Below are 56,108 nucleotides of genomic sequence, written 5' to 3' on the forward strand. Positions count from 1 at the left end.
CAAACAGGAAAATGCGTGGATGGCGGATGATGGCACGACCGATGGCCACACGCTGACGCTGGCCGCCGGAGAGCGCACGTGGCAGGCGATCCAGCAACTCTGTCAGATGCAGACGCGCAGCCGTCTGGCTAATCGCTTTCTCAATTTCCGCTTTAGATTTCTTCATCACTTCCAGCGGGTAAGCCAGATTGCCGCGCACCGTCATATTCGGATAGAGCGCATAGGACTGAAACACCATGGCAATGCCACGCTCGGTGGCGGGCTGGTGCGTCATGTCTGCGCCTTCAATCAGCAGCTTGCCGTCACTGATCTCCTCCAGCCCGGCAATCATGCGCAGCAAGGTCGATTTACCGCAGCCGGAAGGACCGACAAACACCACGAACTCGCCGCTGTTAATGGTGAGATCGATACCGTGGATCACATTCACATGGTCGTAGGACTTTTTAACGCTTTGCAGGTGCAGGCTGGTCATGGTGAGGCCTCAATCAGAGTAGTTGACCCATGTAGATGGCGTTGCTGCGCATAATCGGCGTGAAACCAAGACGTTGATAAAAGCCGCATACCTTCTCGTTTTGCAGACTCACGCCAAGATAAACACCCGACACGCCAGCGGCGCGCAGATCCTGCAGCAGTTGCTCAATCAGTTTTCGTCCCCAGCCGCCTTGCTGGGCTGGCGGCAGCAGATTGATGTGCAGATGTGCAGGCCATTGCGCCACCAGTTGTTCCGCAGCGGTATCCGGCTGGAGGATGCCATCCAGCACTTTACTGTCGAGGGGAGCTCGCGGCGTGTAATCGCGATATTGCTGTTGCAGTGGCGGCCACCAATGCACATCCAGTTCTGCTTCGAATGCGCGTGTATCCGGTGCTGCCACCGCATAACCCATCACTTCCCCCTCTATTTCAAGGGCATAAGCAAAGTCAGGCGCAAAGCGCGCATAGGGAATGACAAAGCGCAGGCCGGGCAGTGCCGGGTCGGAATAGAGCGCGGTGGCGTCAGTGCCCGCATTGGCCGTTTCTAAGCAGATGCGCGACAGGGCCGGAAAATCGCTCTCGCTGGCGCGGCGAATAACACCTTTAGCCGTCATGGTGGTGCCTCTGTGGTCATGAGATGAACAGATTTTACGGTAAATAAAGCTGACTTAGTTTTCAAGGTGTAATAATTGCGCTACCGCACAACATCGAGGTAAATCCTGAGGGCGGACGGTGGCGTGAACGTCCACGTGAAGCGGCGCAGAGCCTGTGGTGCCTGTGTTCTGGGATGATTTTGCCGCAGAGGCCTCTCACCTCTCTCAATAAGTATAGAATTTTCATATGGTCTGTCAGTGGGTTAATGCGGCTGAACGGCGTAAGTGATTTGTGCTGTAGGCAGGGCCATGTCTTCTTATGGTGTGCGCTTCAGCGGCTGTCATGCAGAATTCTCTACTGCATAGCCCGCTTTTCTTCTCACAGTTTGCACTGTATCACAGAGCAAAAATTCCGCAGTGAGGGTGTTTGACTTTCTTTTGTTCATAAAGTAAGTATGAATTAACGTCGTTATTACTGCTGCTGAATCAACCTGCCAGGACATGCAGGTGTCGCGATGAAGGGATGCCAGTCATCTGTTGGAGAAACCGAGCATGATGTGTGATTCAACCAAACGTCCGTCCCGTATGAAAAGCTCACTGCGCAGTGTGTCGCGTCTGGTTTCAGCCGGGATTTTGCTCGGTGCGACCATGGCGACGGCACAAGCGGTCACGCTGAACGAATGGGATATTTATAACTATCCGCAGCAAACCGAAGCCGTGGATGAAGCGGTTAAAGCGTTCCAGCAAAAGAATCCGGGCATTACCATCCAGCGCTCGGTGCACTCCTTTGAAGACACGCGTATTCCACTGAAGCTGGCGTTGACCGCCGGTGATGGCCCGCAAATCGCGCAGGTCAATCAGGGCGGTGGCGATATGGGTTCACTGGTGAAAGACAAACTGCTGTGGTCTCTGGACGATTATGCCAAAACCTACGGCTGGACCACGCGCTTCCCGGATTCGATCCTCAAGCGTAACCGCTGGTCTGATAAACAAGACTTTGGTAGCGGCAAGCTGTATGGCGTGGCGAGTTTGGGTGAAATGGTGGGGCTGTATTACAACAAGGCGCTGCTGGACAAAGCGGGTGTCGCGGTACCGAAAACTCTGCCTGAACTCGAAGCGGCAATGGAGAAACTGAAAGCCGCGGGTACGCCGCCGATGATGCTCGGCCTGCTGGATGGCAATATGGGCCAGCAGCTGCTGAGTACGGTATGGGAAGCACAGATTGAGAGTAAAGATCGCAAAGCCCTCGACGATCTGATCTACGACGTCGGCGGCACCTTCAAAGACGACAAGCTGGTGAAAGCGGCGAGCATGATGAAAAGCTGGAAAGATAAAGGCTACTTCTTCCCTGGCTTCGAAGGCATTGGCCATGATGATGCGGCCACCCTGTTCCAGAATGGTCAGGCTGCGTTCCTGGTGAGTGGCACCTGGTATCTCGGTCAGTTCAAAGACAATAAAGATGTGCACTTCGCGGCGATGCCGATGGGTGAGGGGGTACAGCATGCGCTAATGGTGGGCGGTACCGATCTGGCGTTCTCGATCACCAACACCGCGAAAACCAAAGAGCAGCAGGATGCGGCGGCCAAATTTATCGACTACATCGTTTCCGATGAGATGGCTAACCGCTGGTTGAAAGTGGGCTTCCTGCCGGCGGGTACCAGCAAGAATGCACAAATCCCGGCGGATAACCCGTTGCTGGCGGAGACGTATCAGGTATGGGTGACCCTCAACGAGCATGATGGCCTCGGCCATTATCTGGACTGGGCCACGCCGACCATGAATGCTGAGCTGAATCAGAACGTGCAGCTGTTACTGGCCGGAAGACAGACGCCGGAGCAGATGGTCACCAATTTCGACAACAACTATCAACGTTACCTGAAAACCCTGAAGCACTGATGACGTCCGGCCCGACAGCAATGCCGGGCCGTGAATTAGCCTGCAAGCGAGTAAGGTTATGCTGAACAAATCTGCCTGGCGCAATGCGCTCTATCTTCTGCCTGCCGTACTGGTCTATGCGGTGTTTTTACTCCTGCCGCTGCTGGCCTCGCTCGGCATCAGTTTCACCGAGTGGGATGGCACCTCCTTGCCGATTTTCACCGGTATCAGCAACTACGTGCGCATGTTCCAGGATCCGGTTTTCTGGGTGGCGCTGGGCAACAACGCGCTGCTGATGTTGTTTTACACCTTACTGCCGATTGGCGTCGGTCTGCTGTTGTGCAGCTTCCTGTATGAAACGCGCAACGGCAAAGAGCGCAGCGTATTGCGTATTCTGTTTTTTCTGCCTTACATCATGCCGATGGCGGTATTGGGCGTGGTGTGGCGCTGGTTGTATAACCCCGCGTTTGGTCCTATCGATCAGTTCCTGCGCGCGATTGGCTTGCCGCAGTTGGCTCTGTCGTGGCTGGGGGATTTCACCTGGGCGTTACCGGCCGTGGGTTTTGTCGCCACCTGGTATTTCTTTGGATTCTGTCTGGTGCTGTTTATGGCTGGATTACAGCGCATGGATCCCTCGCTATTAGAAGCCGCCGATTTGGATGGTTCTTCACGGCGTCAGAAGTTTATGCGTATCACGCTGCCCTCACTGCGCCCGGAACTGCGCATTGCGCTGCTGCTGACGGTGATTGCCAGCCTGAAGCCTTCGATCTGGTGTACGTGATGACGCAAGGCGGGCCGGGCACCTCGACCATGGTGACCAACATCTTTATGTATAAGCAGGGCTTTGATCTGCACTACTTTGGCTACGCGTCTGCGGTTGCCGTGTTCAGTATGTTGATTGTGCTGATGATCAACGCCTGTATTCATTTTGCTATTCGGGAGCGTCACTGATGCGCGGTACGCCTGTTGTCTCACGCGCACTGATTTGGATTGTCGCGCTGATGACCATCCTGCCGTTTTTAATGGCGCTGATGACTTCGTTCAAAACGCAGATGGAGCTGTTTCAGGGCGTGTTCACGCTGCCTTCATCGCTGAATTTTAAAAATTACGTGACGGCCTGGCAGCAGGGGCACTTCAACGTCTACTTTATGAACTCGGTGCTGGTGGTGATTCCGGTGGTGATCAGCAGCATTTTGTTAGGGATTCTGGCGGGATTTGGTTTTGCCTGGCTGAAAATCCCTGGTAAGAAGGTGATAGCGGCGATGCTGGGTCTGGGCATGGTGCTACCGAGCGAGGCTTTCATCATTCCGCTCTACCACGAACTGCGCTGGATGGGGCTGACGAACACGTATCTGGCGCTGATCCTGCCACAAATTGCCTTATCACTGCCGTTTACCACGCTGATGATTGCCACTGCACTGCAACAGGTGCCGCGCGAACTGGTGGAAGCGTCAGTGATGGACGGCGCATCCCGGCGCAAAATCCTGTGGGGCATTCTGGTGCCCGCCATCTGGCCGACGCTATCAACGCTGGCGCTGCTGCTGTTTATCTGGACGTGGAATGAGTTCCTGATTCCGCTGATTCTGGTGAACAAGGATGAACTGCGCACCTTGCCAATCGGCATGATGTTCTTCCAGAACAAAAACACCATTGATATTCCAGTGCTAATGGCGGGCGCGATGATTGTGATTATGCCTCTGGTGGCGGTGTTCCTGGTGTTCCAGCGCAAGTTTATCAGTGGAGTGACGGAAGGGGCGGTGAAGTAGGGGTGCGCCAGAGCACGGCTCTGTGAGCACCTGCAACTGCGAACATTACAGGCCGTGGCCATTGGGGCGCCCGAGTTGATAGCGGGCGCATCCGTTAAGCCTATTTAAAGCGCTGCTGCGATCGCCGCACCCAACTCTTCCGTTGAGGCGCTGCCGCCGAGGTCGCGCGTCAGGCTATTACCGGCGGCCAGGGTGCGCTCAATGGCATCCAGCACGGCGGCACCCGCTTCGGCGTAACCGAGGTGCTCCAGCATCATCGCACCACACCAGATCTGGCCAATCGGGTTTGCCACGCCTTTGCCCGCGATATCCGGCGCTGAGCCATGCACCGGCTCAAACAGGCTCGGGAATTTCCCTTCCGGGTTGATGTTCGCGGAGGGCGCAATACCGATGGTGCCGGTACAGGCCGGGCCGAGATCCGACAGAATGTCGCCAAACAGGTTGCTGGCCACCACCACATCAAACCAGTCCGGATGCAGCACGAAGTTCGCGGTCAGAATATCGATATGATACTTATCGACTTTCACTTCCGGATAGCTCTGTGCCATGGCTTCGACGCGGCTGTCCCAATATGGCATGGTGATGGCAATGCCGTTGGATTTGGTGGCAGAGGTCAGGTGTTTTTTCGGACGCTTCTGCGCTAACTCATAGGCAAACTTCAGGATGCGATCGACGCCCGTACGCGTCATCACCGTCTCCTGAATCACCACCTCGCGGTCGGTGCCAGGGAACATGGTGCCGCCGACGGACGAGTACTCGCCCTCGGTATTTTCACGCACCACGTAGAAATCGATATCGCCGGGCTGACGATTGGCCAGCGGCGCTTTGACGCCCGGCATCAGGCGAACCGGACGCAGGTTGACGTATTGATCAAATTCGCGGCGGAACTGCAGCAGCGATCCCCACAGCGACACGTGATCCGGTACCACATCTGGCCAGCCTACCGCGCCAAAATAGATGGCATCAAACTGGCTCAGGGTGGCGAACCAGTCATCCGGCAACATCTTGCCGTGCTCTTGCCAGTACTCGGCGCTGGCGAAGTCAAACCATTGCCATTCCAGAGAAATATCGAATTTTTTTGCCGCTGCATCCATCACGCGGATGCCTTCTGGCATCACTTCTTTGCCAATGCCATCGCCAGGGATGACGGCGATTTTGTAGGTTTTGCCGCTCATAGGGTTCTCGCAGGTTGCTGTTGATGTTCTGAACGCAGTATAACCATGCATCACCGGGAAATAATTAGCCTGAGCGGCAAGCCAATGTTGAATAAAAGTAGAGAATCGCGCACCTCCACCGACGATCTGGCCTTCTTTGTGCGCGTCGCCGCGCTGGAGAGTTTAACCGCTGCCGCGCGTGAGCTGGGTTTGTCGCTGCCGGCAGTGAGTAAACGCCTCAGCCATCTTGAGCAACGTCTGGGCGTGCAACTGCTTAAACGCACCACGCGGCGGCTGGAACTCACCGCCGAGGGGAAACGCTATCTGGAAGGGGCACGCCCTTTGCTTGATCAACTGGCAGAACTGGAGGAGTCGGTCAGCAGCCAGGCGGCGGTGCTGCGTGGCAGCCTGAACATCAACGCCTCGTTTGGATTTGGACGCCGCCATGTTGCCCCCTGCGTGTCCCGTTTTGCGGCGCTGCATCCTGAAGTCTCGTTATCACTACAGCTCAGCAGCCAGCCACTGAATTTCATCGATTCACACATCGACATTGATATCCGTATTGGCGAACCGCCCGATGCGCGACTCATCGCGCGCAAGCTACGCACCAATCCACGCGTGCTATGCTGCGCCCCGATTTATGCGCAACGTCACGGCCTGCCTGACAGTATTGCGGCGCTGGCGCAGCACAACTGTATTTTGCTACGCCAGTACGAAAGCGATTTCGCATTGTGGCGATTGAGTGATGGCCAGCAGCAGGTGACGCAAAAAGTGCAGGGCAGCCTGATCACCAACGATGGCGAAGTGGCGATGCAGTTAGCGATGGATGGGCACGGCATTTTGCTGCGTTCCTGGTGGGATGCCCAGCACATGATTGAACGCGGCGATCTGCTGCATGTGCTGCCCGCATGGAGCAGCGCGGACGGGGATATTTTTGCCGTATGGCGACCACAGCGTCAGTTACCCGCCCGCATTAGCGCCTTTGTGGATTTTTTGCAGTCCGCCTTGTAACTATTAAATAATATTTGATTATTTATAATCAGTATTGACTGTTTGTGAGCATGATCAAACAAATCATTGGCTATTTAGCCTATAAATTGCCCTGCTTATGCGTGAATTCATTCTCATGTGAGTGAAATAAATCAATGAGCATAAACAGGGTTGCCTTTGTGCACAGACACTAAAATAACAAAACAGGCAACCTCATTAACGGCAAGCGTGAAGCCCAGCGCAGGCCACGACCCTACGTTATCAATGAGGCTAAAATGAAACAGTTTTCTGCAGAAGGGATGATGATTATTGTCGGGATCGTCATCGCGTATATTCTGTTTACCACCTGGCTGACCTGGCGCCTGCGCAGTAAAAACAGCGGCGACTTTATGGCGGGATCCAACGTGATGCCGGCTTTTGTCGTGGGTGTGATGTTAATGTCTGAGTACATTGGCGCGAAATCGACCATTGGTACCGCCCAGGCGGCGTTTGAAGGTGGGTTTGCCGCATCCTGGTCGGTGATTGGTGCCGCGATTGGCTTCCCGCTGTTTGGATTCCTGCTGGTTAAGCGTATTTATAACACCGGAAAAATCACCATTTCGGGTGCGATTGCCGAACGGTACGGCAACTCAACCAAGAACATCATTTCCCTCATCATGATCTATGCGCTGCTGCTGGTGAACGTGGGGAACTATGTGAGCGGCGCAGCGGCGATCTCGACCGTGTTGAACCTCGATCTCACCACGGCGGCCGTGATCACCGCAATCGTCAGTACCTTCTACTTTATGTTCGGTGGCATGAAGGGCATTGCCTGGGTCACGCTGCTGCACAGCGGACTGAAATATATCGGTATCCTGATCATTCTCGGCGTCGCACTGCATATGACCGGCGGCGTTAGCCCGATGATCAAAGAGATGCCGCATTTCTACTGGACGTGGGACGGTAACATTGGGGCCAGCACTATATTTGCCTGGATGATTGGCACCATCGGTTCGATTTTCTGCACCCAGTTTGTGATTCAGGCCATCGCTTCCACCAAAAGTGCCGCATCCGCTAAGCGTGCAACCTGGGTTGCCTTCTTCTTTTGCATGCCGATTGCGATTGCCATTGCGTTGATTGGCGTGGCGGCGAAGTACCTGCATCCGGATATCAAAAGCCTGTATGCACTGCCGGTGTTTCTGCAGGATATGAGCCCATGGCTGGCCGGGATTGTGACCACCTCGCTGGTGGCCTCCATCTTCGTCAGTGTTAGTACCGTGGCGCTGGCGATTGCCTCGCTGGTGGTTAAAGATTTCTATGTGCCGTATCGCAACCCAACGCCAGAACGTGAATTCCGTATGACGCGCTGGCTGTCGCTGTTGATTGGTTTCCTGCCGTTAATCCTGGTGCTGTTCGTCCCCGAGGTGCTGAAGCTCTCCTTCTTCACCCGCGCGATTCGTCTGTCGATCTCGGTGGTGGCGATTATTGCCTTCTACCTGCCGTTCTATAAAAGTACCCGCGGGGCGAATGCCGGTCTGATTGGGGCCTGCGTGGTCACCACCGTCTGGTATCTGCTCGGCGATCCGTTCGGCATCAACAATATGTACGTGGCGTTGATTACGCCTGCAGTGATCATGGTGATTGATCGCCTGATCCCTTCGGCACAAACGCACGACAAAAAAGCACCAAAATCTTCAATGCAAAACAGTGGAGCCTGATATGACCGATTCAACGATTACCGTCGAACGTAACGGTAACCTTCATCCGCACGCGCAGGATGCGCAGCAGCTCACGGCGATGCTGCCTTCGGTCTGTCCGCAGAATCATGCCGCTAATCTGCTGCCGCTGCCCAACGGCGATCTGCTGTGTGTCTGGTTTGGTGGCACGCAGGAAGGGATTGCCGATATCTCCGTGTGGTGCTCGCGCCTGGAACAAGGCGGCAGCCAGTGGAGTGAGGCGCAGAAACTTTCTGATGATTCGACGCGCTCTGAGCAGAACCCGGTGCTGTTCCTCGATCCTGACCAGATATTGTGGCTGTTATGGACAGCGCAGAAGTCCGGTAATCAGGACACGGCGATTGTGCGCTATCGCCAGTCACGTGATTTTGGCCGCAGCTGGAGCGCCATCGACACGCTGCTCGATCAACCCGGCACCTTTATTCGCCAGCCGATTACGGTGTTACCGAATGGCAACTGGCTGTTGCCGGTGTTCTATTGCCGCACTCAGCCGGGCGTAAAATGGGTCGGTAATGACGACATTAGCGCGGTCAAAATCTCCAGTGATAAAGGCAAAAGCTGGCGCGATGTGGCGGTGCCGGATAGCCTCGGCTGCGTGCACATGAACATTACTTTATTGCAGGATGGCAGTTTACTGGCGCTGTATCGCAGTCGTTGGGCAGACTTTATCTACCAAAGTCGTTCTGTTGACGGTGGTGAAAGCTGGAGTGCGCCGGTGGCGACGGAACTGCCCAACAACAACTCCTCAATTCAGGTGACCACGCTGAACAACGGCCATCTGGCGCTGGTGTTCAACGCCATGAGTGCCAAAGATGCCAGCGAGCGTCGCCTGTCGCTGTATGACGAAATCGAAGATGAGGATGACGATGTGGCGGTGGCCGCTGAACCGGTGGTGCATAGCGGACGCACCGCATTTTGGGGCGCACCGCGCGCACCGATGACGCTGGCCATCTCCCCAGACGGGGGCAAAAGCTGGCCGTGGCAGCGTCATCTCGATGAAGGCGACGGCTACTGCATGACCAACAATTCGCAGCAGAAGCTCAACCGCGAGTTCTCCTATCCCAGCATCAAGCAAAGTGAGGACGGCGCACTGCACATCGCCTACACCTATTTCCGTCAGGCGATTAAGTACGTCCGCGTTAACGAAGCGTGGGTGAGGGACGAAAAATGAGTCGACACGCGCTGGTGACGGGTGTCAGTTCAGGTATTGGCGCGGCGATTGCCGATCATCTGCTGGCGCAGGGCTGGCAGGTGACGGGGTTCAGTCGCACACTGGTCAAGAAAGATCATCCGGGCTTTACCTCGGTGAGCGTGGATCTGTTCGATGCCAGTTTGCTGAAGCAGGCGCTGGCCGCTTTGCCAAAGGTGGATGCGCTGGTGCATGCCGCAGGCATGATGGCGGCAGCGCCGCTCGGCGATCTCGATGAGGAGCAGAGCGCGCGCCTGTGGTATCTGCATGTGCAGGTGGCGCAGATCATGGCGAACGCGTTGCAGCCGCAGATGACGCAGGGCGATCGTATTTTGCTGATCGGCAGTCGCACCTCACGCGGCGCCGCTCATCGCAGCCAGTATGTCAGCACCAAAGCGGCAATGGTTGGGATGGCGCGCAGTTGGGCGGCTGAATTAGCGCCGCAGGGGATCACCGTGAATGTGATCGCGCCCGGTGCCACTGAAACGCCCATGTTGCTGCAACCTGGCCGTGCCAGTTCACCACCCAAGCTGCCGCCCATTGGGCGCTACATCAAGCCGGAGGAAGTGGCGGTGCTGGCGGGTTTTGTGCTGTCCCCCGCTGCTGATGCAATAACCGGGCAGGAATTGGTTATCTGCGGTGGAGCGTCGTTGTAGATAGCGATTCGTGTTGTTATCCGCAGCTGATGCAATCACCGGGCAAGAGTGAATGATTTGCGGTAGAGCGTCATTGTAGATGGCGGTCAATATACTCCCCCTCATCCGTCTTCCCTGAATCCCGTCCGGGATTCAGGGAGTGTTGGTACGAGAGCGGGTGGGCTAAAGGAAGCACATGAACCCTTTTTAACCTATCTCCCTCGCAATGCCGTGACATCCACCTGCCAGACATTCAGTTTGTTATACAGCGCGGTACGTGAAATCCCCAGTTGCTGTGCTGACTGGCGCAGGTTGCCTTTTTGCTCGCTCACCACCTGCAATACATGCTGGCGCTCATTCTCCTGCAATGATGTTAAAACGCTGGATTGTGGCGGCGAGACGCGCTGCGTCATCTCTTCCGGCAAATCCGGCTTGCCAATCTCCAGCCCTTCACACAAATTCACCATGCGTTCGACCAGGTTCTCCAGTTCACGCACGTTCCCCGGCCAGTGCCACGTCTGCAAGCAGTGCATGGCTTCAGACGACACCTGCGGCGCGATACGTTTCAATCGAGTACAGAGCGCCTGAATAAACGTATTCACCAGACCTGGAATATCTTCCTGACGTTCTCGCAACGGCGGAATGGCTAATGAAATCACGTTAAGACGGTAATACAGGTCGCGGCGAAAGGCGCCTTTTTCCACCGCATCCAGCAGATTACAGTGGGTGGCGGCAATGATGCGCACATTGACCTTAAGCGGATGCGCGGCGCCAATACGCACCACTTCACTCTCTTGTAATACGCGCAGCAGGCTGGTTTGCGCCTCCAGCGGCATTTCGCCAATTTCATCCAGAAACAGCGTGCCGCCATCCGCCAGCTCGAATTTTCCCGCGGAGCCGCCGCGCCGGGAACCGGTGAATGCGCCATCGACATAACCAAACAGTTCGCTCTGCACCAGGTCACGCGGCAGGGCGCCGCAGTTGAGGGCGATAAAGGGTTCCTGATGTCGTGGGCTGGCGTTATGGATCGCCTGCGCGAACAACTCCTTGCCGGTGCCGCTTTCACCGCTTAACAGCACGGTGCTATCTGTGCGGCTGCTGGCGCGTGCCTTCTGAATGGCTTGCTGCACGCGCGGAGCGTGGCCGCGGATCATCTCAAAGGTATAACTGGCGCTGACGCCCATTACCTGCCGCGTAATCGCCCGGATGCGCTGGTTCTCGCGCAGAGACAGCACACGTCCACCATCGGGTGCCGGCATCAATGAAATCAGACAGGAGAGGGGCTGCACGCCGTCCGGGATAAACTGCAACTCACGGTCATTACAGAATGGCATGGTCAGCAGCGATCCTCCCTGGGGTTGCAGTAACACATCAATCGGCCCGGCTTGAGGATCGAGACCACTAAAGATCTGCCGCGCATAGCGGTTTAACGTTTTGATCCGTCCGTGGCGATCGCAGACGATCACGCCCTCATTCAGGGTTTCCAGGATCGACTGTTGTTCTGCCAGCAAACTGCGCAACATTAATTGTTGTCCCACCGCTTCTGCAGCGGCCTGTACCGTGCCCAGCGTGTGCGCATTAAAGTTATCCGGTGTGGCGGTGAGTGTGAGCACGCCGAGCAGTTGGCCGCTGGCATCTCGAATCGGCGCGGCTGCGCACTGGTAGTGGCGCTTACGCAGATCGATCTTCCAGTTTTCACCGCTCAACACATACACCAGCCGTTGCTCAATCAGGCAACGAGCTGTGCAGTTGGTGCCGAGCACCTCTTCGCTCAGGATGCTACCAATCGGCGTCAAATCAGCGCCGCAAAAATGCAGCGTGACACCTTGCGCGTCGGTGAGGTTGATATGGCCATCCGGGTTATAGGCCAGCAGGTTTTCCATTACGTTACGCGCCACCGCAATCAGCTCGGCATTGTGCGCCAGGATGGCCTTCAGCTCATCCGCAGGAGGCGAAGTGTAGATGAAGGTGTGTGGATCGATGGCGCGCTGCTGCGATCGCTGCCATGACTGCAAAATACTGCGCCGCATCCAGCCCGGTTGTTCCCCCCGGACAAAGCTGTGCCAGCCCTGCCAGAGCAAGGTATCCCATTCGCCCGCTTCAGCCCCTTCCGGCAGGCTGAAAATCGGGTCGCTTTCATCTTTAAACGGCAAACGTTCGCTGGCGCGCATCAGAGGCTCCTGGTCAATCTGGAATGTCCATTTTATTGACATGTGAAGTTGACATGTAAAGTTTATGACCAATTCAAAGCGCAACGCTGTGTGGTTCCTCACATAAATTGCCCCTTTTTAGTTGGCATCTGGATTGCAATGAAATGCCTATCTCACCTGTCCCGAACGGACATATCCAAAACAGTAAGGAATGATTTATGACATTTCATCTTCAACCGGTACGTGTTGGTCTGATTGGCGCAGGGCGAATGGGCAGCTTCCACGCCGAGAATCTGGCATATCGCGTCCCCGGCGCCACGCTGGCAGCTGTCGCCGATCCGCAGCCCGGTGCAGCGGAAAAGCTCGCCAGCAAGCTGGGTGTCGCGAAAGCCTATAGCGATTTGCATGCGCTGCTACTCGATCCTGAAATTGATGCGATTGCCATTGCGGCGCCCGCTCGCACCCATGCCGAGTGGGTGATTGCCGCTGCGAATGCCGGTAAGCACGTATTTTGTGAGAAGCCAATGGCGGTCACGCTGGAGGAAGCTGACCGCGCGATTGCCGCCGCCAAAAGCGCAGGCGTAGTGTTGCAGGTGGGCTTTAATCGCCGTTTCGATACGGGTTTTGCGGCGGCGATTGCGGCAGTGAAGGCAGGCGAGAACGGTATTACGCAGTTGAGCCGTTCTGTAACGCGCGATCCGGCGCTGCACGATCCGTCGCGCATCCCGCAGTGGACCATTTATCTCGAAACGCTGATCCACGATTTCGACACCCTGCTGCATTTCAACCACGGGGCGAAGCCAGTGGAAGTGTATGCCATCGCCGATGCGCTGGTGCGGCCGGACTTCAAAGATAAAGGCTTACTGGATACTTCGGTGGTGACCATTCGCTTTGATAACGGAGCGATTGCCATCGCAGAGGCCAACTTCCAGGCAGTGTACGGCTACGACGTGCGCGGCGAAGTGTTTGGCAGTAAGGGGATGTTACAGGCGGGCCATATCACCTCTTCTAACTGTGTGCGCTACAGCGCCAGCGGCATCAGCATGGAGACCTCGCGCATGGATTCGGATCTGCTGCGCGATGCCTATGTGGCGGAGATGATCGAATTTGCCCGCTGTATCCGCACCGGCGAAACACCGCGTGCCACCGGCGAAGACGCGCGCAATGCGCTGGAGATTGCGCTGGCCTGTATTGAATCGGTCACCCACAACCTGCCTGTCAAAGTAGGAGCGCGCTAATGGCTGCTTATCAACTCTCGGTTTGTGCCGAAATGGTGTTCCTCGATCTGCCATTTGTTGAGCGTGTGAAACGCATTCACGCGCTGGGGTTTGGCGTTGAAATCTGGGGATGGGCCAATAAAGACATTGATGCGTTGGTGGCGACCGGTGCGCGATTCACCTCCATGACCGGCTACCTCACTGGCAATCTCACCGATGATGACGAGATCCAGCAGCTCTTACAGAGTGCCGAAGCCTCGCTGGCGGTGGCTGAGCGGCTTAACTGCCCAGGGCTAAATCTGCACGGCACCGGGCTGGATGACAAAGGCTTGCCGGTTAAACCCGTGGAAGTGGTGACCGGTGCGATGTGGCTGAAAGCGGTCGATACCTTGCGCAAAGTGGCGCAACTGGGCGAGCGCGCCGGGCGCGTGTTCACCCTGGAAAACCTCAACCTGCCGGTCGATCATCCCGGCACCCCGTTCGCGCTGGCCGCCGATACCCTGGCGCTGGTGGAAGCGGTCAACAGCCCGGCGCTAAAGATGAATCTCGACCTTTACCATGCGCAGATTGGCGAGGGGAATTTGATTGAGCTGATTCGCCGCAGCGGTTCCGCCATTGGCGAAGTTCAGGTGGCGGATGTACCGGGTCGCCAGCAGCCGGGCACCGGCGAGATCAACTATCGCGCCATCGCGCGTGCACTGCAGGAAGTGGGTTACAGCGGTACGGTGGCGATGGAGGGCTGGGCCAGCGGTGACAGCACCGCCGCGCTAGAGCAGTTCCGCGATCACTTCACGATTTAAGCGTTTTACCGCCGGGTATTTGCCTGTTGCCCGGCGTCATAACAATAAAACCTCAACCTACAGGAATCACCTCATGAACATCCGAAACATCGTGCTTTGTCTGTGCTCGCTGCTGCTGAGTTTGAGCGTCAGTGCGAAAACCTTCACCGTCGGCGTTGCGCTGGCCAACTTCGACCTTAACTTTGTCTCGATTCTGCGTACGCAGATGCAGGCAGAGCTAAAAGCCAATCAGCTCAACGGCCAGTTCGTGGATGCCAAAGGAGATGTGGCACTGCAAGTACAGCAGGTTGATGATTTTATTAACCAGGGCGTGGACGCCATCATCCTTAATCCCGTCGATACGCAGGGCGTGTTGCCGATGATCACCGCCGCGAAAAACGCCAATATCCCGCTGATTTTCGTCAATCGTAAGCCAGAAGTGAAACTGCCGGGCGACATGGCTTATGTGGGTTCTGACTCTGCATTGGGCGGGGAAATGCAGATGGAAGCGTTAGCGAAGAAGATGAATTACAAAGGCAATGTGGCGATTCTGATGGGCGCACTGTCCAATGAAGAGGCGCGCGAGCGCACCCGTGCGGTCGAAGCGGTGATCGCCAAATATAAAGACATGAAAGTGATTGAGAAGCAGACCGCCAAGTGGCAGCGCAATGAAGCCGTGGATGTGGTATCGAGTTGGTTGCTGAACCAGCGTCCGATCGATGCGATTGCCGCTAACAATGATGAAATGGCGATTGGTGCCATCATGGCGCTCAGTCAGGCGAAAAATGAAAAGATTCTGGTCGCGGGAATCGATGGCACGCCTGATGGACAGCAGTTTGTGAAGAACGGCAAGATGACACTGACCATTTTCCAGGACGCTAAAGGTCAGGCAACCGGCGCAGTACAGGTGACGAAGGCACTGCTGGATAAACAGAAAGTGCAGGAGTACAACTGGGTGCCGTATCAGACCATCACTCCGGAAAACTACGCGCAGTTTGCTGCAAAGTAAGTTGAGCGTCATGGCACAGGCGCACGACGTTGCGCCTGTGCTGCCCGGGAAATCATCGCATTCAAGTGAACCTGCTCACATTCTTCTCTTTCAATTATTCACGGTCCTAAACTTTCCCATTAACACGCCGATAATTTCACCACTCAGTCTGAGCATTTTGCCCTGACGTTTGGGCATCTTAATCAACCTCTGGTGTGGAAAATTGCCATGATCGCAACGCCCTTGTCAGGCCCGGACGCCGCGCCGGTGGAGATGGTTTCGCTGCGACGTATTGCACAGCGCGCAGATAGCCTTGCGGTCATCCTTAACTGGGGATTGTGGCCGATCGCGCTCGGCGTAGGGTGGATGAATGACAGTTTAACCGTAGCGCTGATTGCTGGCCTTGCGTTGGCACTGCTGTCGACCTTCTTTGGCACCGTCCTGCGCGGCACGCTGACTTCAAGGTTGGTGCTCTCAGCCCTGTTGATCGGCTGGGCAGGTTTACTGATTCAACTCGGCGGTGGTGAAACCGAATATCACTTCTCGGTATTTGTGTTGATGTCGGTGCTGCTGGCGTGGCGCGACATCCGTCCACTGATCATGGGCGCGGCGGCAGCGGCCACGCATCACATTCTGTTTAATTATCTGCAGGAAAACGATCTTTTCGGCGTGGTGGTGTTCCATCATCCGGGCTGGGACATGGTGGTGTTTCATGCCCTGTTTGTGGTGGCGCAGACCGCCATCTTGCTGGTGATTGCGCGTCAGATGGCCGCCGATGCACGTTCCGCGAGTGAAGTCGCGGAGCTAGCCTCACGGATCAATCAGCAGGCCGGATATCTGACGCTGAATGCGGATACCCAGCAGAGCGAAAGCCCGTTCGCCCGCACCTTCAGTACCACGTTGGGCACCATGCATGGCACGCTTCATCAGGTGAGTCTCGGCGTGAGCGCCTTGTTGACGGAGTCTGAAAGTATATTGCAACGCAACGCTGAACTGTCGACACGCACCGATGAACAGGCGCAGGCACTGGAAGTGGCGGCCAGTGCGATGACCGAAATCAGCATTGCTGCCAGCTTAACGCGTGACAAAGCACAGAGTGCAAGCGAACTCGCGCGGGATGCACGTGCGGTGGCCACGCACGGAGAGGAAAATATCCAGTCGGCGATGAGCTCAATGGCGAAAATCAGCGAAGAGTCACAGCGGGTGAAAGTGATTTTAGCATTGATCGACGGCATCGCTTTCCAGACCAATATTCTTTCTCTGAATGCTTCAGTAGAAGCGGCGCGCGCCGGCAGTCAGGGGCGTGGTTTTGCCGTGGTGGCAAGCGAAGTACGCAATCTGGCGATGCGCAGCGAGAATGCTGCCCGCGAAATTCGCCAACTGATGGATGCCAGCAGCCTGAGCACCGAACATGGCACCGTGCAGATTGAACATGCTGCACAGACCATGCGTGATATTCACAGCAGCATCAGCGGGTTGTCACAACTGGTCACCGAGCTGTCTGAGATGAGTGAACAGCAGAATTTGAGCATCGAGCAGATTCAGCAGAGCATCAACAGCATCGATCACAGCGTGCATCACAACGTTCAGCACGTGGCGGAAACCTTGCAGGTGGCGCATCAGCAGCAACAGCAGGCGAATCGGTTGCAGCAGGCGATTGCGCTATTCAGACTGGATTGATCGGCGAGACGAGCAAATCTCGACCTCTCTGGCTGGCAGGGCGCACCGATTGAAGTGCGCCCCTGTTGGCAGATTAAGCCACACCCTTGACCAGTAACACGCGATAGTTCGCGCCTTTGACCCGATGGGCTTTCGCTTCCTGGTACGCCGGGCTGTGGTACCAGGCTTTTGCTGCATCAATATCCGCAAATTCCAGCACCACTACGCCTTCCGCCTCACGGCCTTCCAGCACTTCAAGATCGCCATAAAATGCCAGCGGCGTGATCTGATGATCGCCGCGTGCCTCACCGGCTTTCTGCGCGTAGGTCGCCAGCTCATCTTTATCCAGCGTTTCGTCTTTAATCATCACCACATAAGCGGCCATTACTGCTCTCCTCGCGCCTGACGTTTGTCTTCGGTGTTGGTATCGAAATCAGAGGCATCGTGGCGTTCCAGCAGTTGATCCTGTGGTTCGGCACCAAATGCCTTATTCACTTTGCGACCCCGAATCACCGCTGGACGCTCAGCGATCTCTTTAGCCCAGCGCACCACGTTTTTGTACGACTGCACATCAAGGAACTCGCCGCCGCCATAGATGTTGTTTAGCACCAGGTTGCCGTACCACGGCCAGGTGGCGATATCGGCGATGGTGTATTCCTCACCGGCGAGGAATCGGTTATTGGCGAGCTGACGATCCAGCACATCCAGCTGACGCTTGGCTTCCAGCGTAAAGCGGTTAACGGCGTACTCGATTTTCTCAGGCGCGTAGAAATAGAAGTGGCCGTAGCCGCCGCCAAGATAAGGCGCTGATCCCTGCAGCCAGAACAACCAGTTCAGGGTTTCGGTGCGGCCTGCAATATCCGCCGGGATGAAGTGACCAAATTTCTCGGCCAGATACAGTAGGATGTTGCCTGATTCGAACACGCGCAGCGGTGGCGTCACTGAGTGGTCACTCAGCGCCGGAATTTTGGAGTTCGGGTTCACGTCAACGAAACCGCTGGAGAACTGATCGCCATCACCGATGCGAATCAGCCAGGCATCGTATTCGGCTTCTTTAGCCCCGACGGCCAGCAACTCTTCCAGCAGGATGGTGACCTTCTGGCCGTTTGGCGTCCCCAGTGAATAGAGCTGCAGCGGATGTTTGCCCACCGGCAGGGTCTTCTCATGCGTCGGCCCGGCGAACGGACGGTTGGTTTTTGCGCCGTTACCTTTGGCTTCCGGGTCCCAGGTCCAGACTTTCGCGGGCTGATACTGATTTTCCGACATAATGATTTCGCCTTGTTGTGATTGCGTTTTTTGCTGCTACTGAGTGTAGCAGCGACAGATGAAGGCGATTTAACCGCGCTGGCGGTGAGATGCAAAGTGTGATTATGCGAAGTTCTCTTGCGTAAACAGCATAAAGTCGACTTTGCCGGACTGGTAGGTATCGGGCTGTTCACTCTCTTCGAGATATTTTAGCAATAAGGTCAGCGCCAGCTGAGCATGGCGCAGGGTGTTTTGATCGAGTGTTAGCGTCAGCACGCGCTTCTCAAAAAGCTGGCGCGTGGTGGCATAAAGTTCATGTGTCACGTACACCACTTTGCCGCCGAGTCGATGGCGTGCCAGCGCTTCGTGGATCTGCGTGTTGCCGAGGCCGGTGTTGTAAAGTCCGACGATGTTTTGCGATCCGGCCAGGGTTTTCTCCAGCAGACGGCTGATGCGATCGCGTTCATCCTGACCGGCAAGAATTTCCCGCAGACGCAGCTGCGGGAAACGCTCCGCCAGCACGGCTTGAAAACCTTCAATGCGCTGACGATGTGCTGAGTAATCTGCGCGGCCACTCACCAGCACCACATCGCCCGGTGCATTGATCATACTGCCAAGCATCAACCCGGCGGTGCGTCCGGCTTTGTATTGATCGATGCCGACGTGACACAAGCGCGCTGCATTGGGCAGATCCGTGACCATGGTGATCACCGGCACGCCGCGTGCCTGACACGCCGCTAAGGCATCATAAATCAGCGTATTCTCGTGGGCGAAAACGATCAGCGCATCCATCTTTTTACTGCTGGCAGCAATGTGCGCGGCCAGTTTCTCGGGCGCGTTTTCCGGGATCAGCGTGCGATGCAGGCGCAGGCGACGATAGCCCAGCTCATCAGCCAGTCGGGCAAAGTCCTGTGCCAGCTGCTGGAAGAAGAACGAGCCGTTGCCGCTGAGCAGCACTTCAATCTGCCAGCTGTGGCGATGCTCCTCTGGCAAAATACGCTTTAAACCCGCATCCCGCGCCGCCTGCAGAATTTTTTTTGTCATCGCCGGGGACACACCACCGCGATCGTTGAGTACCCGATCGACCGTGGCCACGCCGACTCCGACTTGCTTTGCCAGCTCCGCTAGCGTCAGTGCTTTCATCTGAGGTAATTCCATCAAAAACCGCGTTCAGCTAGCCTGCCAGAAAGCGCTATTTTGACAACATCGGCTATTCCGAAGTGTGAACAAAAGGAGCGTTAAAATGCGGACCCCGCAACGTTTTGCCTTGATTGGCAGTGGATTTATCGGCCAGGTGCACGCTGCCAACCTGGCGGCGCATCCTGGCGTTGAGCTGGCGCTGGTGTGTGACATTGATGCGTCACGTGCCGAAGCGGTGGCACAGCGTTATGGCGCGAAAGCCGCCAGCGTGCAGCAGGCGCTGAGCAGTGATGGGATCGACGCGGTGCTGATCGCCAGCGCTACGCCAACCCATGCCGAACTGCTGGAGCAGGCGGTGCTGGCGGGTAAGGCGGTGTACTGCGAGAAACCGATCGACCTGTCGTTGCAGCGCGCGCGGGAAGTCGTGGAAAAAATCTCTCCGGTGCAGGTTCCTGTTACCGTCGGCTTTAACCGTCGTTTTGACCACAGCCATCAGCAACTTAAATCCCAGCTCAAACAGGGTCTGATTGGCCGCACTGAGCTGATTCAGATGGTGTGCCGCGCGTCAGAACTGCCGCCGATCAGTTATCTGCAAGCTTCTGGCGGCCAAATGCGCGATCAGGCGATCCACTTTTTTGATCTGCTGCGCTGGCTGACAGAAGATGAAGTCAGCACCGTTGGCGCACTCGGTGCCGCACTGGCGATGCCGGAGATCCGTGATTTTGATGTCGATACTTCGGTGCTGATCATGCGCATGCAGCAGGGCGCGCTGGCGCAATTGGATAACACGCGCCGCACGGCTTACGGCTACGACGAACGCATCAGCGTGATGGGCAGTGAAGGGATGCTGGCTTCAGAGAGCCAGTCAGCGCGGGGTGCCACCCTTTATCAGGGCAAAGGCATCACTCAGCCCGGCTTGTATGCAGACTGGTTTAGTCGGGTGAAAGAGACCTACTACACCCATCTGGATGCGTTTGTGCGTCATATCGGCGGAGAGAAAATCGAAGGGCTGCCGGGATTGATCGACGGTCTGCGCGCGCAGGCGATTGCCGAGGCGGCACAGCAATCACTGACGCGCGGTGAATTTGTCGAAGTGGAGTGGGTGGCAATTTAATGCCGTCATCTCAACGCTCTCCCGCAGGTGGGGGAGCGTGTCGATGGGCAGAGCGTTTTCCCCGCTCATAGGTTGAATATTGGCACGATGTATTCCCCCTCTCGCGACGGAAGAGGGGGAAATGATTAGCCGTTTGCCGCGCTTACTTCAGTAGTTCACGCTCGATCAGTTCACGCGTTTCCACCGCTTGATACTTCATCTTTTCCGGATAGCCAAACAGCGCCGCCGAGATAATCGATTCACCGCCAACCTTATACGTGCGGTTGGCGAAATCCATTTCGCGCAGCGCTTCAAACAGCGCATCGAAATTCACTTCCCCTTCACCCACCGCCACGTGCTGGTGGATGGTGGCGTCGACACCCGGTGGGTTGACGATATAGCGGCAGTGCTTGGTGTGGTTCATGGTATCGGCAATCAACATATGCGACAGATCGTCGCCCGCGTAGTGCAGCATGTTTTTCACATCGCCCACGCCTTTGTCGTAGTAGAAGGTGTGCGGTGCGCTATAGATGTATTTGACGTTATCGCTGCGGAACGATTTCACGATATCTGCCGTTTCGTTGCTTTGTTCGCAGAAATCCCACGGATGTGCCTGAATTTCGACGCGGATACCTTCACGTTCGATAATCGGCAGTAACTCATCCATCGAGCGATAGAACATCTCTTCACAAATCTCCGGCTCGTTCGGGTTGCCGGAGAGTTCGGTGTTGATCACCTGCACCCCCATCTCGACGGCGATCTCGATCATGCGTTTCCAGTTCTTCACCGCCGCCTGACGACGCAACTCGTCCGGGCCTGACCAGCGATAAACCGTGATAAACGATGAGATTTCCACGCCAGTGGCATTCAGCGCATTTTTGTATTCGCGCATGATTTCCCGGCTGGCTTTCGGGTGTTTATAAAACGGATTGATCTGTGGATGGGGCGATTGTTCGATGTACTTGTAACCCCATTCGGCCACCTGATGCACCATGCGCGTGATGCCCATTTCTCTGATGACATCCACATCAAAAGCGATTTTCATGTTGTTCTCCTGATCGTTAAGCGGTGCGCTCTTCATTAAACACCACACCGATCTGCTTCCTGACTTCATCCATGGCGTGCAGCGTGGCCAGTGAGGTAGCCAGCGGACGGACAGGCGAATCAAGCAGCCCCTGGTGGATACACCAGGCGGTATGTTCGATTTCATGACAGAGCTGAATATAGCGATTAGTCGGTTCTTCCCAGCGCAGCGTATGGCGGCCATCGCTGGAAGTGAGACGGAAATTGCCCGGCGCATAGAACTGGCCGTCGAGATAAAGCGTGGCATCACGACCGGCGATCACGGCAGTGCCCGGTGTGTTGCTGAACAGCGTGGTGTTGAGCACGGAGTGCATGCCGTTGCCGTGGGTCAGCAGCATCGATGTTTGCCCATTCACACCGCCAGGTGCAGGCTGGCCTTGCGCCACAATACTATCGGGTGCGCCGCCGACCAGCACGCTGAAGCCGATCAAATAGCTGCCGAGATCCAGCATCGGCCCGCCCGCCAGATCGAGATTGAAAATGCGGTGATCCTGGGTGAAATATTCACCATGATCGGCGATCAATGTATGAACATCTCCCAATGCGCCATCGGCCAGTAATTGACGGATCACACCGTATTTCGGCGCAAAATCACACCACATCGCTTCCACGCACAAGCGTTGTTGTTTGTGCGCTTCCTGCTGCAACTGCAACGCCTGCTGTGCATTGAGCGCCAGCGGCTTCTCAATCAGCACATGCTTGCCCGCTTGCAGCGCGCGCAGCCCATCAGGGAAGTGATGATTGTGCGGTGTGGCGATATACACCACATCAATGTCATTCCGGCTCAGCAGTGCGTCAAGGCCTTCAACGGCGTGCGGGATATCCCATTTGCTGGCAAAAGCTTGTGCTTTCTCCAGACTGCGTGACGATACGGCCACCAGCTGTTGCTGAGTATGATGACGCAACGCATTGGCAAAGTGGTCGGCGATCCAGCCGGGTCCAACAATGCCCCAGCGCAGCGCGGGGATCTGGTTTTCAGGGTGACGGCGAGGTGCAGGTAGGGTCTGAGGGAACATATCATCTCCGTTATTATTGAGTCGTTCATGTGCCGGGAGCCGATAAGGCAGATCGCTTTCACTATAGAAAGGCGCGACCGCCGCCTCTATGGATTTACTGATGCAAATCCATCAGCCCTCACCTCTGTCCTCGAACAGGAAAATATCAAACATTTATTCCGGTAGGTAATTTAATGAAATGGATCATTTCATTTTTGCGATAACGATCAAATTACTGAGAGATTCTCTATCAAATATTGAGATTTGATGACGATTTACTCCGCAATGTCTTCGCACTCCCGGTCCATTTCGGGCATTATTTTGATAACTTACTATCAAACTGGAATCTGTTGATGAGCAAAATCACCATGAACGCTATCGCCAATGCGGCTGGCGTTGGCGTCGCCACGGTGGATCGGGTACTGAATCGGCGGGCTCCGGTTCGAGCGGCCACCGAGCAGAAGGTGTTGGAAGCTGCCAACCGAATGGGTTATCGCATGGCGCCGGTTGTGCCTTTCAGCGCTGAGGCGCAGTCCGCGCACGTAACGCTGCGCATGGGGTTTGTGCTGCTATCAAAATCGTATTCGTTCTATCACTCGCTGACCGATGCCCTCAGGCAACAGACGCAACCGTTGCATCCTGCGGGCAGTGAGCCACGGTTTTACTGGCATGACATTGATGATGTGGCAGCTGTGGTGGCCTCGCTGCACAAGCTGGCGCAAGAGGTGGATGTGATTGGCTTAGTCGCACTGGATCACCCACTGATCCGCCATGCCATCGAGCAGATATCACGCCAGAGCGTGCGGGTTTACGCCCTGTTTTCCAACTTCTCGCCCTGCGGACATGCGGGGTATTTCGGGTTGGATAATCAGAAAGCCGGACGCACTGCCGGCTGGGTGGCCTCGCATTTGCTGCATCAGCCGGGATCGGTGGGCGTGCTGGTGGGCGACCATCGTTTTACCTGTCAGGAGAGCTGCGAAATCAGCTTCCGCTCCTATCTGCGCGAGCAGGACAGCACCCGACGCGTATTAGAGCCGCTGAAAACCCATGAGTCGATTGATGGCGGCTATCACGCCACGCGTCAGTTGCTGGAAGAGCATGCCGATCTCGCCTTAATCTACGCGCCCTGTGGCGGCATTGAAGGCGTGATTCATGCGTTACGCCAGCAGCCGCAGCGCAAGGTGGCGTTAATCTGTCATGGCCCGGTGAAAGAGGGCGAACTGGCACTGATTGACGGCACAATCACCGTGATGATTCGCCATGAAATTGAGGAAATGGTGCGGCAATTTGTCCGCACGACTCAACAAACTGTCGAATCAGGGGAGCATTTCTCTCAGGTCACGCTGCCGTTTGAGATCATCACGCGTGAGAATCTTTAGCCTCTAAGCACCGAAATCTGGCGACGCGATGAGAAGCGTCAGCCTGATTCGCTCTCCGGCTGGCTGACCGGGAATGCGTTGGCAGTACTTGAGTGGTTGGCCTGAAAGTGGCGCCAGCTATGAATTTGATAGATTATTTATCATTTTAATGATAAAAAATAACATGATCGCTATCAAAAAATGAATGTTTCATGATTGCTGTAGGTGAAATGTTTATTTGATACTTGCGCTATCCAATACCGCAAGGAACGATCATGACGATTCATCTTGCAAACGCGCCCTGCAGCTGGGGTGTGGACGATCCTAAAAACCCTTTCCTGCCACCGTGGCAGAAAGTCCTGTCGGAAGCCGCTCAGGCCGGATACAAAAGCATTGAGCTGGGTCCGTGGACCTATCTGCCGACCGATGCCGATGAACTGCGTCACCAGCTGGAAGCCCATCAGCTTTCGCTGGTGGCGGGCACGATCTTTGACGATCTGGTTAGCGAAGCCAATTTCCCGGCGATGGTTGAACTGACACACAACATCTGTCGCAACCTGTCGCAGGTTCCTACTGCCGAGAAAACCCACGCGGATAATCTGCCCGCGCCTTACCTGGTGATTATCGATTTCGGTAATCCTGAGCGTGCCAAATTTGCGGGGCAGTCAGATAAAGCGCCGCGCCTCTCCAGTGAAGAGTGGCAGCGCATGATGCAGCACATCACCACGCTGAGCCAGATTGCCAGGGATGAGTATGGCGTGCGCGCGGTGATCCATCCGCATGCGGGCGGCTGCATTGAGTTCGCCGACGAGCTGGAGCAACTGGTGCAGGACATTCCACACGAGGTAGCCGGTTTGTGTCTCGACACCGGGCATCTCTACTACTCCGGTATGGATCCGATCCCTTATCTGAGCCGTTACTGGGATCGCATCGATTACCTGCATTTTAAAGATGTGAATGACGCAGTCTGGCGCGATGTGATTGCGCGTGGCGTGGACTTCTTTGCCGCCTGCGCCGAAGGGGTGATGTGCCCGATTGGCAAAGGCGCGATTGATTATCCGGCAGTGCGAGCGTTTCTCGCTGAGCGCAACTATCAGGGCTGGATCACCATCGAGCAGGAGCGCGATCCGCGCAACGCCGATACTAGCCTGCGCGACGTCACTGCCAGCCTTCACTACCTGCAATCGGTCGGATTCTGAGGAGATCATCATGATTAACGGCATTAAAGCTCTGGATCGTTCACTTCGCTGGGGCATGGTGGGCGGCGGCGGTACCAGTCAGATTGGCTACATCCATCGTTCATCGGCACTGCGTGATGGCAACTTTGTGTTGCAGGCGGGGGCATTTGATCTTAACGCCGAACGCGGTCGTGCGCTTGGCGTATCACTGGGCGTCGACGCGAATCGCTGCTATTCGGATTATGAAACGATGTTTGCGGCGGAAGCGGCGCGTGCAGATGGCATCGAAGCCGTTTCGATTGCCACGCCGAACAATACCCACTTCACCATTTGCCGTGCGGCACTCAATGCCGGTCTGCATGTGGTGTGTGAGAAGCCGCTGTGCTTCACCACCGAAGAAGCGGACGAGCTGGAAAAACTCTGCGCCGAGAAGAAAAAGATCATCGGTGTGACTTACGGTTATGCCGGCCATCAGCTGATCCAACAGGCGCGCGAGATGATCGCGGAAGGGCTGCTGGGTGAGATCCGCATTATTAATATGCAGTTCGCGCACGGCTTCCATAACGAAGCGGTCGAACTGCAAAACGAAAGTACCAGGTGGCGCGTTGATCCACGCTTTGTTGGTCCCAGCTATGTGCTGGGCGATCTGGCGACGCACCCGCTGTTTATCGCCGAAACCATGGTGCCGAAACTGCAGGTGAAACGTCTGTTGTGCAGCCGCCAGAGCTTCGTGAAAACCCGTGCGCCGCTGGAAGATAACGCCTTTGTGTTGATGGAGTACGACAACGGTGCCGTCGGCACCATGTGGGCCTCGGCAGTGAACTGTGGCTCGATGCACGGCCAGAAAGTGCGAGTGATTGGTGAGAAGGCCAGTCTGGAGTGGTGGGATGAGCAGCCGAACCAATTGCGCTATGAAGTGCAGGGTGAGCCGCTGCAGATTCTGGAGCGTGGTATGGGCTATCTGCACAAAAGTGCGCTGGCTGATGACCGTATCGGCGGCGGCCATCCGGAGGGGCTGTTTGAAGCCTGGTCAAATCTCTATCGCCGTTTTGCGCTGGCGATGGATGCCACCGATCGCGGTGATGAGGCGTTTCTGGCTGACTTCTGGTATCCCGATGTGCATGCCGGATTGATGGGCGTGCGTTGGGTAGAGCAGTGCGTGAAGTCAGCGGATGCCGGTGCGGTGTGGGTGGATTGCTGATTGAGATGAAGTCAACAAACCGGTCGGCGGCTCTGCCGACCGGGATGCATCAATGCGAACGCAAATCGCTCAGGAAGCGCTGGGCACGTGGGTGCTGCGGTTGGGTGAAGAACTTCTCTGGCGTCGATTTTTCCAGAATTTGCCCCTGATCCATAAACCAGATGGTGTCCGCCACTTCACGCGCGAAATTCATCTCGTGCGTCACGCACATCATGGTCATGCCTTCCTGCGCCAGGCTGCGCATCACCGATAACACTTCACCGACCATTTCAGGATCGAGTGCCGAGGTCGGTTCATCAAACAGCATCACCGGCGGCTTCATTGCCAGCGCACGTGCAATCGCCACGCGCTGCTGCTGGCCGCCAGACAACTGCGCCGGATAGGCGTCTGCTTTGTGTGATAAGCCAACGCGCTCCAGCAACTCACCCGCTTGTTTACGCGCTTCGGCACGCTTCACGCCCAATACTTTCATGGGTGACATCATGATGTTCTCTGCCACCGAGACGTGGGGGAACAGGTTGAAGCTCTGAAACACAAATCCAATGCGGGTGCGTAGATGGTTGAGGCGTGTACTGCTGCCGTGAATGTCGGTGCCATCAAACACGATCTGGCCATTATCAATCGGTTCCAGGCGATTAACGGTGCGGATCAAGGTGGATTTCCCCGACCCGGAAGGACCGCACACCACCACCACTTCACCGGTATTGATTTCGGCGCTCAGGTCAGTCAGCGCCTGATACGCGCCGTACCATTTGTTGACCTGGTTAAACATGATCATCGGGCTCATAGTGGTTCCTTATTGCGAAGAGGTTTTAGTCAGCATCACCGCGGGTGCAACGCTGGGATTGGCCTGCGGCGGTTGGCGACGTTTCTGCGCAATATGCGCTTCAAGTTTGTTAGCCAGCCAGGTGAGGCTGAAGCAGATGATGTAGTAGCTCAGCGCCACAATGGCGAACACCTGGAACGGTTTGGTCAGCAGTTGATTGCTGACCTGATTAGCGGCAAAGGTCAGCTCAGGCACGTTAATCACGTAGCCGAGCGTGGAGTCTTTGATGATCGAAACCAGCTGGCTCACCAGGCTCGGCAACGTGTTAAACAGCGCCTGCGGCAGAATCACTAAACGCAGGGTTTTCAGGTGGCTCATACCCAGCGCGCGTGACGCTTCATACTGGCCGTGCGGCAGTGCCTGAATGCCGCCACGCACGATCTCAGCGATGTAGGCGCTTTCGTAAATCACCAGCGTACACAGCATGGTGGCGAAGCCGCTGATGTTGTGGCCAATCAGCAACGGGACGCAGAAGTAGGTCCAGAACACCACCATCATCAGCGGAATGCCGCGCAGCAGATACACCCAACAGGTGGCGGGCCAGCTCAGCCAGCGCCACGGCGACAGACGCGCCAGGCCGAGCAACACACCGATGGGGAAGGCCAGCAATACTGCCAGCACGGAGATCAAAAGCGTACAGAGTACGCCGCCCAGCGGACCGTTAGGATACTGGCCCATTAACAGCAGCATGCCGTTGTCATGCAAAATGGTGAAGATCTCAAACATCGCCATTACCTCGCGTAAACGCGCTGGAAGCGGCGGGCCAGCAGCGCGCCCAAGCCCATCAGCAGCAGGGAGAAGAACAGGTAACCCACGGTTGCCACTAAGTAGGATTCGAAGGTACGGAAGGTTTGGTTCTCGATATCACGCGTCACATAGGTGAGGTCTGCCACGCCAATCACCATTGCCAGACTGGTGTTTTTGAACAGCAGCACGGTGTGATTGACCACGGATGGCAGCGCATTGCGCACACCCTGCGGCAAAATCACCGAGTGCATGGCGCGGACATAGCTCATGCCAAGCGCGCGGGCGGCCTCATTCTGTCCGTCTGGAATGGCCCGCAGGCCGCTACGGATATCTTCAGAGAAGTAAGCGGCCTGGCACAGCCCGAGCGCGATAAGAGAAAATAAAAACTCGGCGTTGTAGTCAACGATCATCATCTGCAGCGATTCCGGCAGCAGGGTGGGGATCGCGAAGTACCACATCATCAACTGAATCAGCGTGGGCACATTGCGGTGATAGGAGACATACGCCTTAACCAGCCCAACGGCAAGACGATTCTCCGTCAGGCGGACCACCACCAATAGCAGGGCGAGAACCATCGCCAGCAGCCAGGCACCCAACGCCAGTTCAAGGGTGACCACCGTTCCGTCAACGATCATCTGGCCGTAATGGCCGGTTATCACACTGCTGAAATCAAGTGCCATACAGTTACCTCATTGTACGGTTTTACGCGGTGCGGTCGCCCGGTCGCATAGTGGAAAGACCGCCCGGCACCTGCAGCGTCGGGGTAATTTCGATGTTGCCGATGTTGACGGCGACTGGCGCAGACAGCGCAAAGGCCACGCAGTCGGCAATATCTTTGGCCTGCGGCAGTTCGAACCCATCGATAAAGCGGCGACGCGCCTCATCGTGATCGCCTGAAACGTTGCCGAAAATATCAGTGGCGACGCGGCCTGGGCAGATTTCGGTGATGCGCACACGTTTGCCATAGCAGTCCACGCGCAGCTGGCGTGACAGGGCATGCACCCCGGCTTTGGTGGCGTGATACACCGAGTTGCCGTTGAAGTTGTAGATGGCGGCAATCGAGGTGATGTTGAACACGTGGCCACGGTCACGCGCCATCATGCCCGGCACCAGCAAGCGGCACAGGTGCAGCACGGCACGCAGATTGACATCGACCTGGGTTTCTACCACGTTTTCGTCGGCATCAAGAATCGAACCAGGATGAGAGAGACCTGCATTGTTGACCAGGATATCGATTTCCAGGTCTTTGCACAGCGCGGTCAGCGCATTGACGTCACTGACATCCACGGCATGCGGGATGCAGCCAGTGCGATCGGCCAGCGCGGCCAGTTGCTCTTTACGACGTGCCACCGCGTGCACGGTGATCCCTTCTTTGCACAGGCGCTCAACAATCGCTTCGCCCATACCAGCCGATGCGCCGGTCACCAGCGCGGTTTTGTAATCTGAGAATGGCATTTGTGTTTCCTCGTCTCGCCAGGTGTGTGTCCGGCGTAATGGGTCTTTTTTGACTTTATGCAGTTATGCCGCAAGGGCATAAGACATAAAAACTGTGAGGCGATAAGAGCCCCTTATAACCGGATTAATGATTAATTATCCGATTGAAGAATAAGAATTTCTTCATCATATTCAACCGCAGATCGCGTTGCAGAGGGGAATGGCTGCACCCGCCCTTTGCAGGGACTGAGCACCGGCACGTACAGGAGGCCGACCTGCACCATCGCCAGCAGATCCTGAGGTTCTACCTGCTGTCCAGGCTGGACAAAATCTTGCTGGCTGTGTGGGTGGCGACGCAGCAGTGTGCCGGGCAGGGGCGCGCCAATGCGATGCGTCACGGGCGGGCACGCTTGCGTCGGGATCTCCGTTGGGGATGAGAAGGAGGGCGGGTCAAACGTCAGACGCACCGACCACTGTTTGCCCTCTAACGCCAGGCTGTTAAGGCCGGATCGTTGCATCTTGCGCGCCAACGCACGCAGCGTCGGCAGCGGTATCGCAGTTTTTTCCATGGGGTTCCCGTCAAAGCGAAACACGCCCGCCGAAGCGGGCAACAGACCGAATCAATCTAGCGCGTTCGTCAGACGGGCAGTAAGAGGGTTTCGCTTTGCGGTGATAAGCGGGTCTTATCCCACCAGGGTCAGTGGATGATTCTCCACGTTGCGGCGCGACATTAGCGACAGCAAAATGGATTTCACTGCTTCGGCAGGCTGGGAAAGTGGCAGATGATCCGACATGCAGAACGATAGTGAGGCCTGCACATCAGGTTCGATGATCTTCGCCATCCAGGTATCCCCGTTTTTCAGCATCGCGCGTGCGGCGGATTCCGGCATGATGGTGGTGCCCAGACCGGCACTCAACGCCGCATTCAGGGTGGTTTGCGACTCAATTTCGCACTTCACGCGGTACTGCAGATTGTTCTGTACGAAGGCGTCATCCAGCACTTTGCGCATGATGTTATAGATACGTGGCAGGAACAGATCATATTGCGCGACCTGTGACAGCGGGATCTCTTTCACCGGTTTTGCCAGGCTGAACGGGCAAACGAAGCACAGATCTTCTTTCATCAGCGGCATGAAGCGCAGGCCATGGATGGTGCGATGATCGTAAATCACCGCCATATCCATACGCCCGTTCATGATCAGCTCGCTCAGGGTGGTGCCGAAGTTCTCGTTAAAATAGAGCACGATGCCAGGATGCTGCTGCTGCACTTCCATCATCAGCGGTAGCGCCAGGTTTTGCGCCGCTGTGCCCGGTGCCAGCCCGACGGAAACGCTGCCACTCAGCGCAGCGCCGACCAGATCAATCGCACTTTGCGCCTGTTCGCACTGGCGCAAAATGGATTGTGCATGGGAATAGAGTGTTTTCCCGGCTTCAGTAGGCGTGACACCGCGTTTGGTGCGAATCAACAGCTGTTGATTGACTTCACCTTCCAGCGTAGCCAGCTGCTGGCTCAACGCGGGTTGGGCTATATGCAGGATATCGGCAGCTTGCGTCAGGCTTCCGACGTCAACAATTTTAACAAAGTACTTCAGGCGACGAAGATTCATGGACACTTCCCTCAAACAGAACGCATATCCTCATCAAGCAAAGTTGATGCCAGGATAAGCTTTCGTTATTGAACTCAGACAGGAGGGTACGGCTACCGGGCCTCCTGAGGCTGGTGCTGAGCTAGTGAGCCGCCGGCATGGCGGGTGTTGAAAAATGCAGCGCTGCACCGAATGAGTGCAGTTGACCCATCAGCATTGCCAGTGACGGGCAAGGAAAATCGTGGGTTCGGGATGTAACCTGTGAAAGAAAGTAACACTTTATTAACATTCCGTCAGGCGTGCGGGCGTGACCTGTCGCGCAATTCTGAGTCAATCTGCCGCCTTTATGGCAGAAGTGTGCAGTCGGTCCAGTCATCGCTTTGTGTTATATCACCACAACAAAGCACTATTATCCGTGGCTTCGGCCCTAATCCTATGCTCAGGGAAAACTGACATCCCCCGAACCCAGGATTGAACATGCCCGAGATAGCCGATCGTTTAAAGAATGTGACCGTTTCCGCCTCCGTTGCCATGACCCAAAAAGCGCGCGATCTCGCTGCGCAGGGCGTTGATGTGGTAGCACTTTCTACCGGCGAACCCGACTTCCCTACACCGGAACATGCGATTGAAGCCGCGTATGCCGCTGCACGCGCGGGCGACACGCGCTATCCACCGACCGACGGTACGCCTGCACTGCGCAAAGCTATCCAGCTGAAATTCAAACGGGATAACCAACTGGAGTATGACGTCAGCCAGATTCTGACGGCCGGTGGCGCGAAGCAGATCATCTTTAATGCCATCATGGCGACCATCAATCCGGGCGATGAAGTGGTGATCCCCACGCCATCGTGGATCAGCTATGCCGATATCGTGAAATTTGCCGGTGGTGTTCCGGTGCCACTACCGTGTGCGCAGGAGAATGGCTTTAAACCGCTGCCAGCGGATCTGGATGCGGCGATTACCGATAAGACTAAGTGGCTGCTGCTGAACTATCCGAGCAACCCAACCGGTTCGGTGGCTAGCAAAGCCGAGTTGCAGGCGCTGGGTGACGTGCTGCTGCGCCATCCGCAGGTGTGGATCATGACGGATGATATCTATGAGCATCTAATCTATGACGATGTACGTTTCTATACCCTGGCGCAGGTTGAACCGCGCCTGTATGACCGTGTGCTGACGGTGAACGGCGTATCGAAAGCCTATTCCATGACAGGCTGGCGTCTGGGCTTTTGCGGCGGTCCTGCACCGCTGATTAAAGCCATGAGCAATGTGAACACCCAGAACAGCGGCGGCGTCTGTACCCTGACGCAGGCAGCAGCGGTGGCGGTGCTGGAAGGTCCACAAGATCTGTTGCAGGAGCGCGCACGCATTTACCGTGAACGTCGTGATTACGTGCTGGAACGTCTGACCTCGATTGATGGCCTGCGTTGCCACAAGCCAGAGGGCGCGTTCTATCTGTTTGTGAACATTGAAGGGCTGATCGGCAAGACCAGTGCTGGTGGACGCTTCATCAGCAACGATGCCGATTTTGTGCTGGCGCTGATTGAAGAGCAGCACGTGGTGACGGTGCAGGGTGCGGCTTATGGCATGAGCCCGTACTTCCGCTTGTCCTACGCCACCAGCATGGAGCGCTTAGAGACGGGCTGCGATCGTATTGCGGCATTCTGCGCTGGCTGCCGTTAAACCAAAGGCGAAAAAAATGGCTGCCGATAAGGCAGCCATTTTTATTTGGGCGATTCAAAAAAACTTATTGAGCAAGCACCTCTGCCGCCGGCGCCACCTGATGGCCGCTGGCTTCGATTTCACTGCGTACGATGGTGGCGAGGGCCAGTGAGCCTGGCGTATCGCTGTGCACCAGGATTGACCGGGCACGCACGGCTATCACTTCCCCTTCGAAGGTGGTGACGGTGCCATGCTGCAGGAACTGCCGCACGCGGGCACGCAGCGCCGCTTCCTCTTTGATCACCGAACCGGCAATGCCACGCGGCACTAAACGGCCCTGCGCATCGTAGGCGCGGTCGGCGAGAAACAGCGTCAGGGTTTTCAGGCCCGCTGCCTGTGCCGCTCGCTCAATGATGGTATCGGGTTGTGCGAACACAATCAGATCCGCATTGATACGGGCGACGAGCGTCATGATCTGGTGCGCTAATGCCTCGTCGCGGTTGACGATATTGCCCATCGCAGCGTGGAAGCTGAAGTGCGACACCTTCGTGCCTTCTGCCTGAGCAATCGCTGTCAGCGCGCCGAGTTGATAAGCGACCTGCTGGCAGATCTCTTCGGCACTGAACGGCAGCTCGCGACGACCAAAGCCCTGGCGATCGGGCAAGCCAGGATGCGCACCAATGCCGACACCATTCTCTTTCGCCAGTCGCACCATTCGGGTCATGATCGCCGGATCGCCGGCGTGGAATCCGCAGGCGATATTAGCTGAGGAGACCACTTTCATCAGCGCGGCGTCATCGCACAGTTGATAAACGCCGAAGCCTTCGCCCATATCGGAGTTCACATCAATCTTCATGGTTTGGGTTCCTTCGGAAAATTATGCGGTTAACGCTTTACGCAGCGGTGGGCAGCTCACACGTAAGCGGCTCAGCCAGCCTGCGACCTGATGCTCGATGGCGATGGCCTCACGCGTATCGCTCTGGACCAGCTGGATCGATTGGCCGGGTAATACCTGTCCCAAACGCCACAGATCCTGCTCGATCACCCCGGCGATCTTGGGATAACCGCCCGCAGTGTTGGCATCGCTGAGCTGAATGATCGGCTCGCCGCCGGGCGGCACCTGCACAATGCCAGGTATGAGCCCGTAAGAACGCATCTCAATGGTTTTTGACGGGAAAATCGGATCGCCCGCCAGCCGATATCCGGTGCGATTGCTTTGATTGGAGACCTGCCATGATTGCTGCCAGAAGCGACCGGCATCGGCAGCAAACAAGGGATATTCGCCGGATGGAATGGCGCGCAGCTGAATCTCACCTGCGCTGTTACGCGGGAAATGTGCACGCAGGGCGCTGTCGGGCGGCTCAATGCCAATACCGCTGCTGGGCAACGGGGATGCCTGTGTTTCACCCAGCGCCAACCGATCGCCACGCTGCAGCGGGCGGCCTTCCAGGCCACCAAAGCCACCACGAAGTGCCGTGCTGCGCGAACCCAGCACCATTGGCACATCAATGCCGCCTGCTATACAGAGATAACCGCGTGCGCCACTGCGCGGGTAACGCATTTCCAGCACCTGTCCGGCACGCACGCCGCAGCCCCACCAGGGCGGCAACGGCGCACCGTCTAAAGTGGCGCGACAATCCGCACCTGTTACCGCAATGCTGCTGTCCTGCAAAAAACGCACACGGAATGGGAACAGCTGAACTTCAATGGCTGCGGCATTTTCTTCATTGCCGAGCAGCAGATTTCCGGCGCGCAGTGCCAGCGGATCCATCACACCACTCACCGAGACGCCCATATGGCGGAAGTTGAAACGCCCCAGATCCTGAACCGTGTTCAGGGCGCCGCTCTGTTCAATTTCGATCACAGTTCAATCCTCTGCGGCAGAAAACGGATACGATCGCCCGGTGCCATCAGCGCGGGGGACTCAGCCAGAGGATCAAACACTTCCAGCTCGGCAAAACCGATGGCGTTCCAGCCGTTGGGGCCGGTCAGCGCTGAAACACCGGCCTGGGCGCCGCCAATGGTAACGGTGCCTTTCAGCATGCTGAGCGAGGGGACTTTCTTGCGTGGCGTGGCTAATTGCGGATCGAGTCCATGCAAGTAACCAAAGCCCGGCGCGCTGCCAAGAGCAAACACGGTGTATTCGCTTTGATGGTGACGGCGCACCACTTCGCGTGCGCTGAATCCGGTGTGACGACAAACCGCATCCAGATCGGTGGCGTGCTCGCCGCCGTAATAGACCGGGATTTCAATCAGTTTGCCCTGAGGGCTAATCGCCTGTGCCTGCTCCCAGGCGGCATGCAGCGAAGCACGAACGGCGGCTTCGTCCTCGGGGATGTGTCGGAACAGCACCAGCAGATTAGTGACGCCGGGGATCAGGGCCTCAACCGCCTCATCCGCCTGTAGCAAACGCGCTAATGACCAGATGCGTCGCTGGGCGGAAAGATCAAATCCACCCGGTGCTTCCACCAGCCACGCACGGGCGCCAATGGTGGAAAGGGCGATCGCAGAGGAACAAGCCAGCGCGGGTGCGCTGGCGGGCTGGATATCAGAGTGCGACATCACGGGCATGATTATTCCAGTGGTTCAAATTTCAGGCTGGAGAGCGGCTGTACGCGCTCTTCGCGCACCATTTTGTATTCGGTATTTGGCCCAATCCAGGTGTTCCAGATTTTGTCGATGGTGCCATCGTCGTCCATCGCTTTCAGGCCGCTGTTAACGCTGGCCAGCAGGGCCGGTTCATCCTTTTTCATGCCGACACCAATCGGCTCCAGCGCCATCGGCTCTTTCACCATCGCCAGATTGATGCCGTCTTTTTTCGCCTGGGCGATGGTTTTCATCCCGGTCATGGTGTTAGTGACAAAGCCCACCGATTTGTTCTGCTCTAGCGCCAGGAAGGCGGAGGCAGAATCCTGGAAGGTGACGGCTTTACCGCCTTTGATGTGGATCGATTGCTCTGACGTGGTGCCCTTGGTGGCGCTGATACGTTTGCCTTTGAAATAGTCCAGTGGTTTATCTGCCAGCGGCGCTTTCACCAGCAGCATCTCTTTCGCCACGTAGTAAGGATCGCTGAACTGGATCTGATTACCACGCGTTTTGGTGTAGGCCAGGTTAGCAATCAACACATCGGCACGGCCGGTGGCGATCACCGCGATACGCGCTTCAACAGAGGTCGGCACCAGAGTCAGTTTGACGTTCATCTGCTTGGCCAGAGCGTGACACAGGTCGATATCCATGCCAGCCAGCTGGCGCGTTTGTGGATCCGGCGAAGAGAAGGGCGGTACGTCGGAGTAAACGGCGCATTTCAATTCACCGCTCGATTTAATGTTCGCCATCATATCTGCCTGCGCCGCCGAAACAGCCAGCAACGGCAGCATTGCCAAGCCAATGGTGGTCACTCTTTTCATGGACATGTGCTTTCCCTCAATGGTGGATACTGCTTAGGAGCGCAAAATCTCGCTTTTCTGGACTATATCGGCTTTGTTTTGCGGCGAAAAAGAGGGAAAGCGTGTTATGCAATAGGGAAATGATATGACCGATGGCGATAAGTTATTTCTATTCAGGCAGAGCGAAAAAGTGTTATCCAGCGCACATTTTTCTCCCTAGTGTAAGCCGCGTTGTCCTCTCGGCAACCCCGCCGATTGCACGTGGTAGAGAGAGAAGAGTGAGAGCATGAATCCCCGATTAGGCGTGTTATTAAAGATATTCGCCGCACTCAGCGCTACGCTGATGCTGGCCTGTGTTAAAGGTCTGAACGGTGCTATCCCCACCGGCGAAGTGATTTTTTTCCGCAGCTTTATCGCGCTATTTCCCCTGTTAATCTGGCTGAGAGTGCAGGGGAACGTGCTGGAGAATCTCAAAACGCGCAATTTGTTTGGCCATTTCATTCGCGGTTTCTCCGGCACAGGCGGCATGTATTTTAACTATCTGGCGCTGGTGTATATCTCGCTGGCTGATGCCACGGCACTGAGTTACGCCGCACCGCTTTTCACAGTAATCATGGCGGCGATGCTATTGAAGGAACGGGTGCGCGTGTCGCGCTGGGTGGCCGTGGTGGTGGGATTGTCGGGCATACTGATTATGCTTTCCTCCAGTCTTGCGGCTAGCGGCGGCGTGCTGGCAGGTGGCGCCAGCAGTACTACGGCCAGCCTTGGTGTTGCCTTTGCATTGATTGCCGCACTCTGTACGGCCACCTCGAACGTGCAAATCCGTTTTCTCAATGGCATCGAAAAACCGGGCGCGATCGTGTTCTATTTTTCGCTGATGACGACGTTGATTGGCCTGGCAACGGCATTTTTCGGCTGGATAAAGCCCACTGGCTTGCAGTGGCTGCTGTTGGTGGGCTGTGGTTTATTTGGCGGTCTGGCACAGATTCTGGTGACACTCAGCCTGCGCTATGCTGATGCCTCGCTGCTGGCACCGTTTGATTACACTACGCTGGTGTGGTCGATGCTGATTGGCTATCTGTTCCTTAATAGCCTGCCGGGTTCGACCACGATATTTGGCGCGTCGATTGTGGCACTCGCCGGGATCTTTGCCGTGTGGCGGGAAAACCGGCAACGCAAGTTGGCGATGGTGAGCAGCACGCCGTGATGCGGTGTGCTAGCCGCAGCGCAGTTTGCGAATACCAGGTCGCATTGATGGCGACCTGGATAACACAGCGCTCGTGCGCTTATCGATAAACATCATCGATAATTTCTACCTGCTTGTTTTGCAGCGCTTCCGCCAGCCAACCGCGTTCCAGCGAGCCGGTTTTCGCCAGCTCAAAGTTGTGTTCATCGACGATCAAGTAAGCTTGTGCTGCTTCGAGAATACGCGCGGCGTCCTGCCGGGGAATGACGATCACGCCGTCGGCATCGCCTAATACGATATCGCCAGGTGAAACGTGAATTTTACCGCAGGCAATCGGCACGTTGATTTCGCCTGGGCCATCTTTGAAAGGGCCACCTGGCGTATGTCCGGCGGCATAAATCGGGAAATCCATACGTGATAAGCCCTCAATATCACGCACCGGGCCGTCCAGCACGATGCCTTCCATACCGCGCTGTCTGGCATAAGTGGCCATCACTTCGCCCATCAGCGATTGGCTACGATCGCCCTCATTCGACAGGATGATGACATCGTTCGGCCCGGCCATATCCAGCGCTTTATGCAACATCAGGTTATCGCCAGAGCGCGCTTTTACCGTCACCGCCAGGCCGCACATGATGGGGGTTTTAGGCGCCGTTTTCAGGCTGATCTCTGCCGATAGCGCAGGCAAGCGACTCATGCAGTCGGCGACTACCGCCGCGGGTAAACGGCGGAACGCTTCCAGTAGCGGCTCAGCATCGGAGGGGCGGCGTAAATAAATACGATTTCCGGCGGTCATTTTATTTCTCCTGTCAGGGTTATTAACTTGTGATCGATAAAGGATGACCAGCAAATTTCGCCGGTTAATAAATTTAACTTTATTTGTAGATGATCATGTGATGAATGATTTTCTGAATTCAGGAGAGTGTAAAGGATTAGTGATGTGTTACGAATGCGTTGTTACAGCTAACAAAATCAGGATCACGAAATAATATTCACACCGTATTTAACTTACTGATTAATAATTTTATTGGATATGGTTATGGCTAGATATATTTAAAGTATGGTCAGGTGTATTGCATATTTTATATTTAACCCGCCGAAGGATATGTACGGCGGGGAAATCAATCAAGGCTTCAAATCACCGTACCAGTAAGATGCCGTCACGCCGCCATCCATCAGAAAATCACTGCCGCTGATGTAGCCGCCTTCTGGTCCTATTATGAGGGCTGCCAGCGCTGCAACTTCGTCGGCGGTGCCGCCGCGACCGACGGGTGATTTTGCCAGCATATTGCGATAGCCCGCGCCGCGTGGGCCATTTAGCTCATCATTCGCTAAGGGTGTAAAGATAATGCCGGGGCTGATGCTGTTGACACGCGCGCCACGCTGGCCCCACTTCGTCGCTTCGGCCATAACCCGCAGAGCGTTACCGCGTTTGGCATATTGATAGGCCAACAGAGGATCACTGAAAGCGGTGTTCTGCAAAAATGGCAGGCTGAGCAAATCCTCTGTTGGCGTGATGGCTAACGCTTCATTTTGTTCAACCGTGAGCGCAGGCAGTCGATGGCCGGATTGAGAGGCAATCACGATTCCGCAACCGCCTGACGCCATGTGCGGACCGAACTCTTCCAGCACCACGGCAGTACCGTAAAGATCGACTTGTAAAATGGTGGCGGGGCTGGCTTGAGAAGGCGAGACTCCAGCCGAGTGAATCACTCCTTTGATAACACCCAGCGCAGTGGCCTGCTGCACCAGATGTTGAATCGATTGGCGCGAACTGACATCGACCTGGCTGGTTTCTACCGTAAAGCCGGCATCACGTAAGGTTTGTGCGGCAGCCGCACATTTTCTCGAATTGAGGTCCGCCAGCAGCACAGTTTTGCCCTGACTCACGCGACGCGCGATGGCTTGTCCAATCGCACCCGCGCCAATAACCACCATAATCTCTTTCATTGTCTCTCCCGCCTTGAGGAATAAGTGATGCGGCAAGCATAGCGGGGAAGGCCATTGATGACTGTAGGGCCAATTGGCATGAGCTTATGAATGCTGCTCATGGGTTCTGAGCTTTAGGGGCGGGACCTATGACTAACTGCACTTTGCAGGCTGTTTGCAGTTTTATTCGCGATGTATCTCAGTTCAACATTATTTCAAACTCACTTAAGCGTTCAGGTATTGAAAACGGATATGTTTCAAATATAACTTCTGGTTTATACCGACGAATAGGAGGTCAATACCCTATGCCTAAACTTGAAGAACTCATTGCACAGCGATCTCATGAGTCACAGAAGAAAATTGAGGTTAAAGTTGCGGGAATAATTTTTGGTGTTCAGTTGCGTCACTTACGTGAAGAGCTGGGGCATTCGCAAGTACAGCTAGCTGAGAAAATGGGCGTTTCACCGTCAGCCATAGCGGCAATGGAAGCCCGAGGCGATGAGATAAAACTCTCAAGCCTAAAAAAGTATGTTGAGGCATTAGGCGGGAAGCTGAGCCTTAACGTTGAACTACCGACGGGCGATGGGCGAACTTTTCTGCTTTAAGCAATGTGGCCATTTGAGCTGAGCAGGCGAGAGGTAAGTGATTCGAATATTCTGCGTAATGTCCTCAATTTGGGACTTATCGCGCCGTTTGATGGATTAAGTCCTCAGGATGGGACATAACATTTTGTGTCAGTCTGGAGTGTTAGTGAGCAATGACAAAAACGACAAACGCAGAAAAGCAAAAACCCAGCCATAAGCTGGGTTTTCAGAATGTTGGTGCCCGGACGCGGAATCGAACCACGGACACGGGGATTTTCAATCCCCTGCTCTACCGACTGAGCTATCCGGGCAACGGGGCGCATTAAACCTTAATGGCTTTCAGCCGTCAACGGCTTTCGTCAAAAAAGCGTAGCAATCGTGACTGATTGCTTGCTTTTCAGGCAGGGTGTGCAAAATCTCAACGTGCCCGCTGGTGGTAAAGCGGTATTCAGGATTGCGTGACCTGCGTGACCTGCGTGACCTGCGTGACCTGCGTGACCTGCGTGACCTGCGTGACCTGCGTGACCTGCGTGACCTGCATGACCTGCAAGATCTGCATGATGCACGGGCTTAAGGGCCTCCTGCGAAAGTTTAAGCCAGTGCTCCGTTCTGCCGGCACAGCGCAATGCTCAGCACATCTTCCGCCAGACGACGCGCGGTGGCCACATCCTGCACGTTGCGTTTCACTAACAGTTTGCTCAGACAACCTTCAAGAATCAGCTCCATTTGATCGGCCACCATCATCGGATTATCCAGCGCCAAATCCACCAGAATTTCATGAGTGAACTGCCATGAGCTGCGTTTCTGCTGCTCGGCTAACTGATGTACGGGTTGGTCAGGCTGCGGATAGAAGCTGCAGGCGGCGATAAACAGGCAGCCGGGAAAGCGGCCTTTGTTCACGTGCTCACTTAACACGTCGTAACGCGCCAGCAATTTTTGTTGGGCCGTGAGATGTTCATTGAGCTGTATCTGGCGGCGCCAGCTGTCAATCTGCTGACCGTGATAGCGCAGCGCGTCATACAATAATGCGTCACGGTCGGGCCAGAAACGTTCAAGATGTTCTGCATCAAGTCCGGTCTCACCGGCCAACTGCTGCAGGGAAGTGGTGGCGGCAAGGCCGCTTTGCTCAAGCACATTCAGCGCATGCTCAAGAATCTGTTCACGTTGCAAGTGACTCTCCTCTGGAGTGCGGGCCCGCTCGCGCACGAACGGGCAGTGTCCTGCAACCAGTGTCGTTTAACGCGACAGATTGTGCAAATGCGTGCGGAAGTCGGCAGCGTTAAGGAAACCGGTGACGCGTGAGTCAGGGATTTCTTTGCCTTGTGCATCAAAGAACAGAATGGTGGGCAAGCCTAATACCTGTAAATGCTGCAACAGGGCGTTATCCTGCGCGTTATTCGCGGTGACGTTGGCTTGCAGCAATTGTAGCTGACTTAAGTCGGCACGCACGCCTTCATCGCTGAAGGTATATTTCTCAAACTCTTTGCAGGCAACGCACCAGTCGGCGTAGAGATCGACCATGGTAATGCGACCTTGTGACTGCTGAAGTGCGCTATCCAGTTGTTCACTGCTGGCAATGGTTTTGAACGGCAGATGCGCCACAGACTGCACGCTGGCGCTACTGCCAAAAGCCCAATCCTGCAGCGGACGAGCGGCCACCAGCGCAGCAGCGAGCATGATGATTTGTAGAATGCGCCATTTGCCATTAGCACGCAGGCTGAGGCTGAACGCCCAGGCAAAGAACGCGACGCCGAGCAGGCTCCACAGACGCAAGCCCCAGACATCACCCACTACACGCTCCAGTAAGAACACCGGCAGCGCCAGAATCACAAAGCCAAAACCTTCTTTGACGCTTTGCATCCACGGCCCGCTTTTTGGCAGCAGCTTATTACCAAACATCGTGACCGCAATCAGCGGCAGGCCCATACCGAACGCATAGAGCCACAGCGTGCCTGCACCGGCCCACAGGTTACCGCTTTGCGCGATATACAGCAGAATGGCACTCAGCGGCGCGGTGGTGCAGGGTGAGCAGATCAATCCCGCCAGTGCGCCCATCATAAACACGCCCGGCAATGAACCGCCTTGCTGACGATTACTCCACAGTGTCAGGCGCGTTTGCAGGCCGGAAGGCAGTTGCAGTGAGAACAGGCCAAACATTGATAACGCCAGCACGATGAACAGCGCTGACAGGCCAATCAACACGTAAGGATGCTGCAGCGCCGCCTGGAAACGTAAACCTGCGGCGGCCACCACCATGCCGAGCACGGTGTAGGTCAGCGCCATCCCTTGCACATAGACCATCGCCAGTGCTAACAGGCGTCCAGCAGAGTAGCGACGCTGGCCACCGAGAATGATGCTGGAGATCAGCGGATACATCGGCAACACGCACGGTGTGAAGGCAACGCCGATGCCAATCAGCAGCGCCCACAGCGGTGAAAACGGCAGTGGCGTGCGCTGTTGTGCAGGCTGCGCGTTAACGGCGGGGGCATCGTGATTGGCGGCAACCGGGTTAAGCGGCACCGAACGGGTTTCGGGCGGATAGCAGAATCCGGCGGCCGCACAGCCCTGATAGGTCACGGTAAGCGTGGCACCTGACTCAGCCTGATGCAGAGTGATCGGCACCTGTAAATCCTGCGGGTAAATCTCGCTCTTGCCGAAGAACTCATCCTCATGCGGCTGTCCTGGCGGCAGAGCCAGCGGTGCCATCTGTGCTTTTTGCGGCGTCACATGGATTTGCTGGCGATACAGGTAATAGCCGTCCTTCACCTTCCAGCTCAGTGTGAGTTGGTTGCCCTGCTGGCTGAAATCGAAGCCAAAGGCCTGATCCACCGGCACAAAGCGGCTGTTATTGTTAGGTGAGAAGATATTGGCCTGTGCTGAAAAGCAAAACAGCAATGCGAGGCAAAGGCCCATCAGGCGAGAAAGTCGTGCAGCCATGAGGATGTAATCAGCTCCGGTGGCGAATGAGCCGCGATGATAGCACGGCCGCCTCGCCACGAGGTTTTCAGGATGTAACGGCGCTACAGAATCAGGCTACCAAAAAGGAAGCCAAACGCCACGGAGAAGGCAATCGCCAACACGCCGGGAATGATAAAGGAGTGATTAAACACAAACTTGCCGATTCGGGTCGAACCGGTGTCATCCATTTCTACTGCTGCCAATAAGGTGGGATAGGTCGGCAACACGAACAGGGCTGAGACGGCGGCAAAGGAGGCAACGGCGGCGAGAGGGGATACGCCAAGCATGAGGGCGGCAGGCATTAACGCCTTGGTGGTCGCTGCCTGTGAATAGAGCAGGGTAGCAGCGAAGAATAATATCAACGCCAGCATCCACGGGTAGCTCTGCAACATATCGCCAGCCGCAGTCTGGATGTCCGCCAGGTGGGCTTTGACAAAGGTATCGCCTAGCCATGCCACGCCCATCACGCAGATACAGGCACTCATACCGGATTTGAACGTACTGGCGCTGAGGATTTCGCCGGTATCGACTTTGCAGGTTAGGCAAATCAGTGTGGCAACGGTGAGCATAAACACCACAATCGCTTCGTTACGAGGCAGCACTGGGTTGCTGATTAGCCCAACGCTGTCGCTGATCGCCGTGGCGTAGAGCACAACTGCCGCTATGCCGATCAGGAACAGCAGCACGGCACGTTTGGCGCCAGGCTTAATGTCATAGACGCGTTCTCCGCGCAGTGTGACTTCACCTTTGGCTAAGCGCGCCTGATACACCTCGTCTTCTTTTAACTCTTTACCAAGAAAGCTGGTGATCACGGCGGCACAGAATATCGCTGCCATCGTGGCTGGGATCGATACGCCCAGCAGCGCCAGATAGCTGACACCGCGCGGTTCCAGAATCGACGCGAAGAACACCACTGCAGCAGAGAGCGGCGAGGCGGTAATGGCAATTTGCGAGGCGACCACCGCAATCGACAGTGGGCGTGAAGGGCGTACACCTTGCTCTTTGGCCACTTCAGCGATGACGGGTAGCGTCGAGAACGCAGTGTGTCCGGTGCCCGCCAGCAGCGTCATTACATAGGTGACGAGTGGGGCGAGGAAGGTGACGTAACGCGGATGACGGCGCAGCAGGCGCTCGGCCAAACCGACCATGTAATCGAGTCCGCCTGCAATCTGCATCGCGGCAATTGCGGCAATCACTGCCATGATAATTTCGATCACATCGAAGGGAATCGCGCCCGGCTTCATGCCGCAGAACAGCGTCAACACCAGTACGCCCAATCCGCCGGCAAATCCAATCCCGATGCCGCCTAGACGTGCACCCAGCCAGATCGCCAGCAGGACAATCAGTAATTCCACTAACACCATTCATTCCGCTCCTGAGCCGTGGGGGAAATCTCGACTCTTAAAGTTGTAGCCGCCAATAAGAAAAAAGCACGCCGTATTGTATACAGGCGTGCTTTTGGCAACTTGATCCGGAACGGATTACTGTTCGTTTTCGTCGGTGTAGCGTTTGGCTTTGTAGGTCGGATGCATCAGGTTCTGAATCGAGAAGATGTCATCCAGTTCCGCTTCGGTCAGCAGACCGCGCTCCAATACTACTTCACGTACGCTCTTGCCGGTTTCCGCACAAATCTTGCCGACGATATCGCCATTGTGGTGGCCGATATACGGGTTGAGATAAGTGACGATACCGATGGAGTTGAACACGTAAGCTTCACATACGGCTTTGTTAGCCGTGATGCCGTTGACGCATTTTTCCAGCAGGTTGAAGCAGGCGTTGGTCAGAATGCTGATCGACTCAAACAGCGCCTGGCCAATCACCGGTTCCATCACGTTCAGCTGCAGCTGACCCGCTTCGGACGCCATGGTCACGGTAATGTCGTTGCCGATAACCTTGAAGCATACCTGGTTCACCACTTCAGGCACCACCGGGTTCACTTTGGCTGGCATGATTGATGAACCGGCCTGCAATTCTGGCAAGTTGATTTCGTTCAGACCCGCACGTGGGCCGGAAGAGAGCAGGCGCAGGTCGTTACAGATCTTCGACAGTTTCACCGCCAGACGTTTCAGCGCAGAGTGCACCATCACGTAAGCACCGCAGTCAGAGGTTGCTTCAATCAGGTCTTCTGCCGGGACGACAGGCAGATTACTGACTTCCGCCAGACGCTGAACGGCCAGCTGCTGATAGCCATCCGGGGTGTTGAGGCGAGTCCCGATGGCCGTCGCGCCCAGGTTTACTTCCAGCAGCAGTTCTGCGGTGCGCAGGATGCTGCGGGTTTCTTCATTCAGCAGCACGTTAAACGCGTGGAATTCCTGGCCCAGCGTCATCGGTACGGCATCCTGCAGCTGGGTACGACCCATCTTGAGGATATTTTCGAACTCGACCGCTTTACGCTGGAAGCCTTCACTGAGCTGGCTGATGCCGTCCAGCAGTTTCAGAATTGAAGCGTAAACCGCAATACGGAATCCGGTGGGATAAGCATCGTTGGTCGACTGACACTTATTCACGTGATCGTTAGGGTTGAGGTACTGGTATTCACCTTTTTGGTGGCCCATCAGTTCCAGACCGATGTTTGCCAGCACTTCGTTGGTGTTCATGTTGACCGAGGTGCCCGCGCCGCCCTGATAGACGTCAACCGGGAACTGATCCATGCATTTACCGTTATTCAGCACTTCATCACAGGCCTGAATAATGGTGTTTGCGATGTTGCGAGGGATTGTTTGCAGCTCTTTGTTGGCGAGCGCGGCTGCTTTTTTGACCATCACCATACCGCGGACAAATTCCGGTATGTCACTGATTTTGTTGTTACTAATGTAGAAGTTCTCAATCGCACGCAGAGTATGAACACCGTAGTAAGCGTCTGCCGGAACTTCGCGCATGCCTAACAGGTCTTCTTCGATACGAATGTTGTTCGCCATGATTACCTTCTTATTATTTCTGCGGTGTCACTGCCGGGCGACCGGGATGGTCGGGCGGCAATCACTGTGCAGGTGAAGCAATTATATTGTCGTGGATTACCAGCACCGACATTTTATCCATCTTCGGGCTGGCGGGCACGATCATATTCTGTTGTTACAGAATTGTTTGTGCACAGATCACTTTACGGGCATTTACTGGCCCAGCGGTAATAACGATATGTGATGTAGTTCGCAATTTTAAGTCAGTGGGAAAAATTTGGCAGGATCGGTTGAAATCGCGGGTTGAGATGCCCATCTCTATCAATACGGTCAGACAGACCATCCCTTTCTGCTGCCTGGCAAGAAGCGAGGCAGCCCTACTCACAGGAGATATCGGTGCGCTGGATACCGTTCGTGATTTTTTTTGTTCTGGCCTGGATTGAGATCACAATTTTCATTCAGGTTGCACATGCCCTCGGCGTGCTGCTCACCATGCTACTGGTGATCTTCACCTCGTGCATCGGTGTGTCGCTGGTGAAAAACCAGGGTATGAAGAACTTCCGTCTGATGCAGGAGAAGCTGGCGCGCAATGAAAGCCCAGCGGCGGAGATGACCAAAAGCGTTTCACTGATCATTTCGGGCTTCTTACTGCTGTTGCCGGGCTTCTTTACTGACTTCCTCGGTTTGTTGCTGCTGTTGCCTCCGGTGCAGAAACATCTGACGCTGAAATTAATGCCGCATCTGCGTGTGTGGCGCGGACCCGGCGCCGGGCCGGACAGTGGCTATACCATGGATGGCGAATACGAGCGTAAAGATCAGGATCAAATCGGACACGATAAAGATCGATAAGAAGAGAAGGGCGGCGAGAGTCGCCCTTTTTGCTGTCTTTTTCGTCAATGGTTACAAAAACGAAAATTTTTTATTTTTTGCCCCTTGAAAGCCCTTTTTAGTGACCCTATCTCTCTCTCCACGAGGCCGGAAGCCATGCAGTCCGGTTCAACCCAAAAAACTGAATGATTGGACTTCTCAAAGGAGAGCTACCAAATGAAAATTCGTCCGTTGCACGATCGCGTTATCGTCAAGCGTAAAGAAGTTGAAGCTAAATCTGCTGGCGGTATCGTTCTGACCGGCTCTGCAGCTGGCAAATCAACCCGTGGTGAAGTTCTGGCTGTGGGTAATGGCCGCATCCTGGAAAACGGTGATGTTAAGCCGCTGGACGTGAAAGTTGGCGATCTGGTTATCTTCAGCGAAGGCTACGGTGCCAAAACTGAGAAGATCGATAACGAAGAAGTTCTGATCATCTCTGAAAGCGACATCCTGGCGATTGTCGAAGCGTAATTACGCGTAATTCACTGAACGAAACGAATTTAAGGGATATTTGAAATGGCAGCTAAAGACGTAAAATTCGGTAATGACGCGCGCGTAAAAATGCTGCGTGGCGTGAACGTACTGGCAGATGCAGTAAAAGTTACCCTGGGCCCGAAAGGCCGTAACGTGGTTCTGGATAAATCTTTTGGTGCACCGACCATCACCAAAGATGGCGTTTCTGTAGCACGTGAAATCGAGCTGGAAGACAAGTTCGAGAACATGGGTGCACAGATGGTGAAAGAAGTGGCCTCTAAAGCGAACGACGCTGCGGGCGACGGCACCACCACTGCAACCGTTCTGGCTCAGTCTATCGTGAACGAAGGCCTGAAAGCCGTTGCGGCTGGCATGAACCCAATGGACCTGAAGCGCGGTATCGATAAAGCCGTTGCTGCTGCCGTTGAAGAGCTGAAAGCGCTGTCTGTTCCTTGCCAGGATACTAAAGCCATTGCTCAGGTAGGTACCATCTCTGCTAACTCTGATGAGTCAGTCGGTACCCTGATCGCGAAAGCGATGGATAAAGTGGGCAAAGAAGGTGTTATCACCGTTGAAGAAGGCACCGGCCTGCAAGACGAGCTGGACGTGGTTGAAGGTATGCAGTTCGACCGTGGCTACCTGTCTCCTTACTTCATCAACAAGCCAGAAACCGGCGCAATCGAACTGGATGCACCGTTTATCCTTTTGGCTGACAAGAAGATCTCTAACATCCGTGAACTGCTGCCAGTACTGGAAGCGGTTGCGAAAGCCGGTAAACCACTGCTGATCATCGCTGAAGATGTTGAAGGCGAAGCACTGGCAACGCTGGTAGTTAACACCATGCGCGGTATCGTGAAAGTTGCTGCTGTTAAAGCACCAGGCTTCGGCGACCGTCGTAAAGCGATGTTGCAGGATATCGCCATCCTGACCGGCGGTACCGTTATCTCTGAAGAGATCGGTATGGAGCTGGAAAAAGCGACCCTGGAAGACCTGGGTCAGGCTAAGCGTGTTGTTATCAACAAAGATACTTCTACCATCATCGATGGTGTGGGCGATCAGGGTGCAATCTCTGGCCGTGTGACTCAGATCCGTCAGCAGATCGAAGAAGCAACTTCTGATTACGACAAAGAAAAACTGCAGGAGCGCGTAGCGAAACTGGCAGGCGGCGTGGCCGTTCTGAAAGTGGGTGCAGCCACTGAAGTTGAAATGAAAGAGAAGAAAGCACGCGTTGAAGATGCCCTGCACGCTACCCGTGCTGCGGTAGAAGAAGGCGTGGTTGCTGGTGGTGGTGTTGCACTGGTTCGCGTTGCAGCCAAGATCGCTGCTTCTGGCCTGAAAGGTCAGAACGAAGATCAGAACGTAGGTATCAAAGTTGCGCTGCGCGCAATGGAAGCACCACTGCGTCAGATCGTTTCTAACGCCGGTGAAGAGCCATCTGTTGTTGCTAACAACGTGAAAGCAGGTGACGGCAACTACGGCTACAACGCTCAGACTGAAGAATACGGCAACATGATCGACTTCGGTATCCTGGACCCAACCAAAGTAACCCGTTCTGCACTGCAGTACGCGTCTTCTGTAGCGGGTCTGATGATCACCACCGAAGCGATGGTAACTGACCTGCCTAAAGGCGATGCTCCTGATTTAGGTGGCGCTGGCGGCATGGGTGGCATGGGCGGAATGGGCGGCATGATGTAATTTGCCCCTGACTGCTTAAGTCATGTGAAAAACCCTCGATCGGAAACGGTCGGGGGTTTTTCTTTTGGCGGCGAACAAGGTATAAGTAAGAGCGCAATACTTCGGCTTTGCGGGTTTAGGGCAATGAATGTTCAGAAAAAAAGTGCGCTTTTCTGCTACGCTGCCGCCCGACACTGATGATAATAAATGGGGATTACAATGCGGATTAACCTCTTGCTCGGACTGGCGGTAGGGACTTTACTGCTGGCGGGCTGCAGCAGCTCCAATCAACTGAGTTCCGGCGGACAGCGTGTCACTTTCGTTGACCAACAGCCTGGAAGCCAATGTCAGCTGCTGGGCAATGTCACCGGCTCACAGAGCAACTGGTTGAGCGGTTCAGGCGGTGAAGGCAGTTCTTTGCGTGGCGCAGCCAATGACCTGCGTAACCGCGCGGCAGAGATGGGGGGCAACGTGATTTACGGTGCAACCAGCCCAACGCAGAACCTGCTTTCAGCTTTCGCACCGCTTGACAGCAAAATGTCTGGTCAGGTGTATAAGTGCCCGTAATGGCATGAAAGTGATGTAAAAAAAGCCGCTGATGCGGCTTTTTTTATTCCTGGCGTAACTGCAAATCCAGCGGCGTTTTACTTGGCTCACCACCAATCTCGCGCGCCAGCTTCGGCACCATATAACCCGATACCATGGTTAACAACTGGCGCACTAGCGCACGGGCTTCTTCATCCGACACAAAGAAATGCGCCGCGCCCTGTACTTTATCCAGCACGTGCAGGTAATACGGCAGAATACCGGCATCAAACAACGCGTTGCTCAGATTAGCCAGCGCGTGTGCATCATCATTGATACCGCGCAGCAGTACGCTTTGATTAAGTAAAGTGACGCCCGCACGTTTGAGCATCTGCATGCCGTAGTGCAGCTCATCGTCAATCTCTTGCGCGTGGTTGATGTGGCTCACCATCAGCACTTGCAGGCGTGTCTCGGCCAGAATCTGGCATAACCCTTCGGTAATGCGTGCCGGGATCACCACGGGTAAACGGCTATGAATACGCAGACGCTTGAGATGGGGGATTTTCTCCAGTGCGCCCACCAGCCACGCCAGCTCATGGTCTTTAGCCATCAGCGGATCGCCACCCGAGAAGATAATCTCATCCAGCTCTGGATGCTCAGCGATGTAATCGATCGCCGCCTGCCAGTTACGCTTATTGCCCTGATTATCCTGATAGGGGAAATGGCGACGGAAGCAGTAGCGGCAGTTAACCGCACAGCCGCCCTTCACCAGCAGCAATGCACGGTTTCTGTACTTATGCAGTAAACCGGGCACCACGCTACTTTGCTCATCCAGCGGGTCAGTGCTGTAACCTGGCGCATCGACAAATTCCTGACGGCTGGTTAATACCTGCAGCAAAAGGGGGTCGTGCGCATTGCCCGGCGTCATGCGTTGAATGAAGGCACGCGGCACGCGCAGCGCAAAAAGCTTGCGCGCATCGTTGCCTGCGGCCAAATCCGCATGCTGTTCGAGAGATAAAAGTCGCAGTAATTCAGTAGGATCGGTGACAACATCAGCAAGTTGCTGCAACCAATCTTCTCTGATGGGGGGATTTAGGGTTACAATGTTTGCCATTTTTTTGGCTATTACCAGTTCAATATTTACAGAGGGCCTTTATGGCGACTTATCTTAGCAACGATTTCCGTCCCGGTCTTAAAATCATGTTCGAAGGCGAGCCATATGCCATCGAAGCCAGTGAGTTCGTTAAACCGGGTAAAGGCCAGGCATTTGCACGCGTTAAAATGCGTCGTCTGCTGACCGGTTCTCGCGTTGAGAAGACCTTCAAATCTACCGACTCTGCCGAAGGCGCAGACGTTCGTGATATGACGCTGCAGTACTCTTACAACGACGGCGACTTCTACTACTTCATGCACCCAGAGTCTTTCGAGCAGTATCAGATCGAATCTAAAGTGCTGGACGACGTGACCAAATGGTTGCAGGACAATGCGGATTGTATCGTTACCCTGTGGAACGATAAAGCGATCGCTGTTCAGCCACCGAACTTCATCGAAGCAGAAGTCATCGAAACAGATCCAGGTCTGAAAGGTGATACTGCCGGTACCGGCGGCAAGCCAGCGACCCTGTCTACTGGCGCAGTGATCAAAGTTCCACTGTTCGTCCAGATTGGCGAAGTGGTTAAAGTTGACACCCGCTCTGGCGAATACGTTTCTCGCGTAAAATAATTGCCAAATCAGGCGCATCACTCGATGCGCCTTTTTTCTCTATGAGTTCAGAATAATGAAAAAGATGGCGAAATTGGCTGTTTTTGCGTTGCTGGTCTCTTCTGCTTTAAGTGCCTGCAACACTTTCCACGGCTTTGGTGAAGACGTCTCCCATTTGGGCGGTGCCATTTCACGCGCAGCTGATAAATAAATTGCGAGGGCGCCGCCTTTTTTCAGCGGCTTAGCCAGCAAGGTTTTGTATAAGGTCTATGCTTGAATGGCTGTACTTTTACTGCAACCAACAAGGATATGGCTATGTTAAAGAAAAGTATTGTCGCGATTCTTTCTGTTCTGGTGCTTTCCTCTGTGTTGACCGCCTGCAACACCACCCGTGGTGTTGGCGAGGACGTTCAGGCCGGTGGCAAAGCGATTCAGCGCAGCGCACAGTGATCCAAACCGGTGCGAAACCCGATTTCGTACCGGATTCCCTGATTCCCTCTTTCTTTGTCTGAAAAAGCACCGCTAACGCCTTCGATCCCGTCACGCCGTTGTTTGCCGTAGCCAATACGGGTAGACTTCTCCCCCTTATCTGTATAAGGAGTCACCAACATGAGCGAAACGGCAAGCTGGCAGCCGAGCGCACCCATTGCCAATTTGTTGAAACGCGCCGCTATTTTGGCGGAGATTCGTCGTTTCTTTGCCGATCGCGGCGTGCTGGAGGTCGATACCCCGGCGATGAGCCAGGCGACCATCACGGATATCCATCTGGTGCCGTTCCAGACGCGCTTTGTGGGTCCAGGCGCAGCGGAAGGGCGCGATCTGTGGCTGATGACCAGCCCGGAATATCATATGAAGCGCCTGCTAGCGGCGGGCAGTGGCCCAATCTATCAGATGGGACGTTGCTTCCGTAACGAAGAAGCAGGGCGCCACCATAATCCTGAGTTCACCATGCTGGAGTGGTATCGTCCTCACTACGATATGTATCGCCTGATGAATGAAGTCGACGATCTGATGCAGCAGGTGCTGGAGTGCGATAGCGCCGAATCTTTATCGTATCAGCAGGCTTTTATTCGCCATCTGGAACTTGATCCTTTGTCAGCGGATAAAACGCAGCTGCGTGAAGCCGCGACGAAGTTGGGTGAGGGTGAACTGGCGAATCGTGAAGAAGACCGCGATACCTTGTTGCAGCTGCTGTTTATGCTGGGTGTTGAGCCGAAGATTGGTAACGAGAAACCGTGCTTCGTGTATCACTTCCCGGCCAGTCAGGCGGCATTGGCCGAAATCAGCACTGAGGATCATCGCGTCGCGGAGCGTTTCGAGGTGTATTACAAAGGCGTGGAGCTGGCTAACGGCTTCCGCGAATTGACCGATAGCCGCGAACAGCGTCAGCGCTTTGAGCAGGATAATCGTCGCCGTGCAGCGCGTGGTTTACCGCAGCACCCGATTGATACCAACCTGCTGGATGCGCTGGCACATGGCATGCCTGCATGTTCAGGTGTGGCGTTGGGTGTGGATCGTTTGATTATGCTGGCGTTGAAAGCTAATGCATTAAGCGACGTGATTGCCTTCCCGGTGGATCGCAGCTAATCATTCTTGCTCAGCAGGGTGTTTCAGACAACAACGGCGCATGTATTGCGCCGTTGTTCATTTAAGGGTTACTGCTGCGTCGTGGGTGCGGCTGGCGCTTCGGGGAACTCCTGAATAGTGACTGGCAGCATCATCTTTTGTTCGTTACGCAGAACCTGCACCTGAATCACCGATCCTGGACGAATCTCGGCGACCTGATCCATGGTTTCCTGCGCCGACAGCGCCGGTTTGCCGTTCACCTGTAAAAGCACATCATTGGCTTGAATGCCTGCCCGATCGGCTGGCCCGCCTGGCGTAACCTCACTGACGATAATACCCTGTGCACGATCCAGACTGCTGCCCTGACCGTGTAGCGGCGGCAGCTCACGGCCGGTGATGCCGATATAGCCACGAATGACCCGACCGTCACGAATCAATTTATCCATGATCTTGGTGGCTAACGCGGTTGGAATCGCAAAGCCAATCCCTTCGGGCGTTTCGCCATCATTGCTTTTATCAAATGTCAGGGTGTTAATGCCCATTAGTTCGCCGAGCGAGTTAATCAGCGCACCGCCTGAGTTGCCCTGATTGATGGATGCATCGGTCTGCAGGAAATTTTGACGACCCGATGAGCTCAAGCCCACGCGCCCGGTGGCACTGATAATGCCCTGAGTGACGGTCTGCCCGAGGTTGTAGGGGTTACCAATCGCCATCACCACATCGCCGATATGTGCGATACGGTTAGCGTTAATCGGAATCACCGGCAGGTTAGTGGCGCTGATCTTCAGCACCGCTAAATCGGTCATCGCATCTGAACCCACTAAGGTGGCTTCAAAGAAACGACCATCCTGCAACGCCACAATGATCTGGTCGGCGTTATTAATGACATGCTTGTTCGTGAGAATGTAGCCTTTCACGTTCATGATCACGCCAGAACCCAGCGTGGTGATACCGCGATTATTGTTGCCATGGGCACTGCGGTTGTAGACGTTGACCACCGCAGGCACAGCGCGGCGCACCCCCTGATTGAAGCTCACGGGGGATTCATCATCACTGTTGTCATGATCAAAGGTGACGTTGCTGCTCATACGCAGCGCAGGGATCGCTACCAGCAGCAAACCCGCTACGATCAGGCCCATCACCACAGAACGCAAAAGTTTAAGAAACATGGTGTTATTTCAGGAAAGGTGGGATCGCTGGGCAGAATAACATGAGAAAGGCGGACAAACACCTGCTTGTCCGCCTGTTGCGAGGATTATCGCATAAGTAAGTAGATGCTCTCGTCGCCACGCACCACGTTCAGTGCCAGGATCGCGGGTTTACTTTCCAGCGCTTTACGCATTTCAGCCAGCGAGGTCACGCGATCGCGGTTCACACCGACAATCACATCATCTTTCTGCAAACCTGCCTGCTCAGCTGGCGTGCCTTTTTCGATGGCATCCACTTTCACGCCTTTGTCGCCGGCTTTAGAGGCACCATCGCTCAAGGTGGCACCTTGTAACGCCGGAGACATCAGCTGGGCGCTGGCGGTGGTTTGCGCGCTCTGTTCCAGCGTCACGGTCACCGTCACCGGTTTGCCTTCACGCAGCAGACCAATTTTCACCTGCTGACCCGGTGGGGTGGTGCCCACTTTTACGCGCAACTCGGCAAAGCTGGTGATCGCTTTGTCATTGATGGAGGTGATGATGTCGCCCGCTTTAATGCCCGCTTTCTGCGCCGCCGAGTTAGGCAGCACTTCAGAAACAAAGGCACCACGCTGAGCGTCAACGTTAAAGGCTTTGGCGATGTCAGGCGTCATTTCGGTGCCTTTAATGCCCAACTGACCACGCTTCACTTCACCAGACTGAATCAGCTGCTGCGCGAGGTTCATCGCCATATTGCTGGGAATCGCGAAGCCGATACCAATGTTGCCGCCGCTGGAGGCAAGAATCGCGGTGTTGATACCAATTAGCTCGCCATTCAGGTTCACCAGCGCACCGCCGGAGTTCCCCCGGTTAATCGCCGCATCGGTCTGGATGAAGTTTTCCAGGCCTTCAAGGTTCAACCCGCTGCGGCCCAACGCCGAAATAATGCCGGAGGTGGCCGTTTGGCCAAGACCGAAGGGGTTACCGATAGCCACGGCAAAATCGCCCACTTTCAGGGAGTCGGAGTCGGCGATTTTCACCTGCGTCAGATTTTTAGCGCCTTCAACCTGAATCAGCGCGATGTCGGTTTGCTCATCATGGCCAATCAGTTTGGCATCATATTCATTGCCATCGCTGAGCTGGACGCTAATTTTATCGGCACCGTTGACCACGTGATTGTTGGTGAGAATGTAACCTTTAGCCGCATCAATGATGACACCTGAACCAAGGCCCTCAAACGGTTGCGGCTGAGATTGTCCCGGTGCCTGGCCAAAGAAGCGCTTCAGCGGTTCAGGAATATCCTGTGCCTGCTGGCCGCTGTCGGTGCCTTCAACATGCACGCTAACGACCGCGGGCAGAACTTTTTCCAGCATGGGTGCCAGACTCGGCAGTGCTTGTCCCTGCACCTGTGCGGGCAGCGTCGCCATCGCGCCAGGCGTTGCCGCCAGACTCATCCCAATACTCAAGGCTAATGCGCTTAACAGTCGTGCTTGTTTTTTCATTGCTACAACGCTCTCGCTGCGAAAGAAGAAAGGGGATAGAAAGTGTGACAGTAGTTTGGCGTAAGTGTTCGAAAAACAAAAAGGGCACAGCTAAGCTGTGCCCCAAAAGGATTATTTACGCGGAGTGCGGTCGCTACCACGCAGCAAACCCGATGCGCCATCAGAGTAATCACGCGGCATTTGCACCGGTGCCTGATCGTTGTCCGCTTCGGCTTCCGTTAACTGATAAGCAAACGGATTTTTTTCGCCCGGCAGATTTGGCAGCAGGTCATTCGAACCCTTCGCCATATGCTGATACAGCTGGCGGTAGTCATGTGCCATGTTGTCCAGCAATTCTGCGCTGCGCGCAAAGTGGTTGGTGAGCTCTTCGCGATAATCTGCCAGCTCAGCCTTCGATTTTTCCAGTTCGTACTGCATGCTTCGCTGCTCACGCAGCTTCTTGTTGCCAAAACGCATGACAACTGCGCCGACAATAATGCCAATCACTAAACCAATCAGCCCGTATTCCCAGGTCATAATGACTCCCGTGTAATTTCCGTTGCTTCGTAGGGCATTGCTTCTGTTTCCACTTCAATAGCAGTCACTATACCCAATAATCTTATGGAAGTGGAACTCTCGGGCTGCATCGCTTAGTGTAGTGCGGCCTAATTTTCGCCAACCGACCCGTGAATCGGACTTTTTCAGGGATTCTGAGAGAACCATGCAAACCTCATCTCCGCTTGCCCGCTATGAGCAGGCGCTATCACAGGGCGAATTTCGTCCGGATGATGTACAACGTGAAGCCATTACCCGCTTAGATGCTATCCAGCAAGGATTGATCGCCCGCAAGCCCGCGCAGGAACCTGTGGCGAAAGGGCTGTTTGGCCGCCTGTCGAAGCTGATGTCCAAAGAGAAAAGCAGCAACGAAGCGCCGGTGCGCGGGCTGTATATGTGGGGCGGCGTGGGTCGCGGTAAAACCTGGGTGATGGATTTATTTTTTCAGTCTATTCCTGGCGATCGCAAACTCCGC

56 protein-coding genes, 1 tRNA gene and 1 pseudogene (2 of these 58 running past the window's edge) are annotated in these 56,108 nt (G+C 55.3%); 28 read left to right on the plus strand and 30 right to left on the minus strand.

Annotated elements, in window-relative coordinates; all coding sequences use genetic code 11:
• Positions 1-472: the 5' end (the start) of an ABC transporter ATP-binding protein gene (locus FD744_RS13260; protein ID WP_160868449.1), read on the minus strand. 620 nt of this gene lie to the left of the window's left edge; only the first 472 of its 1,092 coding nucleotides appear in the window; it begins with the start codon at positions 470-472; its stop codon lies beyond the left edge, outside the window.
• 13 nt (positions 473-485) lie between these two features.
• The gene (locus FD744_RS13265) at positions 486-1,085 is read right to left on the minus strand and encodes a GNAT family N-acetyltransferase (protein WP_160868450.1); all 600 of its coding nucleotides are present in this window, start codon (positions 1,083-1,085) and stop codon (positions 486-488) included.
• 531 nt (positions 1,086-1,616) lie between these two features.
• Between FD744_RS13265 and FD744_RS13270 the strand changes: the two genes are divergently transcribed.
• The 3 genes and pseudogenes from FD744_RS13270 to FD744_RS13280 all read left to right on the plus strand — a co-directional run bounded on the left by FD744_RS13270 (position 1,617) and on the right by FD744_RS13280 (position 4,705).
• On the plus strand, positions 1,617-2,960 hold the full coding sequence (locus FD744_RS13270) for an extracellular solute-binding protein (protein ID WP_160868451.1): 1,344 nt from the start codon (positions 1,617-1,619) through the stop codon (positions 2,958-2,960).
• A gap of 58 nt (positions 2,961-3,018) precedes the next feature.
• Positions 3,019-3,890 (plus strand): annotated as a pseudogene (locus FD744_RS13275) (carbohydrate ABC transporter permease).
• Positions 3,890-4,705 carry a carbohydrate ABC transporter permease gene (locus FD744_RS13280; RefSeq protein WP_034826777.1) on the plus strand — a complete coding sequence of 272 codons (816 nt, stop codon included), beginning with the start codon at positions 3,890-3,892 and terminating at the stop codon, positions 4,703-4,705. The pseudogene FD744_RS13275 and the gene FD744_RS13280 overlap by 1 nt, the downstream one beginning before the upstream one ends.
• 104 nt (positions 4,706-4,809) lie before the next feature.
• On the opposite strand, the gene FD744_RS13285 is transcribed toward FD744_RS13280, so the two are convergent.
• A complete protein-coding gene (locus FD744_RS13285) occupies positions 4,810-5,880 on the minus strand; it encodes a tartrate dehydrogenase (RefSeq protein WP_160868452.1) in 1,071 nt (356 codons plus the stop codon).
• Positions 5,881-5,964: 84 nt separating this feature from the next.
• Between FD744_RS13285 and FD744_RS13290 the strand changes: the two genes are divergently transcribed.
• From FD744_RS13290 to FD744_RS13305, 4 genes are all read left to right on the plus strand, one after another.
• The gene (locus FD744_RS13290) at positions 5,965-6,870 is read left to right on the plus strand and encodes a LysR family transcriptional regulator (protein ID WP_160868453.1); all 906 of its coding nucleotides are present in this window, start codon (positions 5,965-5,967) and stop codon (positions 6,868-6,870) included.
• A gap of 254 nt (positions 6,871-7,124) precedes the next feature.
• Positions 7,125-8,546 carry a sodium:solute symporter family protein gene (locus FD744_RS13295; protein WP_045815994.1) on the plus strand — a complete coding sequence of 474 codons (1,422 nt, stop codon included), beginning with the start codon at positions 7,125-7,127 and terminating at the stop codon, positions 8,544-8,546.
• A gap of 1 nt (position 8,547) precedes the next feature.
• On the plus strand, positions 8,548-9,735 hold the full coding sequence (locus FD744_RS13300; protein WP_160868454.1) for an exo-alpha-sialidase: 1,188 nt from the start codon (positions 8,548-8,550) through the stop codon (positions 9,733-9,735).
• Positions 9,732-10,409 (plus strand): SDR family NAD(P)-dependent oxidoreductase, encoded by a 678-nt coding sequence (locus tag FD744_RS13305; protein ID WP_160868455.1) that lies wholly within the window; start codon positions 9,732-9,734, stop codon positions 10,407-10,409. The genes FD744_RS13300 and FD744_RS13305 overlap by 4 nt, the downstream gene beginning before the upstream one ends.
• A gap of 191 nt (positions 10,410-10,600) precedes the next feature.
• Here FD744_RS13305 and FD744_RS13310 read toward each other — a convergent pair whose 3' ends face one another.
• On the minus strand, positions 10,601-12,559 hold the full coding sequence (locus tag FD744_RS13310) for a sigma-54-dependent Fis family transcriptional regulator (protein ID WP_176505789.1): 1,959 nt from the start codon (positions 12,557-12,559) through the stop codon (positions 10,601-10,603).
• Positions 12,560-12,756: 197 nt separating this feature from the next.
• Here FD744_RS13310 and FD744_RS13315 point away from each other — a divergent pair, with 197 nt between their 5' ends.
• The 4 genes from FD744_RS13315 to FD744_RS13330 all read left to right on the plus strand — a co-directional run bounded on the left by FD744_RS13315 (position 12,757) and on the right by FD744_RS13330 (position 17,202).
• The gene (locus FD744_RS13315) at positions 12,757-13,776 is read left to right on the plus strand and encodes a Gfo/Idh/MocA family oxidoreductase (RefSeq protein WP_097118995.1); all 1,020 of its coding nucleotides are present in this window, start codon (positions 12,757-12,759) and stop codon (positions 13,774-13,776) included.
• On the plus strand, positions 13,776-14,555 hold the full coding sequence (locus FD744_RS13320) for a TIM barrel protein (protein ID WP_034826749.1): 780 nt from the start codon (positions 13,776-13,778) through the stop codon (positions 14,553-14,555). The genes FD744_RS13315 and FD744_RS13320 overlap by 1 nt, the downstream gene beginning before the upstream one ends.
• A gap of 73 nt (positions 14,556-14,628) precedes the next feature.
• Entirely contained in the window at positions 14,629-15,543 is a 915-nt protein-coding gene (locus FD744_RS13325) for a substrate-binding domain-containing protein (RefSeq protein WP_034826747.1), read from the plus strand.
• Between the two features lie 207 nt (positions 15,544-15,750).
• A complete protein-coding gene (locus FD744_RS13330) occupies positions 15,751-17,202 on the plus strand; it encodes a methyl-accepting chemotaxis protein (RefSeq protein WP_160868456.1) in 1,452 nt (483 codons plus the stop codon).
• 73 nt (positions 17,203-17,275) lie between these two features.
• On the opposite strand, the gene FD744_RS13335 is transcribed toward FD744_RS13330, so the two are convergent.
• The 3 genes from FD744_RS13335 to FD744_RS13345 form a co-directional block, all read right to left on the minus strand.
• Positions 17,276-17,566: a DUF1330 domain-containing protein gene (locus FD744_RS13335; protein WP_034826742.1), complete on the minus strand. Its 291-nt coding sequence runs from the start codon at positions 17,564-17,566 to the stop codon at positions 17,276-17,278.
• Complete coding sequence (gene yghU / locus FD744_RS13340) at positions 17,566-18,447, minus strand: glutathione-dependent disulfide-bond oxidoreductase (protein WP_038643540.1); 882 nt, start codon at positions 18,445-18,447, stop codon at positions 17,566-17,568. Before yghU ends, FD744_RS13335 begins: the two co-directional genes overlap by 1 nt.
• Before the next feature lie 102 nt (positions 18,448-18,549).
• A complete protein-coding gene (locus FD744_RS13345; protein ID WP_160868457.1) occupies positions 18,550-19,569 on the minus strand; it encodes a LacI family DNA-binding transcriptional regulator in 1,020 nt (339 codons plus the stop codon).
• 100 nt (positions 19,570-19,669) lie between these two features.
• Here FD744_RS13345 and FD744_RS13350 point away from each other — a divergent pair, with 100 nt between their 5' ends.
• Positions 19,670-20,680, plus strand: a complete 1,011-nt coding sequence (locus tag FD744_RS13350) for a Gfo/Idh/MocA family oxidoreductase (protein WP_160868458.1) — start codon at positions 19,670-19,672, stop codon at positions 20,678-20,680.
• A 142-nt stretch (positions 20,681-20,822) separates the two neighbouring features.
• On the opposite strand, the gene FD744_RS13355 is transcribed toward FD744_RS13350, so the two are convergent.
• Together FD744_RS13355 and FD744_RS13360 are read right to left on the minus strand one after the other, a co-directional pair.
• Entirely contained in the window at positions 20,823-21,704 is an 882-nt protein-coding gene (locus FD744_RS13355; RefSeq protein WP_034827178.1) for a sugar phosphate isomerase/epimerase family protein, read from the minus strand.
• Between the two features lie 16 nt (positions 21,705-21,720).
• Positions 21,721-22,758 carry a Gfo/Idh/MocA family protein gene (locus FD744_RS13360; protein ID WP_160868459.1) on the minus strand — a complete coding sequence of 346 codons (1,038 nt, stop codon included), beginning with the start codon at positions 22,756-22,758 and terminating at the stop codon, positions 21,721-21,723.
• A gap of 332 nt (positions 22,759-23,090) precedes the next feature.
• Here FD744_RS13360 and FD744_RS13365 point away from each other — a divergent pair, with 332 nt between their 5' ends.
• From FD744_RS13365 to FD744_RS13375, 3 genes are all read left to right on the plus strand, one after another.
• Positions 23,091-24,116: a LacI family DNA-binding transcriptional regulator gene (locus FD744_RS13365; RefSeq protein WP_160868460.1), complete on the plus strand. Its 1,026-nt coding sequence runs from the start codon at positions 23,091-23,093 to the stop codon at positions 24,114-24,116.
• 254 nt (positions 24,117-24,370) lie between these two features.
• Positions 24,371-25,294 (plus strand): TIM barrel protein, encoded by a 924-nt coding sequence (locus tag FD744_RS13370; protein ID WP_160868461.1) that lies wholly within the window; start codon positions 24,371-24,373, stop codon positions 25,292-25,294.
• 10 nt (positions 25,295-25,304) lie between these two features.
• Complete coding sequence (locus FD744_RS13375) at positions 25,305-26,474, plus strand: Gfo/Idh/MocA family protein (RefSeq protein WP_160868462.1); 1,170 nt, start codon at positions 25,305-25,307, stop codon at positions 26,472-26,474.
• A gap of 49 nt (positions 26,475-26,523) precedes the next feature.
• On the opposite strand, the gene FD744_RS13380 is transcribed toward FD744_RS13375, so the two are convergent.
• From FD744_RS13380 to nac, 6 genes are all read right to left on the minus strand, one after another.
• Positions 26,524-27,261, minus strand: a complete 738-nt coding sequence (locus FD744_RS13380) for an amino acid ABC transporter ATP-binding protein (protein WP_045816006.1) — start codon at positions 27,259-27,261, stop codon at positions 26,524-26,526.
• Positions 27,262-27,270: 9 nt separating this feature from the next.
• Complete coding sequence (locus tag FD744_RS13385; RefSeq protein WP_034826721.1) at positions 27,271-28,026, minus strand: amino acid ABC transporter permease; 756 nt, start codon at positions 28,024-28,026, stop codon at positions 27,271-27,273.
• A gap of 5 nt (positions 28,027-28,031) precedes the next feature.
• Complete coding sequence (locus FD744_RS13390) at positions 28,032-28,727, minus strand: amino acid ABC transporter permease (RefSeq protein WP_058961854.1); 696 nt, start codon at positions 28,725-28,727, stop codon at positions 28,032-28,034.
• Positions 28,728-28,749: 22 nt separating this feature from the next.
• Positions 28,750-29,502, minus strand: a complete 753-nt coding sequence (locus FD744_RS13395; RefSeq protein ID WP_160868463.1) for an SDR family oxidoreductase — start codon at positions 29,500-29,502, stop codon at positions 28,750-28,752.
• A gap of 131 nt (positions 29,503-29,633) precedes the next feature.
• Positions 29,634-30,050 carry a hypothetical protein gene (locus tag FD744_RS13400; RefSeq protein ID WP_058961856.1) on the minus strand — a complete coding sequence of 139 codons (417 nt, stop codon included), beginning with the start codon at positions 30,048-30,050 and terminating at the stop codon, positions 29,634-29,636.
• A 114-nt stretch (positions 30,051-30,164) separates the two neighbouring features.
• Positions 30,165-31,088: a nitrogen assimilation transcriptional regulator NAC gene (gene nac, locus FD744_RS13405; protein ID WP_034826712.1), complete on the minus strand. Its 924-nt coding sequence runs from the start codon at positions 31,086-31,088 to the stop codon at positions 30,165-30,167.
• A 456-nt stretch (positions 31,089-31,544) separates the two neighbouring features.
• Between nac and FD744_RS13410 the strand changes: the two genes are divergently transcribed.
• Complete coding sequence (locus FD744_RS13410; protein WP_160868464.1) at positions 31,545-32,747, plus strand: pyridoxal phosphate-dependent aminotransferase; 1,203 nt, start codon at positions 31,545-31,547, stop codon at positions 32,745-32,747.
• 64 nt (positions 32,748-32,811) lie between these two features.
• Here the strand turns inward: FD744_RS13410 and FD744_RS13415 are convergent, their stop codons facing one another.
• Genes FD744_RS13415 through FD744_RS13430 form a run of 4 tightly spaced genes read right to left on the minus strand, consistent with a single transcriptional unit; the run spans position 32,812 to position 36,139 of the window.
• On the minus strand, positions 32,812-33,582 hold the full coding sequence (locus tag FD744_RS13415; RefSeq protein WP_160868465.1) for a 5-oxoprolinase subunit PxpA: 771 nt from the start codon (positions 33,580-33,582) through the stop codon (positions 32,812-32,814).
• Between the two features lie 21 nt (positions 33,583-33,603).
• Positions 33,604-34,590, minus strand: a complete 987-nt coding sequence (locus tag FD744_RS13420) for a biotin-dependent carboxyltransferase family protein (RefSeq protein ID WP_160868466.1) — start codon at positions 34,588-34,590, stop codon at positions 33,604-33,606.
• On the minus strand, positions 34,587-35,288 hold the full coding sequence (gene pxpB, locus FD744_RS13425) for a 5-oxoprolinase subunit PxpB (protein ID WP_373424399.1): 702 nt from the start codon (positions 35,286-35,288) through the stop codon (positions 34,587-34,589). The genes FD744_RS13420 and pxpB overlap by 4 nt, the downstream gene beginning before the upstream one ends.
• An 11-nt stretch (positions 35,289-35,299) precedes the next feature.
• Complete coding sequence (locus tag FD744_RS13430) at positions 35,300-36,139, minus strand: transporter substrate-binding domain-containing protein (protein WP_160868468.1); 840 nt, start codon at positions 36,137-36,139, stop codon at positions 35,300-35,302.
• A 259-nt stretch (positions 36,140-36,398) separates the two neighbouring features.
• On the opposite strand from FD744_RS13430, the gene FD744_RS13435 reads away from it, so the two are divergent.
• A complete protein-coding gene (locus FD744_RS13435; protein WP_160868469.1) occupies positions 36,399-37,319 on the plus strand; it encodes a DMT family transporter in 921 nt (306 codons plus the stop codon).
• A gap of 79 nt (positions 37,320-37,398) precedes the next feature.
• Here the strand turns inward: FD744_RS13435 and FD744_RS13440 are convergent, their stop codons facing one another.
• The gene (locus FD744_RS13440) at positions 37,399-38,094 is read right to left on the minus strand and encodes an RraA family protein (RefSeq protein ID WP_097119012.1); all 696 of its coding nucleotides are present in this window, start codon (positions 38,092-38,094) and stop codon (positions 37,399-37,401) included.
• A gap of 329 nt (positions 38,095-38,423) precedes the next feature.
• A complete protein-coding gene (locus tag FD744_RS13445; RefSeq protein ID WP_160834328.1) occupies positions 38,424-39,248 on the minus strand; it encodes an SDR family oxidoreductase in 825 nt (274 codons plus the stop codon).
• Between the two features lie 284 nt (positions 39,249-39,532).
• On the opposite strand from FD744_RS13445, the gene FD744_RS13450 reads away from it, so the two are divergent.
• A complete protein-coding gene (locus FD744_RS13450) occupies positions 39,533-39,832 on the plus strand; it encodes a helix-turn-helix domain-containing protein (protein ID WP_160868476.1) in 300 nt (99 codons plus the stop codon).
• A 214-nt stretch (positions 39,833-40,046) separates the two neighbouring features.
• Here the strand turns inward: FD744_RS13450 and FD744_RS13455 are convergent.
• Positions 40,047-40,122, minus strand: a tRNA-Phe gene (locus FD744_RS13455).
• A 122-nt stretch (positions 40,123-40,244) separates the two neighbouring features.
• Here FD744_RS13455 and FD744_RS25595 point away from each other — a divergent pair.
• Positions 40,245-40,385: a hypothetical protein gene (locus tag FD744_RS25595; protein WP_237449390.1), complete on the plus strand. Its 141-nt coding sequence runs from the start codon at positions 40,245-40,247 to the stop codon at positions 40,383-40,385.
• Positions 40,386-40,402: 17 nt separating this feature from the next.
• Here the strand turns inward: FD744_RS25595 and FD744_RS13460 are convergent, their stop codons facing one another.
• From FD744_RS13460 to aspA, 4 genes are all read right to left on the minus strand, one after another.
• A complete protein-coding gene (locus tag FD744_RS13460) occupies positions 40,403-40,981 on the minus strand; it encodes a transcriptional regulator (RefSeq protein WP_160868470.1) in 579 nt (192 codons plus the stop codon).
• A 66-nt stretch (positions 40,982-41,047) separates the two neighbouring features.
• The gene (locus tag FD744_RS13465) at positions 41,048-42,748 is read right to left on the minus strand and encodes a protein-disulfide reductase DsbD (protein ID WP_160868471.1); all 1,701 of its coding nucleotides are present in this window, start codon (positions 42,746-42,748) and stop codon (positions 41,048-41,050) included.
• 83 nt (positions 42,749-42,831) lie between these two features.
• Complete coding sequence (locus FD744_RS13470) at positions 42,832-44,133, minus strand: anaerobic C4-dicarboxylate transporter (RefSeq protein WP_058961867.1); 1,302 nt, start codon at positions 44,131-44,133, stop codon at positions 42,832-42,834.
• A 117-nt stretch (positions 44,134-44,250) separates the two neighbouring features.
• On the minus strand, positions 44,251-45,687 hold the full coding sequence (aspA, locus tag FD744_RS13475; protein WP_007886584.1) for an aspartate ammonia-lyase: 1,437 nt from the start codon (positions 45,685-45,687) through the stop codon (positions 44,251-44,253).
• Positions 45,688-46,062: 375 nt separating this feature from the next.
• Here aspA and FD744_RS13480 point away from each other — a divergent pair, with 375 nt between their 5' ends.
• From FD744_RS13480 to FD744_RS13495, 4 genes are all read left to right on the plus strand, one after another.
• Positions 46,063-46,515, plus strand: coding sequence for an FxsA family protein (locus FD744_RS13480; RefSeq protein WP_160868472.1), 453 nt, complete (start codon positions 46,063-46,065; stop codon positions 46,513-46,515).
• A gap of 195 nt (positions 46,516-46,710) precedes the next feature.
• Positions 46,711-47,004, plus strand: a complete 294-nt coding sequence (locus tag FD744_RS13485; RefSeq protein WP_021507766.1) for a co-chaperone GroES — start codon at positions 46,711-46,713, stop codon at positions 47,002-47,004.
• 45 nt (positions 47,005-47,049) lie between these two features.
• On the plus strand, positions 47,050-48,702 hold the full coding sequence (gene groL, locus FD744_RS13490; protein ID WP_034826677.1) for a chaperonin GroEL: 1,653 nt from the start codon (positions 47,050-47,052) through the stop codon (positions 48,700-48,702).
• 198 nt (positions 48,703-48,900) lie between these two features.
• A complete protein-coding gene (locus FD744_RS13495) occupies positions 48,901-49,248 on the plus strand; it encodes a DUF4156 domain-containing protein (RefSeq protein WP_034826674.1) in 348 nt (115 codons plus the stop codon).
• Between the two features lie 43 nt (positions 49,249-49,291).
• Here FD744_RS13495 and epmB read toward each other — a convergent pair whose 3' ends face one another.
• The gene (gene epmB, locus FD744_RS13500) at positions 49,292-50,320 is read right to left on the minus strand and encodes an EF-P beta-lysylation protein EpmB (RefSeq protein ID WP_160868473.1); all 1,029 of its coding nucleotides are present in this window, start codon (positions 50,318-50,320) and stop codon (positions 49,292-49,294) included.
• 41 nt (positions 50,321-50,361) lie between these two features.
• On the opposite strand from epmB, the gene efp reads away from it, so the two are divergent.
• The 4 genes from efp to epmA all read left to right on the plus strand — a co-directional run bounded on the left by efp (position 50,362) and on the right by epmA (position 52,494).
• Positions 50,362-50,928, plus strand: a complete 567-nt coding sequence (efp, locus tag FD744_RS13505; protein WP_034826669.1) for an elongation factor P — start codon at positions 50,362-50,364, stop codon at positions 50,926-50,928.
• A gap of 55 nt (positions 50,929-50,983) precedes the next feature.
• Entirely contained in the window at positions 50,984-51,118 is a 135-nt protein-coding gene (locus FD744_RS13510; protein WP_034826667.1) for an entericidin A/B family lipoprotein, read from the plus strand.
• A 104-nt stretch (positions 51,119-51,222) separates the two neighbouring features.
• Positions 51,223-51,357 carry an entericidin A/B family lipoprotein gene (locus FD744_RS13515; RefSeq protein WP_038649531.1) on the plus strand — a complete coding sequence of 45 codons (135 nt, stop codon included), beginning with the start codon at positions 51,223-51,225 and terminating at the stop codon, positions 51,355-51,357.
• A gap of 159 nt (positions 51,358-51,516) precedes the next feature.
• Complete coding sequence (gene epmA, locus FD744_RS13520; RefSeq protein ID WP_058961869.1) at positions 51,517-52,494, plus strand: elongation factor P--(R)-beta-lysine ligase; 978 nt, start codon at positions 51,517-51,519, stop codon at positions 52,492-52,494.
• 68 nt (positions 52,495-52,562) lie between these two features.
• Here the strand turns inward: epmA and degS are convergent, their stop codons facing one another.
• From degS to zapG, 3 genes are all read right to left on the minus strand, one after another.
• Positions 52,563-53,642 carry an outer membrane-stress sensor serine endopeptidase DegS gene (gene degS / locus FD744_RS13525; RefSeq protein ID WP_034826661.1) on the minus strand — a complete coding sequence of 360 codons (1,080 nt, stop codon included), beginning with the start codon at positions 53,640-53,642 and terminating at the stop codon, positions 52,563-52,565.
• Positions 53,643-53,728: 86 nt separating this feature from the next.
• Positions 53,729-55,099: a serine endoprotease DegQ gene (degQ, locus tag FD744_RS13530; protein ID WP_058961870.1), complete on the minus strand. Its 1,371-nt coding sequence runs from the start codon at positions 55,097-55,099 to the stop codon at positions 53,729-53,731.
• A gap of 111 nt (positions 55,100-55,210) precedes the next feature.
• Positions 55,211-55,615: a Z-ring associated protein ZapG gene (gene zapG / locus FD744_RS13535; RefSeq protein ID WP_034826655.1), complete on the minus strand. Its 405-nt coding sequence runs from the start codon at positions 55,613-55,615 to the stop codon at positions 55,211-55,213.
• Between the two features lie 184 nt (positions 55,616-55,799).
• On the opposite strand from zapG, the gene zapE reads away from it, so the two are divergent.
• Positions 55,800-56,108: the beginning of a cell division protein ZapE gene (gene zapE / locus FD744_RS13540; protein ID WP_160868474.1), read on the plus strand. 819 nt of this gene lie beyond the right edge of the window; the window shows 309 of its 1,128 coding nt (coding positions 1-309); it begins with the start codon at positions 55,800-55,802; the stop codon falls past the right edge of the window.

Source organism: Pantoea sp. Taur (assembly GCF_009830025.1).
GTDB classification, from domain to species: domain Bacteria; phylum Pseudomonadota; class Gammaproteobacteria; order Enterobacterales; family Enterobacteriaceae; genus Pantoea; species Pantoea communis.

Bases quoted from the DNA above. Each gene is read 5' to 3' on its own strand.
- FD744_RS13265 (WP_160868450.1), bottom strand. From the start codon at position 1,085: ATGACGGCTAAAGGTGTTATTCGCCGCGCCAGCGAGAGCGATTTTCCG.
- FD744_RS13270 (WP_160868451.1), top strand. From the start codon at position 1,617: ATGATGTGTGATTCAACCAAACGTCCGTCCCGTATGAAAAGCTCACTG.
- FD744_RS13280 (WP_034826777.1), top strand. From the start codon at position 3,890: ATGCGCGGTACGCCTGTTGTCTCACGCGCACTGATTTGGATTGTCGCG.
- FD744_RS13285 (WP_160868452.1), bottom strand. From the start codon at position 5,880: ATGAGCGGCAAAACCTACAAAATCGCCGTCATCCCTGGCGATGGCATT.
- FD744_RS13290 (WP_160868453.1), top strand. From the start codon at position 5,965: ATGTTGAATAAAAGTAGAGAATCGCGCACCTCCACCGACGATCTGGCC.
- FD744_RS13295 (WP_045815994.1), top strand. From the start codon at position 7,125: ATGAAACAGTTTTCTGCAGAAGGGATGATGATTATTGTCGGGATCGTC.
- FD744_RS13300 (WP_160868454.1), top strand. From the start codon at position 8,548: ATGACCGATTCAACGATTACCGTCGAACGTAACGGTAACCTTCATCCG.
- FD744_RS13305 (WP_160868455.1), top strand. From the start codon at position 9,732: ATGAGTCGACACGCGCTGGTGACGGGTGTCAGTTCAGGTATTGGCGCG.
- FD744_RS13310 (WP_176505789.1), bottom strand. From the start codon at position 12,559: ATGCGCGCCAGCGAACGTTTGCCGTTTAAAGATGAAAGCGACCCGATT.
- FD744_RS13315 (WP_097118995.1), top strand. From the start codon at position 12,757: ATGACATTTCATCTTCAACCGGTACGTGTTGGTCTGATTGGCGCAGGG.
- FD744_RS13320 (WP_034826749.1), top strand. From the start codon at position 13,776: ATGGCTGCTTATCAACTCTCGGTTTGTGCCGAAATGGTGTTCCTCGAT.
- FD744_RS13325 (WP_034826747.1), top strand. From the start codon at position 14,629: ATGAACATCCGAAACATCGTGCTTTGTCTGTGCTCGCTGCTGCTGAGT.
- FD744_RS13330 (WP_160868456.1), top strand. From the start codon at position 15,751: ATGATCGCAACGCCCTTGTCAGGCCCGGACGCCGCGCCGGTGGAGATG.
- FD744_RS13335 (WP_034826742.1), bottom strand. From the start codon at position 17,566: ATGGCCGCTTATGTGGTGATGATTAAAGACGAAACGCTGGATAAAGAT.
- yghU (WP_038643540.1), bottom strand. From the start codon at position 18,447: ATGTCGGAAAATCAGTATCAGCCCGCGAAAGTCTGGACCTGGGACCCG.
- FD744_RS13345 (WP_160868457.1), bottom strand. From the start codon at position 19,569: ATGAAAGCACTGACGCTAGCGGAGCTGGCAAAGCAAGTCGGAGTCGGC.
- FD744_RS13350 (WP_160868458.1), top strand. From the start codon at position 19,670: ATGCGGACCCCGCAACGTTTTGCCTTGATTGGCAGTGGATTTATCGGC.
- FD744_RS13355 (WP_034827178.1), bottom strand. From the start codon at position 21,704: ATGAAAATCGCTTTTGATGTGGATGTCATCAGAGAAATGGGCATCACG.
- FD744_RS13360 (WP_160868459.1), bottom strand. From the start codon at position 22,758: ATGTTCCCTCAGACCCTACCTGCACCTCGCCGTCACCCTGAAAACCAG.
- FD744_RS13365 (WP_160868460.1), top strand. From the start codon at position 23,091: ATGAGCAAAATCACCATGAACGCTATCGCCAATGCGGCTGGCGTTGGC.
- FD744_RS13370 (WP_160868461.1), top strand. From the start codon at position 24,371: ATGACGATTCATCTTGCAAACGCGCCCTGCAGCTGGGGTGTGGACGAT.
- FD744_RS13375 (WP_160868462.1), top strand. From the start codon at position 25,305: ATGATTAACGGCATTAAAGCTCTGGATCGTTCACTTCGCTGGGGCATG.
- FD744_RS13380 (WP_045816006.1), bottom strand. From the start codon at position 27,261: ATGAGCCCGATGATCATGTTTAACCAGGTCAACAAATGGTACGGCGCG.
- FD744_RS13385 (WP_034826721.1), bottom strand. From the start codon at position 28,026: ATGTTTGAGATCTTCACCATTTTGCATGACAACGGCATGCTGCTGTTA.
- FD744_RS13390 (WP_058961854.1), bottom strand. From the start codon at position 28,727: ATGGCACTTGATTTCAGCAGTGTGATAACCGGCCATTACGGCCAGATG.
- FD744_RS13395 (WP_160868463.1), bottom strand. From the start codon at position 29,502: ATGCCATTCTCAGATTACAAAACCGCGCTGGTGACCGGCGCATCGGCT.
- FD744_RS13400 (WP_058961856.1), bottom strand. From the start codon at position 30,050: ATGGAAAAAACTGCGATACCGCTGCCGACGCTGCGTGCGTTGGCGCGC.
- nac (WP_034826712.1), bottom strand. From the start codon at position 31,088: ATGAATCTTCGTCGCCTGAAGTACTTTGTTAAAATTGTTGACGTCGGA.
- FD744_RS13410 (WP_160868464.1), top strand. From the start codon at position 31,545: ATGCCCGAGATAGCCGATCGTTTAAAGAATGTGACCGTTTCCGCCTCC.
- FD744_RS13415 (WP_160868465.1), bottom strand. From the start codon at position 33,582: ATGAAGATTGATGTGAACTCCGATATGGGCGAAGGCTTCGGCGTTTAT.
- pxpB (WP_373424399.1), bottom strand. From the start codon at position 35,288: ATGTCGCACTCTGATATCCAGCCCGCCAGCGCACCCGCGCTGGCTTGT.
- FD744_RS13430 (WP_160868468.1), bottom strand. From the start codon at position 36,139: ATGTCCATGAAAAGAGTGACCACCATTGGCTTGGCAATGCTGCCGTTG.
- FD744_RS13435 (WP_160868469.1), top strand. From the start codon at position 36,399: ATGAATCCCCGATTAGGCGTGTTATTAAAGATATTCGCCGCACTCAGC.
- FD744_RS13440 (WP_097119012.1), bottom strand. From the start codon at position 38,094: ATGACCGCCGGAAATCGTATTTATTTACGCCGCCCCTCCGATGCTGAG.
- FD744_RS13445 (WP_160834328.1), bottom strand. From the start codon at position 39,248: ATGAAAGAGATTATGGTGGTTATTGGCGCGGGTGCGATTGGACAAGCC.
- FD744_RS13450 (WP_160868476.1), top strand. From the start codon at position 39,533: ATGCCTAAACTTGAAGAACTCATTGCACAGCGATCTCATGAGTCACAG.
- FD744_RS13465 (WP_160868471.1), bottom strand. From the start codon at position 42,748: ATGGCTGCACGACTTTCTCGCCTGATGGGCCTTTGCCTCGCATTGCTG.
- FD744_RS13470 (WP_058961867.1), bottom strand. From the start codon at position 44,133: ATGGTGTTAGTGGAATTACTGATTGTCCTGCTGGCGATCTGGCTGGGT.
- aspA (WP_007886584.1), bottom strand. From the start codon at position 45,687: ATGGCGAACAACATTCGTATCGAAGAAGACCTGTTAGGCATGCGCGAA.
- FD744_RS13485 (WP_021507766.1), top strand. From the start codon at position 46,711: ATGAAAATTCGTCCGTTGCACGATCGCGTTATCGTCAAGCGTAAAGAA.
- groL (WP_034826677.1), top strand. From the start codon at position 47,050: ATGGCAGCTAAAGACGTAAAATTCGGTAATGACGCGCGCGTAAAAATG.
- FD744_RS13495 (WP_034826674.1), top strand. From the start codon at position 48,901: ATGCGGATTAACCTCTTGCTCGGACTGGCGGTAGGGACTTTACTGCTG.
- epmB (WP_160868473.1), bottom strand. From the start codon at position 50,320: ATGGCAAACATTGTAACCCTAAATCCCCCCATCAGAGAAGATTGGTTG.
- efp (WP_034826669.1), top strand. From the start codon at position 50,362: ATGGCGACTTATCTTAGCAACGATTTCCGTCCCGGTCTTAAAATCATG.
- FD744_RS13510 (WP_034826667.1), top strand. From the start codon at position 50,984: ATGAAAAAGATGGCGAAATTGGCTGTTTTTGCGTTGCTGGTCTCTTCT.
- FD744_RS13515 (WP_038649531.1), top strand. From the start codon at position 51,223: ATGTTAAAGAAAAGTATTGTCGCGATTCTTTCTGTTCTGGTGCTTTCC.
- epmA (WP_058961869.1), top strand. From the start codon at position 51,517: ATGAGCGAAACGGCAAGCTGGCAGCCGAGCGCACCCATTGCCAATTTG.
- degS (WP_034826661.1), bottom strand. From the start codon at position 53,642: ATGTTTCTTAAACTTTTGCGTTCTGTGGTGATGGGCCTGATCGTAGCG.
- degQ (WP_058961870.1), bottom strand. From the start codon at position 55,099: ATGAAAAAACAAGCACGACTGTTAAGCGCATTAGCCTTGAGTATTGGG.
- zapG (WP_034826655.1), bottom strand. From the start codon at position 55,615: ATGACCTGGGAATACGGGCTGATTGGTTTAGTGATTGGCATTATTGTC.